Annotated in this window: 50 protein-coding genes and 6 tRNA genes (1 of these 56 only partly in view); 22 read left to right on the top strand and 34 right to left on the bottom strand. The window is 38.5% G+C overall.

The genetic code is table 11. The features are described 5' to 3' along the window. Positions 1 to 186: 186 nt before the first annotated feature. Positions 187 to 1,560 (bottom strand): ATP-binding protein, encoded by a 1,374-nt coding sequence (locus DET49_RS07110; protein WP_133547404.1) that lies wholly within the window; start codon positions 1,558 to 1,560, stop codon positions 187 to 189. A 178-nt stretch (positions 1,561 to 1,738) separates the two neighbouring features. On the opposite strand from DET49_RS07110, the gene DET49_RS07105 reads away from it, so the two are divergent. From DET49_RS07105 to DET49_RS07095, 3 genes are all read left to right on the top strand, one after another. Then, complete coding sequence (locus DET49_RS07105) at positions 1,739 to 1,981, top strand: transposase (protein ID WP_166636556.1); 243 nt, start codon at positions 1,739 to 1,741, stop codon at positions 1,979 to 1,981. 356 nt (positions 1,982 to 2,337) lie between these two features. After that, a complete protein-coding gene (locus DET49_RS07100; protein ID WP_133547416.1) occupies positions 2,338 to 2,697 on the top strand; it encodes a MauE/DoxX family redox-associated membrane protein in 360 nt (119 codons plus the stop codon). 2 nt (positions 2,698 to 2,699) lie between these two features. Beyond that, a complete protein-coding gene (locus tag DET49_RS07095) occupies positions 2,700 to 3,284 on the top strand; it encodes an alpha-ketoglutarate-dependent dioxygenase AlkB family protein (RefSeq protein ID WP_133547402.1) in 585 nt (194 codons plus the stop codon). Positions 3,285 to 3,340: 56 nt separating this feature from the next. Here DET49_RS07095 and DET49_RS07090 read toward each other — a convergent pair whose 3' ends face one another. Next, positions 3,341 to 4,120, bottom strand: coding sequence for a S1/P1 nuclease (locus tag DET49_RS07090; protein ID WP_133547401.1), 780 nt, complete (start codon positions 4,118 to 4,120; stop codon positions 3,341 to 3,343). A gap of 160 nt (positions 4,121 to 4,280) precedes the next feature. Between DET49_RS07090 and DET49_RS07085 the strand changes: the two genes are divergently transcribed. From DET49_RS07085 to mqo, 9 genes are all read left to right on the top strand, one after another. Continuing rightward, complete coding sequence (locus DET49_RS07085) at positions 4,281 to 5,141, top strand: SPFH domain-containing protein (protein ID WP_133547400.1); 861 nt, start codon at positions 4,281 to 4,283, stop codon at positions 5,139 to 5,141. Between the two features lie 4 nt (positions 5,142 to 5,145). Further along, on the top strand, positions 5,146 to 5,616 hold the full coding sequence (locus DET49_RS07080; RefSeq protein WP_133547399.1) for a hypothetical protein: 471 nt from the start codon (positions 5,146 to 5,148) through the stop codon (positions 5,614 to 5,616). Continuing rightward, complete coding sequence (locus DET49_RS07075; RefSeq protein ID WP_133547398.1) at positions 5,613 to 6,554, top strand: alpha/beta hydrolase family protein; 942 nt, start codon at positions 5,613 to 5,615, stop codon at positions 6,552 to 6,554. The genes DET49_RS07080 and DET49_RS07075 overlap by 4 nt, the downstream gene beginning before the upstream one ends. A 1-nt stretch (position 6,555) precedes the next feature. Next, positions 6,556 to 6,723, top strand: a complete 168-nt coding sequence (locus DET49_RS07070) for an Arc family DNA binding domain-containing protein (protein ID WP_133547397.1) — start codon at positions 6,556 to 6,558, stop codon at positions 6,721 to 6,723. Next, positions 6,723 to 7,568, top strand: coding sequence for an HAD family hydrolase (locus DET49_RS07065; protein WP_133547396.1), 846 nt, complete (start codon positions 6,723 to 6,725; stop codon positions 7,566 to 7,568). The genes DET49_RS07070 and DET49_RS07065 overlap by 1 nt, the downstream gene beginning before the upstream one ends. A gap of 38 nt (positions 7,569 to 7,606) precedes the next feature. Next, positions 7,607 to 8,872: a DUF819 domain-containing protein gene (locus DET49_RS07060; RefSeq protein ID WP_133547395.1), complete on the top strand. Its 1,266-nt coding sequence runs from the start codon at positions 7,607 to 7,609 to the stop codon at positions 8,870 to 8,872. Between the two features lie 52 nt (positions 8,873 to 8,924). Continuing rightward, positions 8,925 to 9,683, top strand: coding sequence for a DUF4369 domain-containing protein (locus tag DET49_RS07055; RefSeq protein ID WP_133547394.1), 759 nt, complete (start codon positions 8,925 to 8,927; stop codon positions 9,681 to 9,683). 170 nt (positions 9,684 to 9,853) lie between these two features. Next, entirely contained in the window at positions 9,854 to 11,128 is a 1,275-nt protein-coding gene (locus DET49_RS07050) for an OFA family MFS transporter (protein WP_133547393.1), read from the top strand. Positions 11,129 to 11,221: 93 nt separating this feature from the next. Then, positions 11,222 to 12,724 (top strand): malate dehydrogenase (quinone), encoded by a 1,503-nt coding sequence (gene mqo, locus DET49_RS07045; protein ID WP_133547392.1) that lies wholly within the window; start codon positions 11,222 to 11,224, stop codon positions 12,722 to 12,724. Between the two features lie 73 nt (positions 12,725 to 12,797). On the opposite strand, the gene DET49_RS07040 is transcribed toward mqo, so the two are convergent. The 5 genes from DET49_RS07040 to idi all read right to left on the bottom strand — a co-directional run bounded on the left by DET49_RS07040 (position 12,798) and on the right by idi (position 14,591). Further along, positions 12,798 to 12,871 (bottom strand) — tRNA-Thr (locus tag DET49_RS07040). A gap of 7 nt (positions 12,872 to 12,878) precedes the next feature. After that, complete coding sequence (locus DET49_RS07035) at positions 12,879 to 13,142, bottom strand: hypothetical protein (RefSeq protein ID WP_133547391.1); 264 nt, start codon at positions 13,140 to 13,142, stop codon at positions 12,879 to 12,881. A 64-nt stretch (positions 13,143 to 13,206) separates the two neighbouring features. Then, positions 13,207 to 13,665, bottom strand: coding sequence for a peroxiredoxin (locus DET49_RS07030; protein ID WP_133547390.1), 459 nt, complete (start codon positions 13,663 to 13,665; stop codon positions 13,207 to 13,209). Further along, positions 13,666 to 14,076 (bottom strand): 6-pyruvoyl trahydropterin synthase family protein, encoded by a 411-nt coding sequence (locus DET49_RS07025; protein WP_133547389.1) that lies wholly within the window; start codon positions 14,074 to 14,076, stop codon positions 13,666 to 13,668. Further along, positions 14,073 to 14,591, bottom strand: coding sequence for an isopentenyl-diphosphate Delta-isomerase (idi, locus tag DET49_RS07020; protein WP_133547388.1), 519 nt, complete (start codon positions 14,589 to 14,591; stop codon positions 14,073 to 14,075). The genes DET49_RS07025 and idi overlap by 4 nt, the downstream gene beginning before the upstream one ends. Before the next feature lie 320 nt (positions 14,592 to 14,911). On the opposite strand from idi, the gene DET49_RS07015 reads away from it, so the two are divergent. The 3 genes from DET49_RS07015 (at position 14,912) to DET49_RS07005 (ending at position 18,488) form a co-directional block, all read left to right on the top strand. Then, complete coding sequence (locus DET49_RS07015) at positions 14,912 to 16,501, top strand: peptide chain release factor 3 (RefSeq protein WP_133547387.1); 1,590 nt, start codon at positions 14,912 to 14,914, stop codon at positions 16,499 to 16,501. A 188-nt stretch (positions 16,502 to 16,689) separates the two neighbouring features. Further along, positions 16,690 to 17,994 carry an APC family permease gene (locus tag DET49_RS07010; protein ID WP_133547386.1) on the top strand — a complete coding sequence of 435 codons (1,305 nt, stop codon included), beginning with the start codon at positions 16,690 to 16,692 and terminating at the stop codon, positions 17,992 to 17,994. A 62-nt stretch (positions 17,995 to 18,056) separates the two neighbouring features. Next, a complete protein-coding gene (locus DET49_RS07005) occupies positions 18,057 to 18,488 on the top strand; it encodes a DoxX family protein (RefSeq protein WP_133547385.1) in 432 nt (143 codons plus the stop codon). A gap of 123 nt (positions 18,489 to 18,611) precedes the next feature. On the opposite strand, the gene DET49_RS07000 is transcribed toward DET49_RS07005, so the two are convergent. Continuing rightward, positions 18,612 to 20,192, bottom strand: coding sequence for a Ppx/GppA phosphatase family protein (locus DET49_RS07000; RefSeq protein WP_133547384.1), 1,581 nt, complete (start codon positions 20,190 to 20,192; stop codon positions 18,612 to 18,614). A 154-nt stretch (positions 20,193 to 20,346) separates the two neighbouring features. Continuing rightward, positions 20,347 to 20,664, bottom strand: a complete 318-nt coding sequence (locus DET49_RS06995) for a DUF3467 domain-containing protein (RefSeq protein WP_133547383.1) — start codon at positions 20,662 to 20,664, stop codon at positions 20,347 to 20,349. A 335-nt stretch (positions 20,665 to 20,999) separates the two neighbouring features. On the opposite strand from DET49_RS06995, the gene DET49_RS06990 reads away from it, so the two are divergent. Beyond that, the gene (locus DET49_RS06990; RefSeq protein WP_133547382.1) at positions 21,000 to 24,653 is read left to right on the top strand and encodes an SNF2-related protein; all 3,654 of its coding nucleotides are present in this window, start codon (positions 21,000 to 21,002) and stop codon (positions 24,651 to 24,653) included. Positions 24,654 to 24,796: 143 nt separating this feature from the next. On the opposite strand, the gene DET49_RS06985 is transcribed toward DET49_RS06990, so the two are convergent. Beyond that, on the bottom strand, positions 24,797 to 25,144 hold the full coding sequence (locus DET49_RS06985) for a hypothetical protein (RefSeq protein WP_133547381.1): 348 nt from the start codon (positions 25,142 to 25,144) through the stop codon (positions 24,797 to 24,799). Next, a complete protein-coding gene (locus tag DET49_RS06980) occupies positions 25,131 to 25,844 on the bottom strand; it encodes a hypothetical protein (protein ID WP_133547380.1) in 714 nt (237 codons plus the stop codon). Before DET49_RS06980 ends, DET49_RS06985 begins: the two co-directional genes overlap by 14 nt. A 409-nt stretch (positions 25,845 to 26,253) precedes the next feature. Here DET49_RS06980 and DET49_RS06975 point away from each other — a divergent pair, with 409 nt between their 5' ends. The 3 genes from DET49_RS06975 to DET49_RS06965 all read left to right on the top strand — a co-directional run bounded on the left by DET49_RS06975 (position 26,254) and on the right by DET49_RS06965 (position 27,998). Further along, positions 26,254 to 26,550, top strand: a complete 297-nt coding sequence (locus DET49_RS06975) for a type II toxin-antitoxin system HigB family toxin (RefSeq protein ID WP_133547379.1) — start codon at positions 26,254 to 26,256, stop codon at positions 26,548 to 26,550. An 11-nt stretch (positions 26,551 to 26,561) separates the two neighbouring features. After that, positions 26,562 to 26,954 (top strand): type II toxin-antitoxin system HigA family antitoxin, encoded by a 393-nt coding sequence (locus DET49_RS06970; RefSeq protein ID WP_133547378.1) that lies wholly within the window; start codon positions 26,562 to 26,564, stop codon positions 26,952 to 26,954. Positions 26,955 to 27,047: 93 nt separating this feature from the next. Then, entirely contained in the window at positions 27,048 to 27,998 is a 951-nt protein-coding gene (locus DET49_RS06965; RefSeq protein WP_133547377.1) for a Fic family protein, read from the top strand. A 445-nt stretch (positions 27,999 to 28,443) separates the two neighbouring features. Here DET49_RS06965 and rpoC read toward each other — a convergent pair whose 3' ends face one another. From rpoC to DET49_RS06850, 23 genes are all read right to left on the bottom strand, one after another. Further along, positions 28,444 to 32,745, bottom strand: a complete 4,302-nt coding sequence (rpoC, locus tag DET49_RS06960) for a DNA-directed RNA polymerase subunit beta' (RefSeq protein ID WP_133547376.1) — start codon at positions 32,743 to 32,745, stop codon at positions 28,444 to 28,446. A gap of 73 nt (positions 32,746 to 32,818) precedes the next feature. Further along, a complete protein-coding gene (gene rpoB / locus DET49_RS06955) occupies positions 32,819 to 36,631 on the bottom strand; it encodes a DNA-directed RNA polymerase subunit beta (RefSeq protein WP_133547375.1) in 3,813 nt (1,270 codons plus the stop codon). Positions 36,632 to 36,760: 129 nt separating this feature from the next. Continuing rightward, positions 36,761 to 37,138, bottom strand: coding sequence for a 50S ribosomal protein L7/L12 (gene rplL / locus DET49_RS06950; RefSeq protein WP_133547374.1), 378 nt, complete (start codon positions 37,136 to 37,138; stop codon positions 36,761 to 36,763). A 57-nt stretch (positions 37,139 to 37,195) separates the two neighbouring features. Next, on the bottom strand, positions 37,196 to 37,717 hold the full coding sequence (gene rplJ, locus DET49_RS06945) for a 50S ribosomal protein L10 (protein ID WP_133547373.1): 522 nt from the start codon (positions 37,715 to 37,717) through the stop codon (positions 37,196 to 37,198). Positions 37,718 to 37,728: 11 nt separating this feature from the next. Then, entirely contained in the window at positions 37,729 to 38,427 is a 699-nt protein-coding gene (gene rplA, locus DET49_RS06940; protein ID WP_133547372.1) for a 50S ribosomal protein L1, read from the bottom strand. Positions 38,428 to 38,445: 18 nt separating this feature from the next. Further along, positions 38,446 to 38,883 carry a 50S ribosomal protein L11 gene (gene rplK, locus DET49_RS06935; RefSeq protein ID WP_057482053.1) on the bottom strand — a complete coding sequence of 146 codons (438 nt, stop codon included), beginning with the start codon at positions 38,881 to 38,883 and terminating at the stop codon, positions 38,446 to 38,448. Positions 38,884 to 38,959: 76 nt separating this feature from the next. Next, positions 38,960 to 39,511 carry a transcription termination/antitermination protein NusG gene (gene nusG / locus DET49_RS06930; RefSeq protein ID WP_133547371.1) on the bottom strand — a complete coding sequence of 184 codons (552 nt, stop codon included), beginning with the start codon at positions 39,509 to 39,511 and terminating at the stop codon, positions 38,960 to 38,962. A gap of 11 nt (positions 39,512 to 39,522) precedes the next feature. Continuing rightward, positions 39,523 to 39,720, bottom strand: coding sequence for a preprotein translocase subunit SecE (gene secE / locus DET49_RS06925; RefSeq protein ID WP_133547370.1), 198 nt, complete (start codon positions 39,718 to 39,720; stop codon positions 39,523 to 39,525). 19 nt (positions 39,721 to 39,739) lie between these two features. Continuing rightward, positions 39,740 to 39,812: transfer RNA gene (locus DET49_RS06920), tRNA-Trp, on the bottom strand. 62 nt (positions 39,813 to 39,874) lie between these two features. Beyond that, on the bottom strand, positions 39,875 to 41,062 hold the full coding sequence (gene tuf / locus DET49_RS06915; RefSeq protein WP_133547369.1) for an elongation factor Tu: 1,188 nt from the start codon (positions 41,060 to 41,062) through the stop codon (positions 39,875 to 39,877). A gap of 56 nt (positions 41,063 to 41,118) precedes the next feature. Then, positions 41,119 to 41,190 (bottom strand) — tRNA-Thr (locus DET49_RS06910). 147 nt (positions 41,191 to 41,337) lie between these two features. Next, positions 41,338 to 41,410: transfer RNA gene (locus DET49_RS06905), tRNA-Gly, on the bottom strand. Between the two features lie 73 nt (positions 41,411 to 41,483). Continuing rightward, positions 41,484 to 41,565 (bottom strand) — tRNA-Tyr (locus tag DET49_RS06900). Between the two features lie 201 nt (positions 41,566 to 41,766). Then, a tRNA-Thr gene (locus tag DET49_RS06895) sits at positions 41,767 to 41,840 on the bottom strand. 100 nt (positions 41,841 to 41,940) lie between these two features. Further along, a complete protein-coding gene (hpf, locus tag DET49_RS06890) occupies positions 41,941 to 42,243 on the bottom strand; it encodes a ribosome hibernation-promoting factor, HPF/YfiA family (RefSeq protein ID WP_133547368.1) in 303 nt (100 codons plus the stop codon). 28 nt (positions 42,244 to 42,271) lie between these two features. Then, positions 42,272 to 43,165, bottom strand: coding sequence for a tyrosine-type recombinase/integrase (locus DET49_RS06885; RefSeq protein ID WP_133547367.1), 894 nt, complete (start codon positions 43,163 to 43,165; stop codon positions 42,272 to 42,274). 99 nt (positions 43,166 to 43,264) lie between these two features. Beyond that, entirely contained in the window at positions 43,265 to 43,459 is a 195-nt protein-coding gene (gene rpsU / locus DET49_RS06880; protein WP_070055026.1) for a 30S ribosomal protein S21, read from the bottom strand. An 81-nt stretch (positions 43,460 to 43,540) separates the two neighbouring features. After that, positions 43,541 to 44,710: an acyl-CoA dehydrogenase family protein gene (locus DET49_RS06875; RefSeq protein WP_133547366.1), complete on the bottom strand. Its 1,170-nt coding sequence runs from the start codon at positions 44,708 to 44,710 to the stop codon at positions 43,541 to 43,543. A gap of 483 nt (positions 44,711 to 45,193) precedes the next feature. Beyond that, entirely contained in the window at positions 45,194 to 47,272 is a 2,079-nt protein-coding gene (locus DET49_RS06870) for an amino acid carrier protein (protein ID WP_133547365.1), read from the bottom strand. A gap of 170 nt (positions 47,273 to 47,442) precedes the next feature. Further along, positions 47,443 to 47,673 (bottom strand): PspC domain-containing protein, encoded by a 231-nt coding sequence (locus tag DET49_RS06865; protein ID WP_133547364.1) that lies wholly within the window; start codon positions 47,671 to 47,673, stop codon positions 47,443 to 47,445. A gap of 335 nt (positions 47,674 to 48,008) precedes the next feature. Continuing rightward, positions 48,009 to 48,737 carry a zeta toxin family protein gene (locus tag DET49_RS06860; RefSeq protein WP_133547363.1) on the bottom strand — a complete coding sequence of 243 codons (729 nt, stop codon included), beginning with the start codon at positions 48,735 to 48,737 and terminating at the stop codon, positions 48,009 to 48,011. 6 nt (positions 48,738 to 48,743) lie between these two features. Beyond that, positions 48,744 to 49,031 (bottom strand): hypothetical protein, encoded by a 288-nt coding sequence (locus DET49_RS06855; RefSeq protein WP_133547362.1) that lies wholly within the window; start codon positions 49,029 to 49,031, stop codon positions 48,744 to 48,746. A gap of 153 nt (positions 49,032 to 49,184) precedes the next feature. Continuing rightward, positions 49,185 to 49,544 (bottom strand): helix-turn-helix domain-containing protein, encoded by a 360-nt coding sequence (locus tag DET49_RS06850; protein ID WP_133547361.1) that lies wholly within the window; start codon positions 49,542 to 49,544, stop codon positions 49,185 to 49,187. A gap of 1,084 nt (positions 49,545 to 50,628) precedes the next feature. Between DET49_RS06850 and DET49_RS06845 the strand changes: the two genes are divergently transcribed. The 3 genes in view from DET49_RS06845 to DET49_RS06835 are tightly spaced (at most 17 nt apart) and all read left to right on the top strand, a layout consistent with a single transcriptional unit that may run on beyond the window. Further along, the gene (locus DET49_RS06845; RefSeq protein WP_133547360.1) at positions 50,629 to 53,619 is read left to right on the top strand and encodes a SusC/RagA family TonB-linked outer membrane protein; all 2,991 of its coding nucleotides are present in this window, start codon (positions 50,629 to 50,631) and stop codon (positions 53,617 to 53,619) included. Between the two features lie 17 nt (positions 53,620 to 53,636). After that, positions 53,637 to 55,022 carry a RagB/SusD family nutrient uptake outer membrane protein gene (locus DET49_RS06840; RefSeq protein ID WP_243729561.1) on the top strand — a complete coding sequence of 462 codons (1,386 nt, stop codon included), beginning with the start codon at positions 53,637 to 53,639 and terminating at the stop codon, positions 55,020 to 55,022. A 3-nt stretch (positions 55,023 to 55,025) separates the two neighbouring features. After that, on the top strand, positions 55,026 to 57,671 hold the 5' portion of the coding sequence (locus DET49_RS06835) for a M16 family metallopeptidase (protein ID WP_133547358.1). The gene runs 204 nt beyond the window's last position; 2,646 of the gene's 2,850 nt are visible here — the first part of the coding sequence; its start codon is at positions 55,026 to 55,028; the stop codon falls past the right edge of the window.

Here is a 57,671-nt window from a genome sequence, read left to right as displayed (position 1 = left end):
TTTAGCGGACAGCCCATTATTAAGCAACTATTAAAATTGCTCCCCCCTCAATAATTACCCGGACAGTATCGCATCATAATAGTGACAAGTATTATAAGCGACTCACTAGGACATCAAAACCTAACTATTACCCCGGCTTACTTGAAAGAATTGGAGAGCTCAGTATTGGATGCAGCAAGCGAATTGCTACTTTAATTCCTGAGTTAAGCTATAATTTTTCACAAAGTATTCGATATATTTAGGAAGTTGAGTACCTAGGAAATAAGGTAGATTCATCAATAAATAAGGAGTTCCGTCCAGGGTTTTATCTTCTTCAATTTTAAAGCTACCTCCGTATATTCTTATGGTATAAGGATGGTTTGCCCTTATTGTAAATTGATGTAAGGATTTTAAAGTACCTTTTGCTCCAGATTTTATTTCTATGGGAATCACTTTGTTTTCATAAGCATATACCAAATCAACTTCAGAAGATGCCTGGTTTTTCTCCCTTACCCAAAAGTTTGGTTTTGCATTTGTTATGGTATTTAATGAAATTAACTCCTGGGTAATTAAATGTGGAATTATAGCTCCTTTAAAAGAGTTGCTTAGATCTTCCATTCCCAACATTTTCGCCTGAATTCCAAGAGCGTGATTTATCAATCCCGTATCCAGAAACTGAAGCCTAGGTGACTTTTTTAAATTTGATTTTACGGGATTCTCTGTATCTGTGGTAGGATAGATAAGCTGAATTATTTTGGCATCGTCTAAATTTCGCATAGCCTCACCAACTTCTCTTGACCTAAAGTTGGAATTTCCAAAATTCTGAAATTTGATACGTTCATCTACGTATAAATGAGCCACTTCCATTATATGTTTTATAACCCTTCTTTCTGTAGCATTCGAAGTATATTTTTCCACATCGTTTCTATAAGTACTCCAAATACTTTCATAGACCTTAGGCAAGTCGGCCAAACTTTTAGATTTTAAATCGGCTTTGACTATTTCTGGCATACCACCAATGATAGAATATCTGTGAAATAGATCCATCAGAGTAGTATGGGCATAAGGCCTTATTGGAATAGTATTTAGTTGCTCAAATGCTGTTTCATGTTCTAAAGCTTTTAAATATTCGGCAAAATTCACAGGGTAGAGATATAAATATTCAATGCGACCTACGGGAAAACTTTTTACATTTTTTATAGCAAATTCCAGTAAGGAACCTGCTGCAATAACATGCAATTCCGGCTTATCTTCGTAAAAATAACGCAATAACTGGATAGCTTTGGGCAATTCCTGAATTTCATCTATGAATAAGAGGGTATCATGTATGTCCTTGGTAGGTATATTATTAATCAAAAATAGAGCCTCCACTATAGTTTCCACGTCATCGTATTCTTCAAATACCCTCCTGTCTGCCGCTTTCTCTAAATTTAAAAATATAGAGTTCTTATAATTTTTTGCAAAATCATTTACTAAAGTGGTTTTACCAACTTGTCTTGCTCCTCTTATTACTAAAGGCTTCCTATCCTTATTTTCTTTCCACTTTTTCAGATGTCCACTGATATGTCTTTCGAAGTTCATATTATTTTGTTACAAAATAAGGGTAAAAATAAAATAAATTTGTTACAAAATAAGGGTTTATTACGATAAATATTGCAATAAAATAAGGGTAAATTAACTACATGTTTGACCTGCTCATAAAAAAATATTATCATTTATGTTCTTTTAGCAACCTACGATAAACATTTACAATTGTATAGTGGAATTCGACCTATTCGATACCACAAGTGATGACGTGCTGAAGGATGAACGCATCAGCGTCCAAAAAAAAGAAACCACCATCGAGCTAAGGCGCATTGCTTATTGGGACAGTGAAAAAGAAAAAGTATTGGAGTTCCTTAACAATCATTTCGAATTAGAGCCAGACAAAATAGCTTCCATCTATAAACACAGATGGCAGATAGAGACCTCTTTAAAAGGCTCAAACAGAAATTTCCGCTAAAGTATTCTCTTGGTGACAATCAAAATGCCCTTGAAATTCAAATCTGGTGCGGGCTCATCATACAGCTGTTTATGCTTGTATTACAATGAAAAACAAAAAGAAAATAGGCATATTCCAAAATGGTATCGATGATACGATTCATCTGATGACTTATATCGCCTACATCAAGTTTCTTGAAGGTCCAAACAAAAATAGAAGGAACTCACTACAAAACCACCAGATAAACAATTAGTCCTATTTTGTGGTACCCTTGCTATGGGATCTAAAAGAAAAACAACGCTTTTAGTAGAGCTATTGGTTGCTTTTATTAGAAATCGTATTTTAACCGGACACTAATGTATTTTTATCTTTAAATGATGCAATATCCCTGGCACCTTTATCTGATGGGCACGATGTATATCGTAGCCGGAACCATCCACTTTATCAAACCCAAAATGTACATGCGCATTATGCCGCGTTATCTACCGGGTCATAAACTCCTGGTTTTTTTAAGCGGCCTGGCAGAAATTTTTCTTGGTTTCCTCTTATTTTCTCCTGAAACAAAAAATCTGGCCATCTACGGAATAATTTTAATGTTAGTGGTTTTTTTACTGGTGCATTTCTACATGCTCTCTTCCGAAAAAGCAGCTGCGGGAATACCGAAATGGGCTTTGATATTAAGAATCCCGCTCCAGTTTTTCCTTATGTACTGGGCCTGGTATTATTTAAAATTTTAACGATGGAACCTGAAATTTTTAGTTTACCAGATGCGAAGTTGCATTATTTTCCAGTTTTCTTGCAGCCTCAGCGGGCGGATTTTTTATTCGAAAAATTCCTCAAAGAAACCCCGTGGGAACAACAAAACATCAAACTCTTCGGCAAAGAAATCCCACAGCCGCGCTTAACGGCTTTTTTCGCGGAAAAAGGAATTTCCTATGCCTACTCCGGACTGCAACTAAACCCAGAAGAATTCTCAGCAGAAACATTAAGCCTGAAGCAGCAAATCGAAAAAATTTCAGGGTTTGATTTTAATACCTGCCTGGCCAATCTTTACCGGGATGGAAGTGATAGTATGGGCTGGCATGCTGATAATGAAAAGGCTTTGGGCAAAAACCCGGTAATCGCCTCTTTAAGTCTAGGGGCGGTGCGCAGCTTCCAACTTAAACATAAGAAAGATAAACATCTTAAAAAAACCATTGAGCTCCAACATGGAAGCCTGCTAATTATGCAAGGCCGTATGCAGCATTTCTGGAAACATCAACTTCCAAAAACCAAACGTGAAGTGACACCAAGGATCAATCTTACCTTTAGAAAAATTCAATAAAAAAACCATTGTGAACAGTTATCCGCAATGGTTTTTGTAATTTAATAGGCTAAGGTTTAGCCGTAAATTTCATTGAGTATTTTAGCCAAACGAATTCCGCCTTTTTGCAATTGTTTTAGTACAGTAGGCAAGTGGTGGTACATATATTCATAACCCAACTTCTCCCCTATTTCTACGGAATCGTAAAGTTCGTCTGCCATCTCCCCTGATTCATAAACCCAGTCTATAACTGCTCCTTCTTCTATTGCCTTAATCTGTGCCCGGGTCAGTTCTCTAGTATTCTCCGCAAGCTCAGTATAGCTCATTTGATAGGAATCTATCATTTGGCTGTCCCAAACGCGGTGAAGGTTAGAGCCCTGATTATACCAACGCACCTGGATGTCATTTCCTCCTTTGTCTGCTGCTCTTCCTACGTGAAAAGGCTGATGAAGGTCACCTACAAAATGTACTAACATTTTAAGGTAAAACTCTTTTTTATCCGCAGGTGCATCTTCATTCTTCAACACTTCTATGCATTTCAAGATCGCCTGGTAAAGATCTCCCTTCGGATTCGCGGTTGCCTTGTCATATTCAGTTTCGCCCTCAGCTAAATTTACATAATGCCAGGGGCCGTATTCTCTAAAATCCGGATCACTCTTTATATCATCGGCATAATTAGCGACAAAGGCCAGACCCTGTCCGTTTAAGATCCTGTCAATGGCTTTTTTCGCCTTTTCAGTAAGATATTCCTCTGCTATTTCTGCAGTAGCACGATGACCGGTTTTACCCCAGTCATTGTCATTTGCAAAACTGTTTGCACTGATTAATATTATAACAAGAATCAGGAATTTTTTCATATCAATGTTGATTTTTTATTAAAGAGTCTCGATAGGCTCTTCCTAAGAATTTTTGCAAATATAACGAAGCTTGTATTTTTTAAATGTTAAATTTTCCCCAGTCTTAAATTAATACAATATATTTATGATATCATTTTAATATCAACCAATTTAAAATATCATGGATCAGGAAAAAGAACTCAAGGCTTCAAACGGTTATATAATGCTGTTTGTTTTTTTAATTTTATTCTTCGGAAGTATCATAGGCTTCTCTATAATGAAAAACCCCTGGTTTATTGCCGGGATCCTTATTGCCCTATTTTTACTTTCAGGGCTAATCCTGGTGAACCCAAATGAATCCAGGGTTTTACTGCTTTTCGGAGATTACAGGGGCACTGTAAAACAAAACGGCCTCTTTTGGGTAAATCCTTTTTATACCAAAAAGAAAATCTCGCTGCGGGCACGAAATTTTGATAGTGAACGCTTAAAGGTCAATGATAAGCTCGGAAACCCGGTAATGATAAGTACTATTTTGGTTTGGCGTGTACTGGATACCTACAAGGCATCTTTTGACGTCAATAATTTTGAAAACTTTGTGGTTGTACAAACCGATGCGGCGGTCAGAAAACTTGCCAGTCTCTATCCTTATGATAATTTTGCAGATGAAGGTTTAGATGAGGATATTACCCTACGTTCCAGCGTGAACGAAGTCAGTGATGCCCTGGAAGAGGAACTTGAAGAACGCTTAAATATTGCGGGAATCGAAGTACTGGAAGCCCGCATTGGTTACCTGGCCTATGCCAATGAAATTGCCAGCGCTATGTTAAAACGCCAGCAGGCTACGGCAATAGTGGCCGCGCGTCATAAAATTGTGGAAGGCGCAGTGAGTATGGTGGAAATGGCCCTGCACCAGCTAAAGGACAAAGAACTTGTGGATTTGGATGCGGAAAGACGGGCTGCTATGGTAAGCAACTTAATGGTGGTGCTTTGTAGCGATAAAGATGTCACACCGGTGGTCAATGCCGGGACTTTAAATCATTAATAAAATGAGGGTTTTTAAAGAAAAACAAGGTTTTAGGCAATGGTGGATGCTCCTGATCGGAATATCCTGCCTGGCCATTACATTGGTTTTACTAATTGATGATTTTCTGGAAAGCAAGACTAGCCTTATTTCCAAAGAATCAACTCTAGCTCTTTTATGTCTAATTTTTTTGATAATACTTTTTAACCTGAGCCTTCATACCAGAATAGATCAACGAGGCATAAAAACCTGGTGGGAGCCTTTCCATTTTTTAGAAAAAGAATTCCTTTGGAAGGATCTGCAAAAGATCTCTGTTAGAAAATATAAACCGGTGCAGGAATACGGCGGCTGGGGTATCAGAGGCCATGGAAAAACAAAGGCTTACAATGTCTCAGGAAACCAGGGAATTCAGTTAGTTAACTCTAAGGGCAGGTTTTTGATCGGCACACAAAAATCCAATGAAGCTCAATTAGTAATCAAGAGATACAGGTTATGAAAAACTTATTTTTCCTTTTCCTAAGCTTTCTTTGTATACATCCTGTGCTAGTGGCTCAGCAAAATAAGATCCTACAAGACAGTCTTCAAATTAATCGTTTTATTGAGGGAAACCTTGTTAAACCAGCAGGTGCAGTAAATCCTCCCCTGGTTATTTTCATACAGGGTTCGGGCCAGACCGATCGTAATGGGAATCAGGGTCCGTTAAAAAGTGATTATGCAAAAAAAATCGCATACCAGTTGGCTGAAAATAAAATCGCCAGCTTCAGGTTCGACAAGCGCAGTCTTAAAGTAAAAGAACTAAAACTAGACACAATTCTATTTGATGATTTTGTAACTGATGTATCGCAAATCCTCAGTTATTTCAAAAAAGAAGGAAACTTTAGTAAGCTCATTGTTGCTGGCCACAGCCAGGGATCTTTAATTGGAATGCTGGCAGCAAAAGCCAATGCCGATGCTTTTATTTCCCTTGCCGGTCCTGGAAATAGTATTGATCATATTCTGGTCGAACAACTTACAGCACAATTTCCTCAATTTGAAAATGATTTAAAAGAGAGTTTTAAAGAGTTGAAAAAAGCTGGAGCAACAGAAAATTATCCAAAACTCTTCCAATCTATTTTTCATCCGCAGAACCAGGCATTTCTGGCTAACTGGATGCAATATGATCCCGTACAGGAAATTTCAAAGCTTGAAATACCTGTTTTAATAGTTCAGGGGACAAGAGATCTCCAGGTTAAGGAAGAACAAGCTAAAATGCTCCACCAGGCCGCCGCTGGTTCAAAATTGGTTTTGCTTGAGGATATGAACCATGTGTTCAGGGAGATAAGGGAAGAAGAAAAAAACCTTAACCTGGCCAGTTACAGCAATCCTGAGAAGCCACTTCATCCTGAATTAATTCCGGTGCTAAGCGATTTTATTAAAAACCTGGAAATTAAATAAAATGAGTAATAAAAAAGCATTCGCCCTAAGAGTCGATGAGAAGATGCTGAAGGCCATTGAAAAATGGGCTGCTGATGAATTCAGGAGCACCAATGGGCAGATCGAGTGGATGCTGAACAAAGCCCTAAAAGAAGCAAACCGACATCCAAGGAATAAAAAAGAAGAATAATGCCATACAAGATCATTTTTACAGACATTGACGGAACTTTATTAAACCACGACCGCCAATTGTCTCCCGCTACAATTTCAACTATCAAAAAATTAAAGGACCAGTTTCCTTTTGTGCTTATTTCTGCCAGGATGCCTGCCGCCATGCGGCACCTTCAGGCCGACCTCGACATTGATGAGCAACCTATAATCTGCTACAATGGCGGATTGATACTGGTAAATGGAGAAGCGGTAAGTTCTACTGAAATCCCATTAAATACGGTTGAAAGCCTTGCCGATTTCAATAAAAATATGAAATGCCATTTGAGCCTTTATCACGGGGACCAGTGGTTTGTACCCCAATACGATAAGTGGGCTGCCAGGGAAGAAAACAATACGAAAGTAAAACCTGGGTTAATGGCCAACCAGGAAGTGATTTCTAAATGGAAAAAAGATAACAAGGGTGCGCACAAAATTATGGCGATGGGAGATGAAGCACATATTGATGCTATCAAGGATTATTTATCACAAAATTTTCCGGAACAACTTCATTTATATCGCTCTAAACCGACTTACCTCGAAATAGCCAATAAAGAGATCTCCAAGCTTACCGCGATTAAATATCTATTGAAAAATCATTATGATCTAACTCCGGAACAAACTATTGCCTTTGGAGATAATTATAATGATGTAGAAATGATCAAAGGCGTAGGAATGGGTGTTGCCGTAGGGAATGCAAGGAAAGAGGTCCTGGAAGTTGCCAATATTGTGACCCAGAGTGGAACGGAAGACGGGGTGGCCAATAGCCTAAAAGAATTATTTAAAATCCAGTTTGAGGATTCCAACGATTCTTTAAGAGGAGTTTAAGAAAAATTGTATTTTGGCGCCGCTTATAATATTTCTATATGGAAGATACACCGGTTTTCACCAATGATGCTATAGTTTTTGGACTTTTAATGCTCGCGCTGGGCTTTGTCTTTTACACCTCTTCCAAAAAAGAAGGTTTTTGGCAAAAATTCTACGGGATAGTACCTGCACTTTTGATGTGTTATTTACTTCCGGCGATCTTTAATTCCCTTGGATTAATCGATGACAGCACTTCCCAGCTTTATTTTGTGGCCAGTAGGTTTTTATTACCCGCTGCCCTGGTACTGATGACCCTAAGCATAGACCTGAAAGCCATTTTCAACCTTGGGCCAAAAGCGCTCATCATGTTTTTCGCCGGTACAGTTGGAATTATTATCGGCGGGCCCCTGGCATTAATTATAGTTTCAGCTATTTCTCCTGAAACTGTAGGCGGGGTGGGCCCTGATGCCATTTGGCGTGGCCTTTCTACCATTGCCGGAAGCTGGATAGGCGGAGGCGCCAATCAGGCAGCCATGTTGGAAATATATGAATACAACCCGGAATTATACGGCGGGATGGTACTGGTGGATATAGTAGTGGCCAACCTGCTTATGGCCGGGTTATTAATGGGAATAGGGAAATCGGAAAAAATTGATAAATGGCTAAAGGCGGATAATTCTGCAATTACCGAACTTAAAAATAAAGTATCTAAATACGCCGATAGTGTCACCAGAAATCCTACACTACCGGACTTTATTATCATGCTTGCCCTGGCTTTTGTAAGCGTTGGAATTGCTCATTGGGGAGCAGATGAGATCTCGGTATATTTATCTACAAATTTTGAGGTCTTCAACGATAGTAAAAGCGCGCTTTCCTCTTTCTCCTCCTCCTTCTTTTGGATGATCACCATAGCGACAGCCATTGGAATAGGTCTTTCTTTTACTAAATTCAAAACTTACGAAGGCGCTGGAGCCAGCAAACTGGGAAGTATTTTTATCTACATTCTTGTAGCGACAATAGGGATGAAAATGGACCTGGGTATGGTTTTCGACAACCCGGGTTTAATTGGGATTGGACTTATATGGATGGCTATTCACGTGATTTTCCTTTTTGCAACCGCTAAAATTATTAAAGCGCCCTACTTTTTCCTGGCTGTTGGAAGCCAGGCAAACGTTGGTGGCGCCGCCTCAGCGCCGGTAGTTGCTGCAGCCTTTCATCCATCTCTGGCCACTGTAGGGGTATTACTTGCAGTTTTTGGCTATGTAGTAGGAACCTATGGCGCCATCCTTACCACTATTTTAATGCAAATGGCCACCGGGAGTTAGTATAAAATAGAAAATTATAAGATATTTGCCGCCTAAATCAGAAACCTGAAAAATGAAAAAAATAAGCATTCTTTTACTGGCTCTTATCGCCTTTAGTTCTTGTAACAATAAAGAAAGCAACCTGGTTGTAAATGCCACGATTGAAGGCCTTAAAAAAGGTACCGTTTATCTTCAAAAGATAGAAGATACACTTTTAGTAGACCTGGATTCAGTAAAGGTTGATGGTAACGAAAATATAATGCTGGAGACCACCATTGAAAGTCCGCAGCTGATGTATCTCTATCTAAAAAAAGTCGACAATTCGCAGTATGACGACCGGATAGATTTCTTTGCAGAAAAAGGGGAAGTAAACATCAAAACCTCTTTGGAAAAATTTGGAACCGATGTGGAAATAACCGGGGCCAAAAACCAGGAAAAACTGGAGGAGTATCGAAAAATGATGAAACGTTTCAATGAGAAGAACCTGGAACTTATCCAACAAAATTTTGAAGCCCAACAAGAAGAAAATGAAGAAAAGTTATTAGAAATAAATAAGCAATATGAGAACCTGCTGAAAAGAAAATATCTTTATACCGTCAATTTCGCTATTAACAATAAGGATTTGGAACTCGCACCATATTTAGCTCTTTCTGAAGTTTTTGATGCCAACATCAAGTACTTGGATACTATCTATAATTCCCTAGAGCCCAAGGTAAAAAAATCCTTGTACGGGGAGCAATTAAAAGATTTTTTAAAAGAGCGAAAAGCAGAGGAAGAAGCCATAGAGAATATTCAACCAGAAGAAACAAAAGATAAGGAGAAAGTAAGTTGATCCCTTTCATAATCCTATTAATCCCTAAGCCTGAAATTTAAAAATTTCAGGCTTTTTTATTATCTCTTTCTTATTAAAGAAAGCTTTTAACTTATATTTTCCCAATAAAAACTTATACTTGTTATCGTTTTAAAGCAAGTAGTAACATAAAATTGCAAAATTCCTGATAAATGAATACTCCCAAGAAAAATCGATGGCTCATTGCTGCATCCGCAGTTTTTATTCATATTTCCATAGGTGCTGCCTATGCGTACAGCGTGTATATTCAACCTTTGGTGGAAACCAAAGGCTGGTCTATGGCTTCGGTAACAACGGCATTCACAATTATGATGGTTTTAGGAGGCGGTTCAGCAGCTTTGTTCGGGAAGTTCGTTGAAAGAAGCGGCCCAAGAAAATCAGCTATGCTAGCCGCTGTTTTATTCGGTTTAGGCCAGGCCGGATCTGGATTTGCTATCTCTATGGACTCCCTTACTGGATTTTTGCTTTCCTATGGCTTATTAAGTGGGCTTGGATTGGGAATTGGCTATATAGCGCCGGTTTCCACCCTGGTAAAATGGTTTCCGGATAAAAGGGGTCTGGCAACAGGAATGGCAGTGTTAGGCTTCGGTACTGGCGCCTTAATAACCGCACCCGTTGCGGCAAGTTTAATAGAATCCATCGGCATCAGCTACACCTTTTATATTTTAGGAGCTTCCTATTTTATATTAATGATGCTGGGCGCATCCTATATTGCCCCACCACCAAAAGAATGGATGCCTGCCGGGATGGAAGCAGCCGTAAAGGCCGGAACTAGGAAGATAAAAAGAGACCTGTCTCAGGCAACTTCTTCAGAGGCCGTTAAAACCAAACATTTCTGGATGCTCTGGACGATGATGCTTATCAACACCAGCGCAGGGATTATGATGATCTCGGTAGCCTCTCCGATGGCTCAAAATATCGTAGGGCTTTCAGCAGGGGCCGCTGCAACAATGGTAGGAATTATGGGAATCTTCAATGGAGGTGGCAGGTTAGGCTGGGCGGCGGCTTCCGATTATATTTCCCGTCCGAAGGTTTTTATTATTTTCTTTATTATTCAGCTGGTCGCATTTGTCACCCTGCCCATAATTACCAGTGCGTTTATCTTTCAAATCTTTATCTTCCTGGTGGTAAGTTGTTATGGAGGCGGATTTTCTAATCTACCGGCCTTTATTGGCGATCTCTTCGGGACTAAAGAACTTGGTGCTATCCACGGCTATCTACTGACCACCTGGTCCCTGGGTGGGCTTATTGGCCCAACCCTGGTTTCACAGATTTACACCAGGACAGGAAGTTATATTCCGGTTTTTTATGCGTTTACCGTATTAATTATAATCGCGCTAATCATTAGCCTGCTTTTAAACCGAAGTGTTCAAAAAGTAAGAACGGAGCATCAAAAAGTTCAGCATAAGGCTACAATTTCCGATTAAACCCAGGTCAGGGTTATTCAAAACTCCCAAGCTTTAATATTTTATTGGCTTGGATTGGGTTTGGGTTTTTCTAAATTTGAGAAAAACCAGGATATGAATCAAAGCGTAGCCAAGGAAAATAAGTATGATTTAATTTGTGTGGGGGGTGGTATTATGAGCGCTACCCTTGCATTAATGCTGAAATTAGTAGACCCTAAACTTAAAATAATCATATTTGAAAAACTCAGTTCAGTAGCCAAAGAAAGTTCCGGTGCCTGGAACAATGCTGGAACTGGTCATTCGGCTTTATGTGAACTTAATTACACACCTGAAAGGCCTGATGGCAGCATCGATATCAGCAAAGCCATAAAGATTTTTAGTCAGTTTGAAACCAGCAAACAATTCTGGGCTTATCTGGTAGACCAAAAACTCATAAAAGATCCTGAACGCTTTATCCATTCTGTTCCACATCATAGCTGGGTAACCGGGAAGGAAAATATCAACTTTCTACGGAAGCGTTTTAAAGCCCTTACTCAAACCTCCATGTTTGAAAAAATGCAGTACACCGAAGAGCATTCCAAACTAAAGCAGTGGTTCCCATTAATTGCGAGGGGAAAAGAGGACATTGAAATGGCGGCTACCAGGATGGAAATAGGAACCGAGGTTAATTTTGAAGATCTCACCAAACACTATTTTAAAATTCTGGAGGACCAATTTGATGTACCGGTTTTGCGAGATACAGATGTGCTGGATGTGGATCCCGACCAAAGCCTGGAATGGACAGTAGAAGCTCAAGATCTCGACACAGGAAAAGTGACCTACTACGATGCTCAGCACGTCTTTATCGGGGCTGGCGGGGGAGCTTTACCCTTACTCCAGAAAGTAGAGATTGAAGAAAAAGACGGCTATGGCGGTTTTCCAGTGGATGGCCAGTGGTTAGTTTGTAATAACCGGGATGTCATCGCAAAGCATATGGGCAAAGTATATAGCAAAGCCGGGCCTGATGCACCGCCTATGTCGACGCCTCATCTGGATACACGCTTTATAAATGGCAAGAAAGAATTACTTTTTGGGCCTTTTGCCGGCTTCACCACCAAATTTTTAAAAGAAGGCTCTGTGATGGATCTTCCCCTTAGCATAAACAAGGATAACATCCCTTCGATGTGGGGAGTTTTTTGGCACAACTTACCCCTTACTAAATATCTTATGCAGCAGGTTACCATGGACCATAGCGATAGAATGGATGATTTAAGGAAATTTATTAAAGATGCCAAAGCACAGGACTGGGACCTTAAGGTCGCTGGAAAAAGAGTTCAGATCATCAAAAAAGATAAAGAAGAAGGCGGAGTTTTGGAATTCGGAACAGATGTGGTACACAGTAAAGATGGATCCATAACTGCTTTGCTTGGCGCCTCCCCCGGGGCATCAGTTGCGGTTTCTATAATGCTTGAAGTAATTCAAACGGCGTTTCCGGAAATGGTAAAAACGGCAAACTGGCAACAAAAACTATCCAAAATGATCCCTTTCTGGAACAGGAAAATCCAGGAAAATGAAAGCGAGTTTAAAAAAGTACAGGCAAATTCCTCTGAAAAGTTAGGCCTCAAGGTGCTGCATTAATCAGGTATAATAATAAACAAACAGCCTGTTTTAAAATAAAGAACCTCCCAAAAAATGAGAGGCTGATAAGAAGAGCCGATGGAGGGACTCGAACCCACGACCTGCTGATTACAAATCAGCTGCTCTAGCCAGCTGAGCTACATCGGCCAGTAATCTACAAAGCGTTTATCTTCACGATCAGAGCTTCCGCTTTTGCTTCCAACTCTTTTTCTATCGCCTTAAAATGTTGCTTTTTATTTTCTACATCCTTTTGGTTGATCTTGGTGATCAATTCATCAAATTCTGCAATGGCTTCATCTACAATCGCCTCGGTTTTAGATGCGTCCTCAGGGTTAGCCATTTGATGTATGTATGCTGCATCAATAATGTCTCCCATTACGTAATTCACATCTCTTTTTAATAATCTCTTACTTGCCATATCACTTAAATTTCGGCTGCGAATTTAAAGTATTTTTCCATACAAATAACCCCGAGCCTGGAAATTATTTTTCCTGGATTTTTTTAAGGGAATTTAGTGCCTCGGGAATGTGCTGTGAAGCACCCATACTATTGAATTTATGAATCAGTTTTTTATCCTTATCAAATACAAAAGTTTCCCTTCCAGGGAGTAGGCCGAGTAAACCTGGTTTTACCCCAAAAGCCTTACGAGCTCGTTTTTCTTTATCGGAAAGCAGTACAAAGGGAAGCTTATGTTTAGCCGCGAACTTTTTGTGTGAATTTTCATTATCCGTACTAATCCCAATTACCTCTGCCCCTAAATCCTGAAATTCTTCATAGTGATCCCGGAAACTGCAGGCCTCCTTGGTACAACCGGGGGTAAAATCTTTTGGGTAGAAAAACACCACAAGAGCCTTATCGGCTACCCGAGAAAAATGATAATTCTCCCCATCCTGGTCCTTTAGCGTTAATCGCGGTAATGAATCTCCAATCTTAAGTGCCATTTATTCTCCTTTGTAGGTTACGTAATTTCGGGGGGTTTCATACAAGGTGATCTCCAAATCGAGTTCTGGTTTTAATTTTTCCCTGACTTTGTTCCAGATGACCACCGCTATATTTTCTGCAGTAGGATTAAGTTCGTTAAAAGGAGCCACCTCTTCGTTTAAATTTTTATGATCAAAAGGTACTTCCACCTCTTCATAAATAAGGTCTTTTAGGCGTTTTAAATCCATCACAAAACCTGTTTCAGGATCTATTTCGCCGGTAACCTTAACAATAAGGTCATAATTATGGCCGTGAAAATGAGGATTGCTGCATTTTCCAAATACCTCGAAGTTCTTTTCATCGCTCCAATCCTTACGGTACAGACGGTGTGCCGCGTTGAAATGAGCCTTTCTATGTACGCTTAACCTCATTTTTGAATACTTGTATAATATTTATCGAAAATAATCTTGAACCATTCGGTATATACACCCGGATTAACTTCCATATCGGACTTGATCGCATCCAGGCTCATCCACTTCCAGTTAGCCACTTCATCCGGATTGGGCCTGGGATCATCGCTATAGTTACCAATAAGGATATAATCGAACTCGTGCTCAGTAAGTCCATTATCAAAAGGTGCTTTGTAAATAAAGGACATAATTTCTTCTAGCGTTGTACTAAAGCCCATTTCTTCCTGCAACCTTCTTTTTCCGGCCTCGACATTGCTTTCCCCTTCCCGCTGGTGGCTACAACAAGTGTTGGTCCACAGTCCTGGGGAATGGTATTTTTCGTGGGCACGCTGCTGGATCATTAACTCCCCATTTTCATTAAAGACAAATACCGAAAATGCCCGGTGCAACAAGGCCTTTTCGTGAGCTTCTATTTTCTCCATCAAGCCAATTTGCTCGTCCTTTTCGTTTACTAATATTACCTTGTCTGTTCCCATTTTTTTCTTTGAATGCCAAATGTACGAAATGAAGCACGGGTTTTACAAGTCCACATTTCCTAAATTTATACCCAAAAGCCATCATTATATTTATTTTTTAAAATTTAATCAATTCTGAGCTATTTCTTCGGCTTAGGTCAATGGATCGCTTAAATACCCCATCATAAGGAGCTTTTAAATTATCCTTAATTTTCCTCAAAATAATAGTACTTTTGCAGCTCCAAATTATCCGGTTTAAAGCTGGTAAAAGGAATTTATCAAAATGGTATTTCGTTACCTACTCGGTGAAGCAGACGAAGACCATCCTAATATTTTTATAGATGAAGAGTTTTCAAAAAGAACTAAAACGAAGAAGGACTTTTGGGATTATCTCCCACCCCGATGCGGGTAAAACCACACTTACTGAGAAATTGCTGCTTTTTGGTGGCGCTATCCAGGAAGCCGGAGCGGTAAAATCCAACAAGATCAAAAAAGGCGCGACCAGTGATTTTATGGAGATAGAGCGCCAAAGGGGAATTTCTGTAGCCACTTCTGTTTTAGCCTTTGAATATAGAGATATTAAGATCAATATCCTGGATACTCCGGGGCACAAGGATTTTGCTGAGGACACCTTTAGGACCTTAACGGCTGTAGATAGCGTTATTGTGGTAATTGATGTTGCCAAAGGTGTGGAGGAACAAACCGAGAAACTCGTAGAGGTGTGTAGAATGCGAAACATCCCTATGATCGTTTTTATCAATAAAATGGACCGGGAGGGAAAAGATGCCTTTGAATTACTCGATGAAATTGAACAAAAACTAAATCTTACCGTCACCCCTTTGAGCTACCCAATTGGAATGGGTTATGATTTTAAGGGGATATATAATATTTGGGAAAAGAATGTCAACCTATTTACCGGCGATCCTAAAAAGGATATCGAAGATACAATTGAAATTTCTGACCTTACTTCTAAAGAATTAGACGAGCTAATCGGCAGTAAAGCTGCTGATAATTTAAGGGAAGAACTGGAGCTTGCCCAGGGTGTTTACCCGGAGTTTGATAAGGAAGCTTACCTGGAAGGCCGCTTACAGCCCGTATTTTTTGGTTCTGCTTTAAATAACTTTGGAGTTCGGGAGTTATTGGACTGTTTTATTACCATTGCACCTACTCCCCGACCTAAGCAGAGTGAAGAGCGTCTTGTAAAGCCTGAGGAGGATAAATTCACCGGATTTGTTTTTAAAATCCACGCCAATATGGATCCAAAACATCGCGACAGGTTAGCATTTATAAAGATTGTTTCGGGAAAATTTGAGCGCAATAAAGCGTACTTGCACGTACGGCATAATAAAAACCTTAAATTTTCGAGTCCGAATGCCTTTTTTGCTGAAAAGAAGGAGATTGTGGATGTATCTTATCCGGGGGATATTGTCGGATTACACGATACAGGGAATTTTAAAATCGGTGATACCCTTACCGAAGGAGAAAATTTAAATTACCGTGGGATTCCTAGTTTCTCACCCGAACATTTCCGGTATATCAACAACGCCGATCCCATGAAATCCAAACAACTTGCAAAAGGAGTTGACCAGTTGATGGATGAAGGGGTGGCACAACTTTTCACCCTGGAATTAAACGGAAGAAAAATTATAGGAACCGTGGGAGCGCTTCAGTTTGAGGTTATCCAATACAGGCTGGAACACGAGTACGGGGCTAAATGTACTTATGAAAACCTGAACGTATACAAAGCTACCTGGGTAGAACCCGAGGATGAAAAAAGCGAAGAATTCAAGGATTTTAAAAGATTAAAAGCAAAATTTTTGGCCACCGATAAAAAAGGCCAATTAGTATTTTTGGCGGATTCCCAATTTTCCCTGCAAATGACCCAGGAGAAATATCGTTCGATCAAGTTTCATTTTACCTCAGAATTTTAGGTTCAAGTGCTCATCAGGACAATCTCAAAAAGATAATACCCCAAAATATAGCTTTAACCTGAAGTAAAAGTTTGAAGTGCTGCAATCTTTTTTATATTTGAAGGAAACAGTGGAAGCCTTTCCGGTTATTTAACATAACCAGTATTGATAATAGCTTTCGCTTACAATTCATCTACGAAATTCAGATTATGAAGCAACCTAAGTCTTCCCCAAAATTAGCCCGGGAGGTTTCCCGATGGCAGATTGTTGGCCTTTCCATAAATGATGTCATCGGCAGCGGTGTATTCCTACTTCCAGCAGCAGCGGCTATTTTATTGGGTGGTGCCAGTATTTGGGCTGTTTTTCTGGCGGGATGTGCAGTAGCCATCTTAGTGCTGTGTTTTGCTGAAGCCTCAAGCTATTTTGATGAACCAGGAGGGGCCTATTTATATACCCGGGAAGCTTTTGGGGAATTTATAGGTTTTGAAGTGGGTTGGATGACCTGGCTGGCAAGGGTAACCTCGGTGGCATCCCTTTCTGTGGGTTTTGCCTTGGCCTGCAGCTATGTATGGCCCCAGGCCGCAGAAGGCTGGGGACGAGTCCTGGTCATTACCTCTTCGCTTGCATTTCTCACCTGGATCAATATCATTGGCGTTAAACAAGGCGCTAAGATGGCCGTGTTTCTTACTATCGCCAAATCAGTACCCCTGGTGGCTTTTATTGCCATCGGGATATTTGCCGTGGAATGGGAATTAATTACTTCTGATATTCCGGCCATTACCTTTGAATCATTATCCGAGGCAGTGCTGTTGTTACTTTTTGCTTATGTAGGTTTTGAAAATACCCCCGCTGCGGCAGGGGAGTACAAAAATCCAAAAAAGGATGTTCCTTTCGCCTTACTGATAATGGTACTTCTGGTAACGGTTATTTATACCCTGGTTCAATTTGTGGCCGTAGGAACCTACCCTGCACTACAGAGTTCTGAATCTCCCCTGGCAGACTCAGGCGCTTATTTTGCAGGCGCAGGAATGGCGTTGTTAATGACCATTGGGGCCATGGTATCCATTTTTGGAAATGTAGGCAATACTACCCTTATAGGACCCCGATATCTTTATGCTCTAGCCAAGGACGGATACGGATTTAAAGCCCTGGCAAAAATACACCCAAGATACCGTACTCCGGCCGTTGCCATTCTTGTGCAATCCGGGATTGCACTGGCCCTGGCCCTATCAGGATCATTTGTTGGTTTAGCCATGCTTTCCATTATTGCACGTCTGGCAACCTATGCCGGTACGGCAGCTGCCCTGCCCATACTTAGAAAACGTTTCCCAAATAACCCAAATGCAGTACGCCTGCCCGGAGGTTATACCATTCCGGTAATTGCTTTAATCATATGTCTTATATTTCTAATTAGCACCACCGTTGAGAATCTCATAGCAGGAGCCGTTGCTTTACTTCTGGGGGCGGTTATCTTTTATTTTCGTTCCAGGGACCAGCCAACTGATCCGGAATAAGTTTTGAAGGAAATATTTTATTATTACACAGGACATCGTGGTCCATTTCAATTTAAAATTAAATGAACAAAAAAGTAATTAAGATTTTTCTTCGATTGGCCATTGCAACATCTTTTTTATCTGCTGTAGCCGACAGGTTCGGGATGTGGAGTAAGGAAGTTTCCGTCTGGGGAAATTGGAATAATTTTCTGGATTATACGCACATAATAAATCCATGGTTTCCAAACTCAATGATCTTCATACTGGGAACCATAGCTACAACAGCAGAAATCATCTTTGCGATCTGCTTGATAATTGGATTTAAAACAGAATTGGTCGCCAGGTTAAGTGGATTTCTCTTATTAACATTTGCACTTTCTATGAGCTTTTCTACAGGAATAAAAGGAGCCTTTGACTTTTCTGTTTTTACTGCTTCTGCTGGAGCATTTGCTTTAAGTTTAATAAAGGAAAAATATATGGAATTAGACAATCTAATTTCTACCCGGGAAGATTGATCGGAAAAACACACCCCAATGGTGCATAACATAAAGTGAGCTGCGCGGCTAAAATTGATCTAATTCCTGGTATTAATTACATGCAGCCAAATAACACTTTACTGGACAGTGTCTCAATTATTTTTACTTTTTCTCCAAAACCTGAAAAACTTTAAGCTTTTTACCCGTTAATTTTTCCAGCAATTCTCCTTTTCGAAGGGTCCCCCATATTTCTAATTCCGGGTCGCTTTGCGTAGTAAGGAGTAAGTTGATAACCTCCTTTGTATTGTCTATCTCCAAGTTTTGAACATTTTGATAATGGCTGCGGTCCAGTCCATCGGCAACCCTTAAAATGGCAGAAAGTTTTTTAATTCTTATCCGGGATTTTTTATTTAATTTTTTATATAGTTTATGCTTCTTCTTCGGTACAGATTTTCGATGATACCGGGCCACATGTGCCATTATATTAATTTCATCTTCTTTGAATCCCAGCAAATCGGAATACCTAATAAGATATAAGGCGTGTTTATGATGTTTTCGATAAGAAATATAATAGCCTATATCGTGCATTAAACTGGCAAATTCCAGTAATTCCCTGTCGGACTCCTTTAATTTCAATTCCTCCTTAAACTCATCAAACAACTGCACGGCAAATTGGGAAACATGGGTGGAATGCGCCTGAGCCCAATGGCACTTTCGGAGCAGTTCAAAAACACTTCTACGGCGAGGATCATGAAAATTCGCTAAAAGATCCAGATGAAGTTCCTCTTTTTGATTGTTGATATAATCCAGGATCATACCTTCGCGGAGCGCACCTTCAGAAATTCTTATATTCTCAATGTTCAATTTGTCTGTAAGAAATTTCAGCAAAACCATCCCGGGGTTTATAATAGCAACCCGCTTTTCTTCCAGGCCCTTTTCTTTCAGGCGTTGTTTTTCATCGAGCTTTATAAAAACTTCGTATAAATCATAAAAATCTTTAGTCTTAAATTCCAGCTCATTAAGACTTCTTTCTGCAGTTATGGAATTTCTATTGGCTACCATTTCACCTATATTTTCCATAGTGCCTGAGGAACCGATAATAGTTCTCACCTTATGCTTTTTAGCTAATTTCGCGACTTCTTTAAGTTCGTTGCTGAAATGTTTTTGCAGTTTTTCGATATCTTTTTCTTCAATAGGGTCAGAATCCACAAATGCGGCTGCCATCCTTGCTACGCCCAGTTTTAAACTGGTGTAATACACAAATTCTTTATCGTTTCCAATAATGAATTCCACACTGCCGCCACCTATATCAGCCATCAGCGCCATTTCATCGCCCAAAACAATATTATGTCTTACGGCAAGGCCAATCATTTCAGCTTCCATTTTTCCGGAAATAGCCCTTACCCTGATCCCTACCTGTTCCCCAACTTCTTTAATAAAATCTCCGCCATTTTCTGCTTCACGAATCGCACTGGTGGCATAGGCAAGGATATTTTCCACATTATGGCTATCGCATAAAAATTTAATCCGTTTTAAAGCTTCCAGGCCCCGGTCCATAGCCTCCCTGCTCAACCTGTCTTCCAAACCTTTTTCAGCGAGGATTACCATCTCTTTTAACTTGTTCACGGTACGAAAACTACCATCGGGATAAATATCGACCAAAACGGCGTGAAAAGAGTTGGTCCCAAGGTCTATTGCGGCTATTCGCTTGGTAGGTTCAGCATTGGAATTGTTATCGGTCATATTGTAGCTATTTTAAACTGAAGAAAAGAACTGGTTTCTTTGCCATAGTTCTAAGTTAGGTAATATTTACCAAAAAGCTTTTCAGTTGGGAAAAGTCCATCAAAAAACCCCGCAGAATTAAATCTGTGGGGTTATAAACTATTCTAGGTTGTTTTTAAGCCTGGCCGGTTGGACCGAAGTTTAAAGGCATGGGAGCCTTTTCGTAATCCCTGATTTCTCCATGCGCTTTTTCAAAACGTTGGATGTTGTCATTGAGTGCTTTCAGCAAACGCTTGGCGTGTTGCGGGGTTAAAATAATTCTCGATTTCACTTTGCTTTTAGGCCTGCCCGGCATAATATTTACAAAATCCACTACAAATTCTGAAACAGAATGATTGATAATAGCTAAATTCGAATAGGTACCTTCGGCTACAGTCTCATCCAGTTCTATGTTTATCTGACCTTTTTTAGGTTTCTTTTTCTCTTCACTCATAATTGATTATTTAATATTTTAAAAGTACAAAAAAATCCCATGTATGCCAGTGAATCTTGCGATTCTATGGGCAAAACAAATAGTTTCCCAATCGAGCCTCTTATTTTTTAAGTAGGTATTTTTAATAAAAAACATCCACTTATTATAAAACCGACGAAAATTGGACTCCAAATGTGATAGTATTTAAGGCCTTATTATCCGCTAAAAATAGCTAAAGGATGATGTGCTTTTGTTATAAAAGTAAAAAATAAATCAACTTCAATTTTTTAATCTCCTATAGCTTCCTGCCTTATTCAAGTTTATTAAATTTACCCTTAGTTTACTAAGAATTATACATGAACCTGTCCTATAAACCTTTCCAGAAACTGATAGCAGAAAAGACGACGGAAAAAACACGTAGCCGCTACGCTGATTCCCTTATTTCTAGTATAGAATTAAGTCCCAATACTATTATTGCCGAGGTGTTAGGCTCTACTTATTACAAGGTTGAAGTTAAATTCAATGCCCAGGAAGTCATTGCAGCGCATTGCACCTGTCCATATGATCTGGGTGGTTACTGCAAACATATTGTTCATGTATTGGTAGAAGCAGACTGGATGTTACAAAAAAAAGATTCGTTTAGTCAAAACGGTTCTTACCCTTGGGTTGAAGCCCCTATGATTTCAATAAAAAAGGATGGAAAAATATTTATCCTGGAAAATCAAAATATACTGGATTTAGAGATTCCGGATCTCAAAAGTATTTCTATAAGTTCACAAAATTCTCACTGGCATTATTCCTTAAATATTGTTGAAGCTAAGATGCCAGCAAATAGTTTTATTGCTAAAATCAATAAAATGCACATGGAGGATGTGAGGGTGATGATTACTCAAAAAGACGCCAATCTCCTTTTAGAATGTACCTGTTCAAATCAATCAAATAAACTATGCAATCATCTACAATTTGCTATTACAAAAATACTCGAGACAGCCTGGTACCAATTGCCATTTGATGAAAAAAGGCGTTTCACGCTCCTTAAAGAAAAGGCAGATTCGCAAGGACTTGGCAAGATTGATAATCTTGATGATTTTTATAGTATCTCCCTGAGTTATGGTCGGATCTTTATTGAATCTAAACACAGCTTTATATCGCTTTCAAAATCGGATCTTTCCGTATTAAAAAAAGAACTGCTGCCTAGTTTTGAGTTTCCGCCTTCCCCATCGAGCGCAAGTAAAATGGAATTTATTTTAGCAGAACATCTACCGGATGTTGGAATTAAGTTTCAATTAATGCAGGCCCCATTGGCAAAAAGCGGTAAAATTAAATCCCCAATAAGAAGCGTAAACCTACATCATCGCTTGAAAGGATTGACCAAGCCTGAAGAATTTCTATTTATCACTTCTCTCCTACAACAAGAGCAATACGAGCGGGAATATTCTGCTGATTTGCCTATTCTTGAAAACCCATTCAATTTGCCTTTCTACTATTTTGAATCAGGCTGGCATCAGGAAAAGGTTACCCCTGGAAAAATTAATCCCATCGAAATTATTGTAGAGGATATTGAAACCACCGTCCAGGTAGGACAGGAAAATAATTTCTATGTTCTGAAACTTCAGTTAGATATCAGCGATAAAAGTTATTCTTCCGCCAAGGTGGAACAAGTAGGAAATTATTTCCGCATAGGGGAAAAATATTTTTTTATAAAAGACCAGGTCATTAATAGGTTAGTTAGCTTTTTTCGGGAACACAAGCACAAAATTTATTTTACCCAGCACCAGTTCACTGAGTTTAAAAATGAATTCCTGGATCAACTGGAACAGGCGGTCAAGGTGGAATACAGTTTTATCAAAAAAGCACCTAAGAAAGTCATACAAGAGCAAGCTCTGGACCAGGTAAGCGAGCACCTCATTTACCTTTCTGAATCAGATGACTATATCCTTATTACCCCGGTTATCCGTTATGGTGAAATTGAAGCTCCTATTCTTTCCAGAAAAAATGTATATGCACAGGATGGAAAAGGAAAAATATATATCATCGATCGCAATGAATCGTTTGAACAAGGCTTTAAAAGAAATATTCAGGCCCAACACCCCACATTTGAAGATAACCCGGAAACGGATTTTTTCTACCTGCACAAACAGGAATTCTTGGAACAGGCCTGGTTTATTGATGCTTTTGAAGCCTGGCGACAGCAGGGGTATGTCATCCTTGGATTCAAGCAGTTGAAAAACAACAACCTAAACCCTAATAAAATAAAGGTGCAGGCCACGGTAAAATCGGGTATTGACTGGTTTGACGTTCATACCGATATAGCCTTTGGGGATCAAAAAGTAGGTTTAAAGGAGATCCGCAAATCGATTATCAATAAAAACCATTATGTTAAACTGGGAGATGGCAGCAAAGGAATTCTACCCAAAGACTGGATCGAAAAATTTAGCCGCTATTTCCGATCGGGAGAAATTAAAAACGATGCGATCCGAACTCATAAATCGCAATTTGCGCTCATAGATGAATTATTTGAAAAAGAAGTTTTGTCCTCGGAAATAAAAATGGAATTAGAAAATTACCGCGAGAAATTAGCGGATTTTCACTCTATTAGAAATGTAAAAATTCCAAAGAATCTAAAAGCTACTTTACGCGATTACCAAAAAGAGGGCTTAAACTGGTTGAATTTCTTAGATGAATTTGGCTTCGGTGGGTGCCTTGCTGATGATATGGGGTTAGGAAAAACCATTCAGATCATCACCTATTTCCTTGCTCAAATTGAAAAAGGCAACAAAAACCCCAACCTGGTCATCGTTCCCACTTCTTTACTACACAACTGGGAAATCGAAATCAAAAAATTTGCCCCAAAACTCAAGTTTAAAACTATTTACGGTATTAACCGGGATACAAAAAATATCGTTTTTGAAAAATACAACGTGCTTATCACCTCCTATGGAACAATGCTCAACGATATTGAACTTTTAAAAGAGATCAATTTTAACGTCATTGTTCTGGACGAATCCCAGGCCATCAAAAATCCTGCATCCAAACGCTATAAAGCTGCACGATTGTTACAAGCCAGGCAACGGATTGTGGCCACGGGAACCCCTGTAGAAAACAATACTTTCGATCTATTCTCCCAATTATCATTTGCCATGCCAGGGCTTTTCGGAAATGCCAGACAATTTGCAGCCGATTACTCCACGCCTATCGACAAATTCCAAAACCAGGCCAGGGCGAAGGAGCTCCAGCAAAAAGTTCAACCATTTATCTTAAGGCGAACCAAAAAAGAAGTGGCAACGGAATTACCCGAAAAGACGGAGATGGTTGTTTACTGTGAAATGGGCAAGGAACAACAACAGGTTTACGACACATACAAAAAGGAATTCCAGGAGTATCTCCTGGATAAAAGTGATGAAGAATTAAAGTCCTCCAGTATGCATATTTTAAAAGGCCTCACAAAAATGCGCCAAATATGTAACTCTCCTGCCTTGCTTTCCGACGATGAATATTACGGAGAGCAGTCGGCCAAATTAGACGAGATCATCCAGCAGGTCCTTAAACTCCAAAGCTCGCACAAGGTGTTGATTTTCTCCCAGTTTGTCGGCATGCTGGACCTGATAAAGGAACGCCTGGACCAGGAATCTATAAAGTATGCCTATTTGACTGGTAAAACCAGAAACCGCCAGGAGCAGGTCGAAATTTTTCAGAAGGATGAGCAAACCCGAGCCTTTCTCATCAGTCTCAAGGCTGGAGGAACAGGACTTAATTTAACCGAAGCGGAATATGTATTTATCGTGGATCCCTGGTGGAACCCGGCAGTAGAGAACCAGGCTATTGATCGCGCTTACAGGATCGGACAGGCCAATAAAGTAATCGCTATTCGTATGATTACCCCTAATACCATCGAAGAAAAAATCATGGAATTACAAGAGCGAAAAAGAAAATTAGTAGAAGAGCTCATTCACACCGATTCAGGCTTCTTTAAACAGCTGACAAAAAATGACCTGATGAAGCTGGTTTAATAGAAAAGTTTCGGATCTAGTTCATTAGGCAGGGAGAAAGTTCCAGATAAGTTTACCTTTCTACTTTTCCTTCGCAATTTATTAAAGGCAATTTATCTTCTTCAAGGTAGAAATCGACATTCAGTATCATTCTTTTTGAAACTTTAAAAAACTCTGTTCTTATAGGATTGTAACCCATTGCTGAGGCAACGAGATAATTTTTTTTTAAAATCATTTATTTGACCAATGAACTTGAATTCTCCTTTATCGTTTACTTTCATTCTGCTGCACAGATAAATTATTTTTGCAAAGGGGATCGATTTTCCACTTTCAAGGTCTCTCACTTTTCCCATAATAACAATTGGATCTTCATTGTTATTATTTTGTGGAAATTTCGAGTCCATAATATAACTTCCGGAATTATTAGTAGGAATAAGGTTTTGAGTAATGGCATCCATTGATGTCAGTGACAGCAATATCAGGATAAGAATTTTTATTTTAACAACCTGCATCACATCCTTTTTGATTTTTATAATCTCCATTTAGATCTTTACCTGTAAGTTCGATGGAGAGTACATTTTTAATCCTTGTTTGGTCTGCACCATCTAACTCATCAAAGATAGACGTTTCAGTTAGACCGCCCCAAGCTAGATCCGAGTAATACTGGTCATGTATTTCATATCCTTTCATTTGACCAAATTCTTTTAGAATTACAGCTATATCATCTTTTAATGATCTTGCGAATTCTTCTTGATGAACGTCGTTCCAATTTTCTAGTTCATCCCATTGTTCCACCATCTCTGGATAGGTCATATTAAATGTATTATAATCATTTACAGCAAAGTATGTCGCTAAATATGCATGAGCGGATTCGTGAAGGATGGTCTTTACCCAGGATAGGTCACTGGAATTTCTGAAGGTTGGAGTATTAAAACTTGTGGTAATGATCTTATTTTCTTCATCATATGCTGAGGGTGGGTCGGTAGTACCTACTTTACCAATTCCAAGATCCGCACTTTTAACGTTCCAATTATGATCGATCTCATTCCCCGCGAATTTGTAAAGAAACTCCCCTACTCCATGATTGTGAGACTTTAAAGTATCTAGGATATTCTTAGCACAATCGTTCAGTAGTAAATCATTAATATGGTACTCAAATAGCATGGCGGTACGTGAAGAGGTAGTGCTACCATCACCATCACCGGTATCCATACATCTCAGAGGAACGGTGGGTAAGAGTCTTCCATTGGATGAGATTACCCAACCATCAGGGTCTCGATTCCTTATCGTCCGTATACAAAATAGATGAGAATCTCTTTAAAGACTTCTTCCAAGCATTTTTCTGTGATAATGTTCTGTATTCTTATTTAGGGAAGCTCAGCTTACAAACTTGGTTGTTGGTATGACCAGAGCACTCTATAGCGAAAAAGCCTATAGTAATTGATCCATACAACCAGGAAGACCGGTTTAATAAAGGATACTATTATTGTAAATAATTTCCGCCTCCCCTCCACTAACTGGCGATAAAGGAGACCGTTTGCCTTTATTTTCACAAAGGAAAAAATGAACAAATGTTCTAAAATAGAGAACTTTAAATTATCTTTGTCGTAGAAATCAATCTATGAAAAGAATAATTGCCAAAAGAACGCTACGTAAATTTTGGGAGAAATATTCGGATTCCGAGAAATATTTGAAAACCTGGTATGAGACCGCAAAATCATCAAATTGGAAGCCACCAATCGATATTAAGGAAACGTACAAAAATGCAAGCATTCTAAAAGATAGCAGAGTAGTTTTCAATATAAAAGGAAATTCCTATCGACTGATTGTTAAATTTAACTATGACAGACAATGGGCGTTTATAAGGTTTGTGGGAACTCAAGCCGAGTATGATAAAATAAATGCTGACACGATTTAAAACAATAGATTATGAAAATAAAGCCTATAAAGACAGAGAAAGATTACGTACAAGCTTTAGAGAGATTAGAAGTAATTTTTGATGCTGACTCGAACTCAAAAGAAGGAGACGAGGCCGAAATTTTATCACTTTTAATCGATAATTACGAAAATCAACATTATCCAATAGAAGCTCCAGATCCAATAGAAGCAATTAAAATAAGAATGGAAGAAATGAATCTTAAACAAAAAGATTTAGTTGGAGTAATTGGAGGAAAAAGCAGAGTTTCAGAAATTTTAAATAAAAAGAAAAGATTGACGGTAGATATGATTAGAGAATTAGAACAGATTTTACATATTTCCGCTTCCGTTCTTGTAAATAATTATCAGCTCTCGAAGCAAAAAACAAAGGGTAACATCGGTTAACAAATAATTGGGACTATCCTAAAAAAAAAGCAATTTTTCTTTAAATTGCTAAAAATTGAGTTTACTTTTGATACTATCAAATGATAGTATCAAATGAATCCACCATACGTCATCACTTCGACTATTCTAAAATCCATTACTGCAATTTCAGAAAAAATTGGTGCTATTAATGCCAATTATCTTAATAAACCTTCTCCGAAACTTAGAAAAGAAAATAAGATTAAAACAATTCATTCCTCTTTGAAAATAGAAGGAAATACCCTTACTGAAGAACAAATAACTGCGCTTCTAGAACATAAAAGAATAATTGGTCCTAAAAAGGATGTGAAAGAAGTTATCAATGCAATAGAAATTTATGAACATCTAGACGCTTACAATGCCTTTGATGAGAAATCATTTTTAAAATGTCATAAACATTTAATGAAAAACCTAATTGAAGATGCCGGGAAATATAGAAATCAGGGTGTTGGTATAATGAAAGGTTCAGAAGTAGAACATTTTGCCCCGCCACACCAAAATGTCCCTTTTTTAATGAAAGATTTATTTGATTATTTGCAGAAATCAGAAGAAATAGAACTTATTAAAAGTTGTGTTTTTCATTATGAAATGGAATTCATTCATCCTTTTTTAGATGGTAATGGTAGAATGGGACGGCTATGGCAAACCTTAATTTTAATGGAGAAATATCCAATTTTTGAATATATACCTTTTGAAACTTTAATAAGCAAAGACCAAGAAAAATACTACGCGGCCTTATCAAAAAGTGATAAATCAGGGAATTCAACATCATTTATTCAATATATGCTCGATGTGATTGAAAAATCATTAGATGAGTTATTGGATTTTAACCAACGTACATTTACAGAAAAAGATAGGCTTGAATATTTTGTTTCACTAAATAAAAGAGAGTTTACAAGAAAAGATTATATGGAAATATTCAAAAATATGTCAGGAGCAACTGCCAGTAGAGATCTTAAAAAAGGAGTAGAATTAAACTTATTCCAAAAAATAGGCGAGAAAAATAAAACAAAGTATAAATTATAACTGGGTACAATCGAGTAGACGAGGGAGTGTTAGATCAACTCTGTCTCCTTCCTCCTCCTCCGCACGTACGGGTCTCGTATACGGCGGTTCGACAATGAAACATATCGGTTGTAATATTCGATAAAACTAACATAACAAGTAATTCAAACATTATTCTCTATTGCATATTTATTCTGCTGAAGTTAGCTCCAAAATTTTCACTCGGCTTTTCTAAATGGTTCGTCTGAGGAATTCTAAAGTCATTTATATTTTAAGCCTTATTTATCATTCTTAGTTTCCTGCTTGCTACATTTTGAATATTAGCTGGATGCTTTCCTGATTAGCTTACAATCCAAATTCTGTCAACCTTTTTGCGCCATATACCAATAAAAAAATCCCGACTATAGATCGGGATTTTTATTTCTATAAAAAGAAAAGAGCCACATTAGTGACTCTTTTATAATCATTAGTTATAATTAACTTCTTGCTTGTGTTCCATCATTTCGTCAAATTCTTCTTTAGAACCAACGATAATGCTGTCGTATTCACGCATACCTGTACCTGCAGGGATTCTATGTCCTACAATTACATTCTCTTTCAATCCTTCAAGTTTATCGATCTTACCGCTTACGGCAGCCTCGTTCAACACTTTGGTAGTTTCCTGGAAGGAAGCCGCAGAGATAAACGATTTTGTTTGTAGCGATGCACGAGTAATACCCTGAAGAACCGGTGTAGCGGTAGCAGCGGTTACGTCTCTTGCAGTAGCAAGGTTTTTATCTTCACGTCTTAGCAAGGAGTTCTCATCTCTAAGCTCTCTTGGGGAAACGATCTGACCTGGCTTAAGATTTTCAGAATCTCCAGCATCTTCCACCACCTTCATTCCGAAGACTTTATCGTTCTCCTCGATGAAATCTGATTTATGAACAAGCTGATTCTCAAGGAAAATTGTATCTCCCGGATCCTGAATTCTAACTTTACGCATCATTTGTCTTACCACAACTTCAAAGTGCTTGTCGTTAATCTTCACACCCTGTAGTCGGTAAACCTCCTGAACTTCGTTAACAAGATATTGTTGTACCGCGTTTGGTCCTTTGATATTAAGAATATCTTCAGGAGTTACGGATCCATCAGAAAGTGGCATACCTGCACGAACGTAATCGTTTTCCTGAACAAGGATCTGGTTAGATAACTTCACTAAGTATTTCTTAACCTCTCCTAATTTGGACTCAACAATAATCTCACGGTTACCTCTTTTGATTTTTCCAAACGAAACAACTCCATCAATTTCACTAACAACAGCCGGGTTAGATGGGTTACGAGCTTCGAACAATTCGGTTACCCTTGGAAGACCACCGGTAATATCTCCTGCTTTAGAAGATTTACGCGGAATCTTAACCAGGATCTTACCAACCTTGATCTTCTCTTCGTTATCTACCATAAGGTGAGCCCCAACCGGAAGGTTATAAGAACGAATTACTTCATCCTTTTTACCCAGGATATGCAATGTTGGAATAAGCTTTTTGTTACGGGATTCAGAAATTACTTTTTCCTGGAATCCTGTTTGCTCATCTATTTCAACTTGGTAGGTTACACCTTGTTCAATATTCTCATATTTGATCTTACCGGCAAATTCAGATATGATCACCCCGTTATAAGGATCCCATTGGCAAATTACATCGCCTTTGGAAACAGGAGCTCCGTTATCGATAAAGATTTGAGAACCATAAGGAATATTATTATTACTAAGTACTACTCCGGTCTTCTTATCTTTAATTTTAAGTTCGGCAGTTCGTGAAATTACGATCTCAGCCTGGCTTCCATCAGGAGCTTCTCCTTTTACAACCTTAAGGTCTTCAATTTCGGCAACACCGTCAAATTTAGCCTCAAGTTTGTTGTCCTCTGAAATGTTACCTGCAATACCTCCAACGTGGAATGTACGTAGAGTTAACTGTGTACCTGGCTCTCCAATTGATTGCGCGGCAACAACACCTACAGCCTCACCTCTTTGTACCAGTTTATTAGTAGAAAGGTTTCTTCCGTAACATTTTACACAGATTCCTTTTTTAGCTTCACAAGTTAGCGGAGATCTTACCTCTACGCTCTCAATAGGAGCATTTTCAATCTTAGCTACAATCTCAGAAGTAATTTCTTCCCCTGATTTTGCTAAAACTTCGTTATTTGAAGGATTAAGAACATCGTGAAGAGAAATACGTCCTAAAATACGTTCTCCCAGAGATTCTACAATTTCTTCATTCTTTTTAAGTGGTTTAACTTCTACTCCTCTTAAAGTTCCGCAATCTTCTTCATTTACAATAACATCTTGCGAAACATCTACCAGTCTACGGGTTAGGTAACCTGCATCGGCAGTTTTAAGTGCAGTATCGGCAAGTCCTTTACGAGCACCGTGAGTAGAGATAAAGTATTCAAGAATTGAAAGCCCTTCCTTAAAGTTAGAAAGAATTGGGTTTTCAATAATTTCACCTCCACCTGAGTTGGATTTTTTAGGCTTGGCCATAAGACCACGCATACCGGTTAGCTGACGAATCTGTTCTTTAGATCCACGAGCACCAGAATCAAGCATCATAAACACTGAGTTGAAACCTTGCTTATCCTCACGAATACGCTTCATTGCCAATTCGGTTAGACCGGCATTGGTAGATGTCCAGATGTCAATAACCTGGTTGTAACGTTCGTTATTGGTAATAAGTCCCATATTATAGTTTCCTACAATACCTTCAACCTGCTGGTTAGCCTCATCAATCATAGCTTGTTTCTCCTCAGGGATGATAATATCACCTAAACTGAAGGAAAGACCACCACGGAAAGCATAACCATAACCCATTTCCTTAATTGCATCAAGGAATTCACCGGTTTCCGGAACACTGGTCTTAGCCAGTACATCACCAATAATATCCCTAAGGTTTTTCTTGGTTAGTACCGTATTAACATAACCTACTTTTTCTGGTACAGCCTGGTTAAACAGTACTCTACCCACTGTAGTTTCTATGATCTGGTAAGTTAACTCACCAACCTCATTAAAATCTTTTGCGCGAATCTTTATTTCGGCATTAAGGTCTACTCTTTTCTGATTATAAGCGATTACCACTTCTTCATCAGAATAGAAAGTAAGCCCTTCCCCTTTAACCTTAACCTCGTCTGTAGATTTTCTGGACTTGGTCATATAGTAAAGACCAAGAATCATATCCTGAGAAGGTACTGTAATCGGAGAACCGTTTGCAGGGTTAAGGATATTATGAGAAGCAAGCATTAATAATTGCGCCTCTAAAATAGCCTCTGGCCCAAGCGGTAAGTGAACCGCCATCTGGTCCCCATCAAAATCGGCATTAAATGCCGTACAGGCCAATGGGTGTAATTGTATCGCTTTACCTTCAATAAGTTTTGGCTGGAAAGCCTGAATACCTAAACGGTGAAGCGTAGGAGCACGGTTAAGCAGTACTGGGTGTCCTTTAAGTACATTCTCAAGGATATCCCATACTACCGGCTCTTTTTTATCTATAATTTTCTTGGCAGATTTAACTGTTTTTACAATCCCTCTTTCAATTAGTTTCCTAATTACGAAAGGCTTGTAAAGTTCAGCTGCCATATTCTTTGGAAGACCACATTCGTGCATTTTCAGCTCTGGTCCAACAACAATAACCGAACGTGCTGAATAATCCACACGTTTACCAAGTAAGTTTTGACGAAAACGTCCCTGCTTACCTTTAAGGGAATCTGAAAGCGATTTTAACGGACGGTTAGAGTCTGTTTTTACCGCTGAAGATTTCCTGGTATTGTCGAACAAAGAATCAACTGATTCCTGAAGCATACGTTTTTCATTACGCAAAATTACTTCAGGGGCTTTGATCTCCATTAATCTTTTTAGACGGTTGTTTCGAATAATCACCCTTCTGTAAAGATCATTTAAATCTGAAGTCGCAAAACGTCCCCCATCAAGAGGTACAAGAGGTCGTAATTCCGGTGGAATTACAGGAACCACTTTCATAATCATCCATTCCGGAAGATTTTCGCGATTGTTATTGGCATCACGGAAAGCTTCCACAACCTGAAGACGCTTAAGCGCTTCGGTTTTACGTTGTTTGGAGGTCTCGTTATTTGCCTTGTGTCTTAACTCGTAAGAAAGTTCGTTAAGATCAATTCTTCTTAGTATTTCAATAAGACATTCAGCACCCATTTTGGCAATAAACTTATTTGGGTCGCTGTCCTCTAAATACATATTTTCCTGCGGAAGGCTATCTAAGATGTTCAGATATTCTTCTTCAGTAAGGAAATCCATTTTCTTAACGGGCTCTCCTTCTTCGTTTTTCGCAATACCTGCCTGAATTACTACATAACGCTCGTAGTAAATGATCATATCTAATTTCTTAGATGGAAGACCAAGCAAGTATCCAATTTTATTAGGTAAGGAACGGAAATACCAGATATGTGCTACAGGAACTACCAAATTAATGTGCCCAACACGGTCTCTACGTACTTGTTTCTCGGTTACCTCTACCCCACAACGGTCACAAACAATTCCTTTGTAACGTATTCTTTTATATTTACCGCAGGCACATTCGTAATCCTTTACAGGACCAAAAATACGCTCACAAAACAAACCGTCACGTTCGGGTTTGTGCGTACGATAATTGATAGTTTCCGGTTTTAGAACTTCACCACGAGATTCTGCGAGGATAGATTCCGGGGAAGCCAAACCGATAGAGATTTTATCAAATCTCTTTACTGTATTCTTATCATTATTTCTAGCCATAATAACTCTGCTGCTATAATTATTGTGAAAAACCTGTTATGGGGTGCCGTAACACCCCGTTATAAACAGTATTTTATTCTTCTAATTTAATATCCAAACCAAGACCTTTCAATTCGTGCATAAGTACGTTGAAAGATTCCGGCAGGCCGGGTTCTGGCATAGGCTCTCCTTTTACGATAGATTCGTAAGTTTTTGCCCTTCCTATCACGTCATCTGACTTCACTGTTAAGATCTCACGCAGTGTTGCTGAAGCTCCATAAGCCTCAAGTGCCCAAACTTCCATCTCACCAAAACGCTGTCCACCAAATTGTGCTTTACCGCCAAGTGGTTGCTGGGTAATAAGTGAGTATGGTCCAATAGACCTTGCGTGCATCTTATCTTCAATCATATGCCCTAGTTTCAACATATAGATCACCCCTACCGTTGCAGGTTGGTCAAAACGATCTCCTGTTCCACCATCATATAGATAAGTGTGCCCGTATCTTGGAATTCCGGCCTGGTCGGTAAGCTCGTTAATCTGGTCAATGGTAGCTCCGTCAAAAATCGGAGTTGCATATTTATTACCAAGCTTTTGTCCTGCCCATCCAAGTACAGTTTCATAGATCTGACCAATGTTCATACGTGAAGGCACCCCAAGTGGGTTCAACACAATATCAACCGGTGTACCATCATCAAGGAATGGCATATCTTCCTGACGAACGATTCTTGCAACAATACCTTTGTTACCGTGACGTCCAGCCATTTTATCACCTACTTTTAGTTTACGCTTCTTAGCGATGTAAACCTTAGCAAGTTTTAGGATTCCAGAAGGAAGCTCATCTCCAACAGAGACGGTGAACTTCTCTCTTCTTAGGTTACCCTGAAGATCGTTTTCCTTAATTTTATAATTATGGATAAGGTCTGCGACCAAAGCATTAAGGTGATCGTCAGTAGTCCAGGTACCGTGAGTCAAGTGAGTATAATCGTCAACTGCATTAAGCATTTTCAATGTATACTTCTTTCCTTTTGGCATTACCTCTTCTCCAAGATCATTTTGAACGCCCTGAGCAGTTTTTCCGCCAATAAGGAGGAATAACTTATCTACAAGTTCAGCTTTAAGATTGGCGAATTTTGCATCATACTTTTTCTCAAGCGCTGCAATATCTTCCTTATCCTGAGCTCTCTTACGCTTATCTTTAATAGCACGGGCAAAGAGTTTCTTCTCTATAACCACACCATTCAATGATGGAGAAGCTTTAAGTGATGCATCTTTCACATCTCCGGCTTTATCTCCAAAAATGGCACGAAGTAATTTTTCCTCAGGTGTCGGATCGCTCTCTCCTTTTGGAGTAATCTTTCCAATAAGAATATCCCCGGGTTTTACCTCGGCCCCAATTCTAATCATCCCGTGTTCATCAAGGTCTTTTGTAGCCTCTTCTGAAACGTTAGGAATATCATTGGTTAATTCCTCGTTACCCAATTTTGTATCACGAACTTCAAGCGAGTATTCATCAATATGGATAGAAGTAAATATATCTTCTCTCACCACTTTTTCTGAAATTACAATCGCATCCTCAAAGTTGTAACCTTTCCAGGGCATAAAGGCAACCTTCATGTTTCTACCCAATGCAAGCTCCCCTGCTTCAGTAGCATATCCCTGGCATAAAACCTGACCTTTGGTTACTCTATCTCCTACCCTAACGATTGGCTTGAGGTTGATAGAAGAACCCTGGTTGGTTTTACGGAACTTAATAAGATCGTAGGCTTTTGAATCACTATCAAAGCTTACCATACGTTCCTCTTCAGTCCTGTCGTATTTTATGATAATCTGCTTGGCATCTACATATTCTACTTCCCCTTCTCCTTCAGCATTAATAAGTACACGAGAATCTGTAGCTACCTGGCGCTCCAGTCCGGTTCCAACAATTGGGGAATCGGCCTGTAACAATGGTAATGCCTGGCGCATCATGTTAGATCCCATCAAAGCACGGTTGGCATCATCGTGTTCCAAAAACGGAATAAGTGAAGCCGAGATCGATGAAATCTGGTTTGGTGCAACATCGGTGTAATGAACCTCTTTAGGATCCACAACCGGGAAGTCACCTTCCATTCGGGCAATTACCCTTTCAGAATTTATAGTACCATCATCTTTAAGCGGAATGTTGGCCTGGGCAATTTTCTTGTCCTCTTCCTCTTCAGCACTTAAATAGATAGGTTCCTGTGAAAAATCTAATTTTCCATTTTCAACTTTACGATATGGCGTTTCAATGAAGCCCATTCCATTCACCTTAGCATATACTGAAAGTGAAGAGATCAGTCCAATGTTCGGACCTTCAGGAGTTTCAATCGGGCAAAGTCTTCCGTAGTGTGTATAGTGAACATCACGTACCTCGAAACCTGCTCTTTCCCTGGATAAACCACCTGGCCCTAATGCTGAAAGTCTACGCTTGTGCGTGATTTCTGCCAGTGGGTTGGTTTGATCCATAAACTGCGACAACTGGTTGGTACCAAAGAAAGAGTTGATCACAGAAGAAAGTGTCTTCGCGTTGATCAAATCAATCGGGGTAAATACTTCGTTATCACGAACGTTCATTCTTTCACGAATGGTACGCGCCATACGAGCAAGACCAACACCAAATTGCTGAGACAATTGTTCCCCTACAGTTCTAACACGACGGTTAGACAAGTGGTCAATATCATCAATCTCAGCTTTAGAGTTAATAAGCTCAATTAAATATTTAATTATGGTAATGATATCCTCTTTGGTAAGCACCTGCTTATCCATAGCAACATCAAGACCTAATTTTTTGTTCATTCTGTATCGGCCAACTTCTCCAAGGCTGTAACGCTGATCTGAGAAGAATAACTTATCGATAATTCCACGTGCAGTTTCCTCATCTGGCGGTTCTGCATTACGAAGCTGACGATAAATATGTTCTACCGCTTCTTTTTCAGAGTTGGTAGGGTCTTTTTGTAAGGTATTGTGAATAATAGCATAATCCCCGGTAGAATTATCCTCCTTATGAAGAAGAATAGTTTTGCTTCCGGTTTCAAGAATTTCTTCTATATGCTCCTTTTCAAGTTCTGTATCACGATCTAAAACGATCTCATTACGTTCTATTGAAACTACCTCTCCTGTATCTTCATCAACAAAATCTTCATACCAGGTATTCAATACACGGGCCGCAAGTTTACGACCTAATACTTTTTTAAGTCCTGTTTTTGAAACTTTCACCTCTTCTGCAAGGTCAAAAATCTCTAAAATATCTTTATCGCGCTCAAAACCAATGGCACGGAAAAGTGTGGTTACAGGTAATTTTTTCTTTCTATCGATATAAGCGTACATAACGCTATTGATATCGGTAGCGAATTCTATCCAGGAACCTTTAAAAGGAATTACACGGGCAGAATAAAGTTTTGTTCCGTTTGCATGGAAGGATTGTCCAAAGAAAACTCCTGGAGAACGGTGAAGCTGAGAAACTACCACACGTTCTGCCCCGTTGATACAAAAAGTACCACTTGGAGTCATATAAGGTATAGTTCCTAAGTAAACGTCCTGTACGATGGTTTCAAAATCTTCGTGTTCAGGGTCGGTACAGTATAGTTTTAATCTTGCTTTAAGAGGGACACTATACGTTAAACCACGCTCTATACACTCCTGAATGGAATATCTCGGCGGGTCCACAAAATAATCTAAAAATTCTAGTACAAATTGGTTACGGGTGTCCGTAATTGGGAAGTTTTCTAGGAAGGTATTATAGAGACCTTCATTTCCCCGCTCTTCTGATTTGGTTTCTAATTGAAAGAAGTCCTGAAAAGACTTGATCTGGATATCCAGGAAGTCCGGGTAATCAGGTCTGTTCTTTACAGAAGAGAAACTCACTCTTTCAGTTTGCTTTGCTAACATCAATGGACGGATTATAATTTATAAAAAAACGGGCGCGCAAGGAGTTAATCCCCTATATACGCAAAAGGGTTTAGACCTTCAGGAGCGAATCCTGAGGTCTAAACCTAAATAATATTGCTGGTGGCAAGCTTATTTAAGCTCAACCTCAGCTCCTGCTTCTTCTAGCTGTGCTTTAAGTGCTTCTGCTTCGTCTTTAGCTACTCCTTCTTTAACTGGAGCTGGTGCGCCATCTACTAATGCTTTAGCATCTTTAAGACCTAGACCTGTAAGTTCTTTTACAAGTTTAACAACTGCTAGTTTAGATCCACCTGGAGCTTTAAGAATTACATCAAATTCAGTTTGCTCTTCAGCTTCTTCACCACCACCAGCAGCACCGCCACCGGCAACAGCTACTGCAGCAGCAGCAGGCTCTATACCATATTCATCTTTCAAGATATCAGCTAACTCGTTTACTTCTTTTACGGTCAAGTTAACCAATTGTTCTGCGAATTCTTTTAAATCTGCCATTTTCTATCGTTTTTAAAAAGTTCTTTAATTTATATTTGTTAAAAAGTGCGTACTATTTTATCCTTCCTTTTCTGAAAGTGTCTTAAGGATTCCAGCTATTTTACCGCCACCAGACTGAAGTGCTGAAATAACATTCTTAGCAGGTGATTGTAATAGTCCAACGATATCCCCGATAACTTCCTCTTTACTCTTGATGTTTACAAGGGTGTCAAGGTAATCATCACCTACATAAACAGCCTCTTCAACAAAAGCTCCTTTAAGTAGTGGTTTCTCGTTTTTCTTTCTGAATTCTTTAATTACTTTGGCTGGTGCATTACCAGTGTCAGAAAACATTATGGAAGTGTTGCCTTTCAATACTGAAGGAAGGTCTCCAAATTCTTTATCTGAAGCTTCCATCGCTTTGGAAAGCAATGTATTTTTAACTACAGCCAGCTTAACGTTAGCTTTAAAACAAGCTCTACGTAAGTTTGAAGTTGTTCCGGCATCAAGGCCAGATATATCTGCTAAATAAACCACAGAATTATCTGTTAACTGGGCAGTTAAATCTTCAATTACTATTGATTTTTCTTCTCTTGTCATAATCTATACTATTATTGCTCAGTGAACCTTTTAGTATCAACCTGAACGCTCGGGCTCATTGTAGAAGACATGTGGATACTTTTAATATACACACCCTTAGATGCCTGAGGTTTCAACTTCACTAAAGTAGTTAATAATTCTCTCGCGTTTCCAGCAATTTTTTCAGCTTCAAAAGATGCTTTTCCAATTCCAGCGTGAACAATACCGGTTTTATCAACTTTAAAGTCGATTTTACCAGCTTTAACATCAGATACTGCCTTGGCAACATCCATAGTTACTGTTCCTGTTTTTGGGTTAGGCATAAGCCCTCTTGGTCCAAGTACTCGTCCCAAAGGTCCTAATTTACCCATTACACTAGGCATGGTGATGATTACATCAACATCAGTCCATCCACCTTTTATCTTGTCAAGATATTCATCAAGACCAACATAATCGGCTCCGGCTTGTTTCGCCTCTTCTTCCTTATCTGGAGTAACTAACGCAAGTACTTTTACATCTTTACCAGTACCGTGTGGAAGGGTTACAACACCTCTTACCATTTGGTTGGCTTTTCTTGGATCTACATTCAAACGAACCGCTAAATCCACAGATGCATCGAAGTTTTCGTTAGCAACTTCTTTAATTAAAGCTGAAGCTTCTGCCACCGAGTATGCTTTATTGCTCTCGATCTTAGATTGGGCTTCTTTTTGCTTTTTAGTTAATTTTGCCATTTTTAATTTCTTTTTGGATTAAAACGGTGCATCACCTTTTACAGTTATTCCCATTGAACGAGCTGTTCCAGCAACCATTTTCATTGCAGATTCTACGGTGAAGGCATTTAAATCCTGCATCTTATCTTCTGCAATAGTTCTAACCTGATCCCAAGAAACACTTGCTATTTTCTTTCTGTTTGGTTCTCCTGAACCCTTTTTGTTCTTAGATGCTTCCAACAATTGTACTGCAGCTGGAGGGGTTTTAATCACAAAGTCAAAAGACTTATCTGAATAAACCGTAATCGCAACCGGCAATACTTTACCTTGTTTATCCTGGGTTCTACCATTGAATTGCTTACAGAATTCCATGATATTTACCCCGGCAGCACCCAAAGCAGGTCCAACTGGTGGTGATGGGTTAGCAGCACCTCCGCGAACTTGTAGTTTTACAACTTTACTTACTTCTTTTGCCATTTTCTAAATTTTTAAGGTGATAGTTTGTTAGAGTGGAAGCTTTAAAAAACCATCAAAAAATATGTAACTAAAATTTTTATACTTTTTCTACTTGCATATAGCTTAATTCCAATGGGGTTTTTCTTCCGAAAATCTTAACCATTACCTCAAGCTTACGCTTTTCTTCATTTATCTTTTCTACCGTACCATTAAAGCCATTAAACGGACCGTCAATAACCTTTATGGTTTCTCCAATAGTAAATGGAATCGCGATATTATCGGACTTCACTGAAAGTTCATCTACTTTACCAAGCATTCTGTTCACTTCAGATTTTCTAAGTGGAACTGGATCTCCTCCTTTTGTTTCACCCAAAAAGCCAATAACACCGTTAATGTTTTTTATAACGTGCGGCATCTCTCCATCGAGATTCGCCTGGATCATCACATAACCGGGAAAATAAACACGTTCTTTGTTTACTTTCTTGCCATTTCTGATCTGGATAACCTTTTCGGTAGGAACTAAAACCTGATCCAGGTAGTCTTCCATCCCAAGATGGTGCACTTCTTTCTCAATATAGTCTTTAACCTTGTTTTCCTGACCGCTAACGGCACGAACTACATACCACTTTTTATCTTTTCCCTCTGCCATTGTAATATTTTTTAAGATTTAATCCATTCGAAATATTGCTCAATAGCGGAGCTAAAAACGGTATCTACTCCCCAAATAGCCAGAGAAAAAATTATGGAAAAAACCGCTACCAAAATGGTAAGCCTTTGCGCTTCGGGCCAGCTTGTCCAGGTAACGTGGTTTCTTAATTCGTTATAAGATTCTGATATATAATTGCTAATTCCTGCCATGTGATTCTAAAGGTATTTGCACGGGTTGAGAGGCTCGAACTCCCGACACCTGGTTTTGGAGACCAGTGCTCTACCAACTGAGCTAAACCCGTAAATATAATATAAAGGAAGGTTTCCCGCCCGAGCGGGAAACCTTTTTATATCTAAACTGTAATTAGTCTAAAATTTCAGTAACCTGTCCAGCACCTACTGTTCTACCACCTTCACGGATAGCGAAACGTAGACCAACATTCATTGCGATAGTCTGGATAAGTTCAACAGTAATAGTAAGGTTATCACCAGGCATTACCATTTCAACTCCATCAGGAAGGTTAATTGTTCCTGTTACGTCAGTTGTACGTACGTAAAACTGAGGACGGTAGTTATTATGGAATGGAGTGTGACGTCCACCCTCTTCTTTTTTAAGGATATAAACCTCTGCTTTAAACTTAGCGTGAGGAGTTACAGATCCAGGCTTGGTAATTACCATACCTCTAGAGATCTGAGATTTTTCAATACCTCTTAACAAGATACCTACGTTATCTCCAGCTTCACCTCTATCAAGGATCTTACGGAACATCTCAACACCAGTAATAGTAGAAGTAAGCTTTTCAGCTCCCATCCCGATAATCTCAACAGGATCTCCAGTATTTGCAACACCAGTCTCGATACGACCAGTTGCTACAGTACCACGTCCAGTAATAGAGAATACATCCTCGATTGGCATCAAGAAAGGCTTATCTACATCACGCTCAGGAAGTTCAATCCAAGAATCCACAGCTTCCATAAGCTCAAGAACGGTTTTACTCCATTTCTCATCACCTTCAAGAGCACCAAGAGCTGAACCTGAAATTACAGGACCATTATCTCCATCATACTCATAGAAAGAAAGAAGATCTCTTACTTCCATTTCAACTAGCTCTAAAAGCTCCTCATCATCAACAAGGTCAACTTTATTCAAGAATACAACGATTCTTGGGATACCAACCTGGCGTCCAAGAAGGATGTGTTCACGAGTTTGTGGCATAGGCCCATCAGTGGCAGCAACTACAAGAATTGCACCGTCCATCTGAGCAGCACCAGTAACCATGTTCTTTACGTAATCCGCGTGACCAGGACAGTCAACGTGAGCGTAGTGACGGTTAGCAGTAGAATACTCAACGTGAGAAGAGTTAATAGTAATACCTCTTTCCTTTTCTTCAGGAGCATTATCAATTTGATCAAAAGCACTAGCTTTTGAATATCCAGCATCAGCCATCACTTTAGTAATCGCTGCTGTTAAAGTCGTTTTTCCGTGATCCACGTGTCCAATTGTACCTATGTTAAGGTGAGGTTTGGAACGATCGTATGTTTCCTTTGCCATAATTAATACTTATTTAATCTTAGTTATATATTAGTGTTCAATTTAATACAATCTAGAGCCAACGACGAGAATTGAACTCGTGACCTCTTCCTTACCAAGGAAACGCTCTACCCCTGAGCTACGTCGGCAAGCCGAAAGTTCCACTTTCAAGGTTCACCGGTTCAAACAAGAAAAACCATAAACCAACATTGGTTTACGGGATGTTTAATAGTTACTTAAACCGGAAAAATAAATCAAGAAAACAAGAAGCAAAACTTCCTGTTCTCCATTTTAAGAGCGGGAGACCGGGTTCGAACCGGCGACATTCAGCTTGGAAGGCTGACGCTCTACCAACTGAGCTACTCCCGCATTATCGATTCAAGGCTTTCACTTAAAGTTCCGAATTTTCACATCCCTGAATCTTGAACTTTAAAGGTTATTGTGGGGAGAGCAGGATTCGAACCTGCGAAGTTGAAAACAGCAGATTTACAGTCTGCCCTCGTTGGCCGCTTGAGTATCTCCCCAAATTTATTTTTCCACTATTTCATAGAACCGTAGCCGGTGCGCCAGCTAAGCTTTATGACGGTTTGTTTTTTAACGGCTGCAAATAAACATAATTTTACAGCACCGTCCAAAGCATTTTTCTAAAATTTTTCTATAAAATTTTCAGCCACTTAATTCTCAATAAATTAAGCTTAAAAAACACTTTATTTCAAAATTTCAAGAGCCGATGGAGGGACTCGAACCCACGACCTGCTGATTACAAATCAGCTGCTCTAGCCAGCTGAGCTACATCGGCCTTTACGCTACTTTTTTAGCATAAAAAAGTCCGCTATTTCTAACGGACTGCAAATGTATATAAATTATTTCTTTCACAAAACAATTATGTAAAAAAATATTTAAACGTGAGCACTTAATTTTTCCTTGCGTTTAATTAATTGTCTTTGTAGCGATGAAGCACATTCATCCACGCATTCTTCAAACTTCTTACATGTTTTTTTTACCATAATATCCCCGCCGGGTATACTCAATAAAATTTCAGTTATTTTATTATCCTTTCCGCTTGTGTTCTGGACCTTTAAAAAGACATCAGCATAGATAATTTTATCGTAATAATTTTCAAGCTTATCCAGTTTGTGTTGGATAAAATCAATTAATTTTTGATCAGCGTTGAAGTTAACAGACTGCACATTTACTTTCATCTTCTGTAAAATTAAATTAAACAATATTTTAGTCGGTCTTACTGTTCCTGGGATGCGCTTTTTGATGCACCTTACTAAGCTCTGCGATACTATTATGGGTGTAGACTTGCGTGGCAGCAAGACTGGAATGCCCAAGCAATTCTTTAACAGCGTTCAGGTTAGCACCCTGGTTCAATAAATGTGTTGCAAAAGAGTGCCGCAGGATATGCGGACTTCTTTTAATTTTGCCAGACACCTTACTAAAATAATTATTTATAATTCTATAAACAAGGCTTTCGTATAATTTAATACCATTTTTGGAAACAAACAGGTTTGGGGTCTTTTCCCTGGCTGTAACATCGGCACGCTTACCGATATAGATCTCAAGATTAGCAATCACCCCTGGCAGAAGCGGAATGATTCTCTCCTTCTGCCTTTTCCCCAGCACCTTGATATGCCTGCCGGCAAGATTAACATCATCAAGTTTGAGTTCAATAAGCTCAATACGCCTGATCCCGGTAGTATAAAAAAGCTCCACGATCAATCGATCCCTTAAGCCTTCAAAATCAGAAGTATCGATCTGCTCTAATACCTGGGTAATTTCAGCTTCCGAAAATGGCACCTGTATCTTAGACGAGGTCTTTAAAGCTTTATGCTTGGTCAGTGGTGAAAACTCTATATCCCCGGTTTTTTGTAAAAAACGGTAATAGGCTTTTAAAGAAGAAATCTTTCGGTTAATACTTCTATTGGAGACGCCCTGCTCTACCAGGGCCACGATCCAGTTTCTTATCTGCGGATAATGAACCTTGGCAAGATCCTTTTCTTCGAATTCATATAACATAAATTCGGAGAAGGATATAAGGTCCGCCTTATACGCGGTCAGGGTATTGGGAGAATATTTTTTCTCCAACCCGAGGTAATCTAAAAAGTGGGAAAAGGGCATAAAAAAAACTGTTGACAGACAAAGTTAGCAAACTTTAATCTATCAACAGTTATATTGTTTTTCCGAATAGCTCCGGAAAAATTCGATAATATCCTTTTACTAGATATCTTCCTGATCTCTCAAATGCTGGATGTACTCGGCTTTTTGATGCTGAGCTCTCTTGGCAACAGAAGGTTTCGTGAAATGCTGGCGGCTTCTCAGCTGGCGCATTGTTCCGGTTTTATCGAATTTTCGCTTAAAACGCTTTAGCGCTCTATCTATATTTTCTCCGTCTTTTACTGGTATTATTAACATAGTGTCATCACCTCCTTTCTTTAGGCTGCAAAGATAAATTAAATCTGAGAACCTACAATTATTATTTTATTTATTTCAAGGTTATTTTGCCGCTGGCTTATACTCCTTCTTGTCTATCACCATCTTGGCGATAATCTCCCTAAGAATCTCGGAGGTTCCTCCTCCAATTGGTCCTAAACGGCTATCGCGGAACATCCTTGCTAAAGGATAATCTTCCATATATCCGTAACCACCCAACATCTGGAGGCACTCGTAAATCACCTTATCGGCCATTTTAGTAGAAAGCAACTTAGACATACTGGCTTCTTTGACCACATATTGCCCATCATCAAGGCGTTTTGCGATAGAATAATTGAATTCTTTATTCATTTCTATTTCACTGGCCATATCAGCTACTGAATGTCTTAGGGCCTGAAATTTATCAATGGTCCTACCAAAGGCTTCCCTTTCACCCATATAATCAATGGCATAATCCAGGGCATACTCAGCACGGGCATGCGCATTGATCCCCATAATCAAACGTTCTAAGGCAAAATGCTGCATGATATAAGAAAATCCTTTTCCTTCCTCTCCCATTAGATTTTCAGCAGGAATCTCTACATCATCAAAGGCGAGTTCCGCGGTATCCGAAGCTCTCCAGCCCAGTTTATCCAATTTAGAAGCCGAGATCCCAGGAGTATCCCTATCCACTATAAAAATACTCATTCCCTTATTCCCCTTTTCAGGATCGGTTTTAGCTGCAATTACCAGGTAATCTGAATAAATCCCATTGGTAATAAAAGTTTTAGAGCCATTCAGAACATATTTATCACCTTTTTTAATGGCGGTACTTCGCATGCCTGCTACATCAGAACCTCCAAAAGGCTCAGTGATACACAGGCATCCTATTTTATCCCCATCAATACTTGGGGTGAGGTATTTTTTCTTAATCGCATCGTCTCCTTCTTTGTTTACGTGGGTCATCGCCAGGTAAGCGTGAGCCCACATGGCTGCAGCAAAACCACCGCTGTTTATCTTCTGAAGTTCTTCAAGAAAAATCACGGTATAGAAAATATCAAGTCCCATTCCGCCGTACTCTTCAGGCTGGTTCAGGCCAAAATACCCCATCTCTCCAAATTTCTTCCAGATAAAGCGGTCTATAGTTCCTGATTTTTCCCATTTATCGATATGTGGCACCACTTCTTTCTTTAAAAAGTCCTGAAAACTCTTTCTAAAAAGTTCGTGCTCTTCTGTAAAATACATTGTATTCATACTACTATTCTTTTTTTCTTTTCATATGCAGGAAAGCTACCTCCCGGTAACTAAAATAAACCCAATTTTTAATTCTAAGTTTATTCAGTTAGCTAATATTTGAAATGACGGATTTTTCCGAATAATCAATTTAAGGCCAAATATAATTGAATTCCATCGATTTTATCAGAAGGAAAACATTCTATTTCTGATAATTCTTTAAATAATATTAAAATATGAGTAAGCTGTCTTAAAATTTCTGTTGAAAATTCCATGAATTGCATACTACTCATTTCCAGCTATTGTCTTAAACTGATAATGAATTTTGTTCTACACAATATTCCAGCCAATGACGAAACAGGCCTATGCTCTTTTTCAGTACCTATTTCCTCAAGGTTAAATACGGCCTAATACTGTAGCAAATCCATCCCTATAGAAAAATCCCATTTTGTTTGTTCCTTATGAACACAAAATGGGATTTAATAGATTGTTTATTTCTTAAAGTTAGCTGGCTTTAGCCCCGGATGGTTTCTTAAACAATTCCCCGGCCTTTAATTTTCTCGAATATTCGTTTAGATCTCTTCTAACCTCACTAGACATTATATATAAACCAATAATGTTAGGGAAAGACATCGCTAAGATCATCATATCAGAGAAATCTAATACGGCTCCTAAACTAATCGAAGCTCCTACCACAACGAATATCAGGAATAATATTTTATATGCCAGTTCTGTCTTTTTACTCTTTCCGAATAAATAGGTCCACGAACGCATTCCGTAGTATGACCAGGAGATCATGGTTGAAAATGCGAACAAGAAAACTGCTAGTGCCAATACATATGGGAACCAGGAAACCACACTTGCAAAAGCATCTGAGGTTAACTGTACTCCACCTACTCCCTGCACCTCGTGCATACCGGTAAATATCAATACCAAAGCAGTTAAGGTACATACCACAACGGTATCTATAAAAGGCTCTAATAAAGCTACAAAACCTTCCGATGGCGGATGGTTTGTTTTTGCTGCCGAGTGGGCGATAGCCGCAGATCCAACACCTGCCTCGTTAGAGAATGCTGCACGTTGGAAACCAACGATAAGCACACCTATTACTCCACCTTTAAGTGCCGTGGCATTAAAAGCACCATTATAGATCGCAGCAAATGCCGGACCTATGTTTTCTATATTTATAAAGATTACCGTTAAAGCTCCAAGTACATACACCACTGCCATAATAGGCACTACTTTACCTGTTACTTTAGCGATACTTTGAATACCTCCGATAATCACAACTCCTACAAGAATAGCTATGGCAATTCCGAACCAAAATCCATTTCCTACTAAGAAAGAAAACTGACCCGAAAGGATTTCAAATGACTGGTTGGCCTGGAACATATTTCCACCTCCAAAAGAAGCTCCGATCCCAAGAACCGCGAAAAATGCAGCAAGGAATTTCCCTAAACCACGCATATTTCTTTTTTCCAGTCCGTAACGTAAGTAATTCATAGGTCCACCAAAGATTCTTCCTTCAGAATTGATAAAACGATATTTTACACCCAAGGTACACTCCACAAACTTTGAAGCCATCCCGAGCAGACCGGCAATTACCATCCAAAAAGTCGCTCCTGCACCCCCAAGGGATATTGCAACGGCCACCCCTGCGATGTTACCAAGTCCTACTGTTGCAGAAACTGCGGTTGCCAAGGCCTGGAAGTGTGTAATACTTCCTGGAGCATTCGGCTCATCGTATTTTCCACGTGCCAGATCTATCGAGTGTTTAAATCCTTTAAAGTTGATAAAGCCCATTTTTACGGTAAAAAATGCAGCTCCAAAAATTAACCACACTACAATAAATGGAATATCGTGAGTAACGGGTGTCCCGTTAGGATTGGTCAGGATCTCTGGCTCGTCAAATTGTATTTGAGCCAGCATATGGGCATTGGTTTCAATAAGGTCAGAACTGCTTTGGTAATCCCAGATCGTTTCTCCTTCCTCTGCAAGGTAATCAACTGTTCCGGTAGCGTTGGCATATACATTTAAGTCCCCATTATTTTGTGAACTCACAATAGCAATAAGATCACCTTCTTCGACATGAGCGCCCTGTTCTACCCTCCATTCTTTTAAAGTATATACATCCTGTGCGTCTGCACTCCAATCCGGGGTTGGTACATTTCTTTGTTCAGCATATACCTTAGGATCGTAAATTCCGATTGCAGAAAACGGATCCCAAAACAGCACCGACGTCATTGCTTCAACGATTGGTACAAAAGTTCCGTTAAAATGCTCGGTGATAGCTTCCGCCTCTATCTGAAAACTTTTTGTCACCGAATTGCCCTGGCTATCGGTTACTACAACTTTGTAAGGAACCCCTTCCGTTAGGTTTTCGGCCCGGGAAGATTCTAAAGACGTTTCAGGATTTGACCATTGATAAATATATGGGGGTTCTCCTCCTGTTACTTCAAGGTCTACAAAACCATTATTAATAATTCTTGAAGGGTTGCCAACTTTGGCCTGTACATCAAGTTCTTGTGCATTAATTGTGAAAATTGAAAACAAAAAGAACATTGAAAGCAGATACTTTCTCATATAGAATATTGGTTGTTAAGTTTAGAATGAATATTTCCGCGAAGCAAGATGCTAAAAAAATAGGCTTTATCAAATTTTTACAAGTTAAAATGTAAAGATACTGTTAAATAAAAATTGAATAAACCCTTCAAATCAGGTTTAAAATTGCAAAAAATGCATCTTAAAGCGGTTTAAAGGTCAAAAACCGAAGTTCTTTTAGTATAGACCAAATCCTTAAGTTTTAGCCAAAAAGCCAGAACTAAATAAACTATAAACCAGGATCCCAAAGTAAAAAACGAAGCATAGATAAAGAATAAGCGCACACTCTTAGCACGCATCCCCAATTTGTCGGCCATGCGCGAAGACACATAGAAGCCGTGTCTTTCAAAAAAATAACGAATATTGTGGACCATCTTCTGCATTAGTACAAAGATAGGATTTTAAGTTTTTATGAGTTTAATGAAAAAATTCGTATTTACAGTACAATCCGCGCTCCTATTCCCGCTGGAAAATTAAACCTATTGAATAATGACATAATAAAGATGTAAGGTGGATGAAGATTTATTTTTCGTTTTAGATTATTCAAGAGCCGCAAAGAAGCCTTCCAAATTATGTTTGTTAATTAATTTCGCCAATTTATTACAATCTACATTTTGGTTACCTTCAAAAACATTAAAACACGGCAAATTCAAACCTAAGTAACTATTAAATATTCTAGGGGTATACATAATCCTGAATAAATTTAAGTAACTTATATTTATAAATTCAAAAAATACTTATCTACCCAAAGCGGTACTTCTTCAGTTTGAAAAGTAACTTTTTTGCCCTGATAAACATCGAGTATTAATTTCGAGGTATTTTCACTATTATCAAAAATAAATGACCGGTAAGAATTTTCTATTGCTTTCGGCAGTAGTTCAAGACTTCTGTAATATCGTTGTTCTGTTTTCTCGGGAGGCACATTATGACCACCGCTCTTCACACGCTCTTCAACCCTCGCTTTATTAATTTCTACATTCTCTGTACATATAAAATATAAGTAGTTCTTATAACCTAATTTCTTGGCTTTCTTTAGTGTTTCTATTTTAGAAGGATGTGACATTACCGTTTCAAATGTAATTTTTTGACCAGCCTGAATTAATTCGGTTCTTAAAAAATCCGTAAGAATTGAAGCCTCATACGAATGCGTGGCATTATTAGGGTTAGATATTATACCATTTTGGCAATTAAGGTCTATGCTATAACCTTGGGAAGAAGCTTTTTGGAAAAGAGAATGATTTTGAAGAAATTTATTAAATTTTATTCCGTGGGATTCACTAAGGTTAAATGCCTTTAAGGACAACTGGTTCCGGTTGCGCAGAAGATTCTCAATCTCATCGGCATTAAGATAAATACCCAGACTAAATTGCGAACGTATTTTATTAAAAATGGTACTTTTTCCGGAGCCATTAGGACCTGCAAACATTCGCAATCTTTTGCTGGCCATAATAAATTAAGGTATGGTAATTGTTTTTCCTTTTTGTACTGACTTTCGAGGTGCTAAGGTTTGAATAACTTCAAAACTTCCATCCTTTTGTTTGCGAATTACTTTACCATCTTCTACTTCGATAATACTCTCTGAAATCGCTATAGCCTTATGATAAGCCTCATTTGTAGCACTAGCAGCAATCGCTCCTATAAAGGAAAGATCTCTATCATCTTCCAACACTTTAAACCTCCTATTTTTTACGCCAGGCTTTAAAGCTGCCTTTCTTAATTTATATTTTCTATTATTTTCCATTTGCACTAAGAAACTAAGTTATAAACTTACAATTTTTCGAGGATTTATGCAAACAAATTACTGTTGTAAGCTAAGCATTCTGGATCATTATTATTGGCATTGGGTTTACTTTCAAATGCTTCGAAGAATAAAGGTATTATCGAATATATTATACTATTCAACCGGTTCAACCTTCTTGACCTCAACTACTTTTCCTCTGGATGGTAAACCCACACTATTCATTTTAGATGTAACCCGTATAGTAATATGAACTTTGTCGTATTTTGGTGTAGAAAAGTTTAAAAGCTTATCAATACTATTGTATCCGAAAGCCTTAGCTAAAAGAGAAATATGCCTTGTACCATATTTTTGAGGTTGTAGTAGAGATTCGACATTACCTACAAAGCTTTTATTTAGCCCCATCTTTTTACTTAGTTCCTCTTGGCTAAACCTTCCTTCCCTCAATTTTTTTATGTGGAGCATTAAGTGATAGTCAAATTCTGCCATTGTTATAACCTTAAGTTCCTCTACCATCAATTAATTTTTTTTACTCCACTATAGTGGGTTATTTAAAAAGTTTTTGTATATTTGATCCCAATAGTATTAGCGATAATTAAGAGAGTGAATTAAATTCTCTCAAAACGATGTCAGTCACAGTAGAAAACCGCTAAATTTCCATGTGAGCTGATCGTGGAGTCGCCTAATATTGGATTTTATCGTATTTTCGTAATAAATCCAATAAGGCGTTCTCCATGTTAGCCTCTGTGGAACCATGATTTAATCGTGGCGGCTCTTAGCGGTGCCACTACCAGAGCATTGGAGTTCGTCCTATTGGTATTCTTACCAATCATGAATCCCTTCGTGCTTCTTTTAAACACATCGTTTACATAATCTACGACTATGAAAACGAGAAAAATAAATATCTTAAGGCGTACATACCATTCATTAATGGTAAAGTTCTCTCACTCGCTTCAAAGCAGTAAACCACAGCCCCTATCCCTACAATTGATATCAAAAAACATTAAATGCGCCCCAGAATAATGAGGGCGTAACCGGTAGCAAAAAGCTCTGCCTTTTGCCCGGTTATACCGGTCCGCTACCTGTGCAAACTACATAGGCGTTGCACATGGGATAAGACCACTACATTATATGGTTATTCGCAATGCTATAAATGTAATAGGTTTTACCTATTCGTGCAAATCTAAAATTTGCATTCTTAGGTGAGCAGGGCCGGTTTTTGATACTTTATAAACTAATATACACTATAATTTATTTCAGGCCAAAGCGGCCAACGGTTCAATATCGCAGCTGTATTCACTAATTCCTCGCTTGCGGGAGCAGGAAAAATCTCTTAAACAATCCCGTGGGTTGCCGTTGTAAGCCCTATATTTTTCAACGGCTTTTGGGCGGGGCTCCACTGGAGCCTTGGGCAAATAGTATTGGTTAATAGGTTTTAGTGAAACCGGTATTTGGGCACCGGTTTAGAATAAAAAAAAATTGTTTATGAAAATAAGAGCAAATTAGCCTTAAGCAGAGGACCTTCCCCTAAGATTGCCGTCTGGTGGGGAAGGCCTAGGCTTAAATAAAACAAAGTTTCATTTAAATCACACGTAAAATTATGAAAAATAATTACTCGCGCCTTAAATGGGTGGCGCTAATTATTCTTGGCGGGATAATATTCTTTCTGTCAAAGTCTGCAAACGCAGCAATAATCTCTTCCCCTCTCTTACAACAGCATGAAATTTCGGGAATAGTAAAAGATGAGAAGGGAATTTCTATTCCCGGTGTAACAATTACAGTTAAAGGTACTTCACTAGGTAGTGTAACCAATTTGGATGGGGAATATACCATTGTAGCTCCAGAAAACGGGACTTTGGTGTTCTCTTTCATAGGTTTCAAAACCCAGGAAATTGATATAGATGGAAGAGAATTAATCAATATCCAACTGGAGGAAGATATTGCAGCACTTGGTGAAGTTAAAATAAATGCCGGGTATTATAATACCACAGAGAGAGAAAGCACGGGAAATATTTCTAAGGTTACGGCCGAGGAGATAGAATTTCAACCTGTAGTAAGCCCTTTACAAGCATTACAAGGTAGAATGGCCGGGGTAGAAATTACTCCCGGTGGAAGTGTCCCCGGAACAGCTTCCACAATAAGAATTAGAGGTATAAACAGTTTACGGGATGAAGGAAACTTTCCGCTTTATATTATTGATGGAGTACCTATTAATTCCAGCCCTGTTGAAACAAATTCCATGATAGGTAATGCCGGTTTTGATCCACTCAACAACCTAAGTGTTTCAAATATTGAAAGTATTGAAGTTTTAAAAGATGCAGATGCCACCGCTATTTATGGATCTCGAGGAGCTAACGGGGTTGTATTAATAACTACCAAAAATGGGAAACAAAGTGGAACTGGTTTAGAAGCCAGTATATATTCAGGGGTAGCAACAGTGGCTAATCGATTGGACTTATTAAATACAGAAGAGTATTTACAAATTCGAAGAAGAGCTTTTGAAAATGATGGAGTTGAGCCTACAGTGAATAATGCATATGACCTACTTGTTTGGGATCAGGATCGATATACAGACTGGCAAGATTTTCTCTTTGGGGGAAATGCAGAAACCACTAATGCCAATCTTTCTTTTTCAGGAGGGAGCGATAAAACTTTCTTTAGGTTAGGTGGCTCATATTTTTCACAGGGTACGGTTTATCCAGGAGAAAATAGCTATAATAAAATAACTGGAAATCTTAACCTAAACCATTCCTCTAAAGATGACAAATTAAAAATTAATTTTTCTGCTAATTACGGGGTAGATATGAATGACCTTTTCTGGAGCAATAGCTTAAGTTCGTCAACTGTTTTGCTGCCCCCAAATGCACCTGAAATCTTTGCGGAAGATGGTAGTTTAAATTGGGAAGAATGGGCAGTATCAGATTTAGAAAATCCTCTAGCCGGTTATTATAATCGTGGCAGAACAAAAACCAGTAATATATTGTCAAACCTTGGTTTATCGTACCGGGTGTTAAATAACTTACTGGTACGATTAAATGCTGGTTATACATATTTTGAAAGTCAGGAGTTAATGAAACGCCCGGGCAGATCATATAATCCAGCAGAAGGAGAACCTAACAATTCCTTTCATTTAAATTCCCATAGAAGATCCTGGATTCTGGAACCTCAGTTAATCTTTAATGATAGTTTCGGTAATTTCAACATAGACGCCATAATAGGTGCCACCTTTCAGGATAATACAAATAGCCAGCTGAGATTCCAAGGAGCTGGATATGTAACGGAATCCTTAATTGGAAATCTAGATGCAGCTGAGCGCGTGATAAATGCCTCAAGCCAAACAAACCAGTACAGGTATGCAGCAGTCTTTGCACGGATCGGCACTAACTGGAAGAAAAAAGTATTTATAAATTTCACCGGCAGACGTGATGGCTCTTCGCGCTTTGGTCCGGAAAATCGTTTTTCGAATTTCGGCGCAATAGGTGCCGCTTGGATTTTCACTGAGGAAGAATTAATTGAAAATGCACTGTCATTTCTTTCATTTGGAAAGTTAAGGGGTAGTTATGGTACTACTGGAAATGACCAAATTGGCGATTACGGATACCTGGATGCATACGAAGCAACTCCTGGCCCTGGAGGATTATACCCAGTTTCCTTGGCTAACCCCTCATTTTCATGGGAAGTCAACAAAAAGCTGGAAGCCGCACTAGAATTAGGTTTTTCTAAGGACAAACTGAACCTTGGGATAAGCTGGTATCGTAACCGTTCTTCAAACCAATTGGTAGGATATCCCTTACCTGCTATAACAGGATTCAATACCGTACAGGCCAATCTTCCTGCAACTGTAGAGAATAGTGGATGGGAAGTGGAATTATCTTCTTTAAATTTCCACACAGATGATTTTCGCTGGCAGACTTCATTGAATTTTAGTATCCCAAAAAACAGATTAATAAGTTATCCGGGAATTGAACAATCTTCTTACGCAAATACTTATCGGATTGGCCATCCTGTAAATATATCTCTATTGTATCAATATGAAGGAATTGATCCAGAAACGGGGTTATACAAGGTTATGGATATTAACGATGATGGAAGCTTTGATTATGAAGACCGGGTAGTAATCCAGGATTTAACCAGAGAATATTATGGCGGAATAAATAACAACCTTAGTTTTAAAAATTTTACCCTCCAATTTTTATGGCAGTATATAAAACAGGAAGGTATTGCTTCCTTTTTTAATGCCGGTAGACCTAGTAATCAACGGGATATAGTTTTAGACGCTTTAAATTCAAACGAAGATTTCCAACGAATTTCTCAGCTACCATCCTTCAGCCAAGCTTATAACAATGTCCTAAATTCGAATTTACCTATTCAGGATGCTTCTTTTTTACGGTTAAAAACACTTTCGATAGGATATAATTTACCAGAAAGTCTTCTACAATCTTTCAGATTAAGGGATGGAAAAATTTTTATTGCGGGCCAGAACCTGCTTACAATCTCTCCTTATTTAGGTCTAGATCCTGAACTGTCATATTCGAATACTTCATTTGCAAACCTGCGTACACTAACTGCCGGTCTTCAGATTTACTTTTAATTATAAAAATTATGATCATGAAAAAAAGAATAAAACAGATAGTTGTCATTTTTATCGCATCCATTTTGATTGGCTGCGAAGACTTTGTGGAGGTTGATGCTCCCGATTATAAAATTATAAGAGATGATGTTTTTAGTAGTGAAGAAACAGCTAAAAGCGCTATGAAGGGAATCTATAATGAATTATTCAGGACGTCTTTTAGTAATGGAACGCAGTATGGGGTGACAGTTTTAGGTGCCCTCTCAGGAAACCTCCTTAAAAACATCAGGGAAACGAACCTTACCCGAATGGAATTTCAACAGCACGAGATTACTCCTGAAAACACTTCAAACCTATTTCTTTGGACCAGTGCCTATAATATGATTTATATTACAAATGCTTTTTTGGAAGGATTACAATCATCTGAAAATATTAGTTCTGAGGTTAAAAATAAGTTGAAGGGAGAGGCCAAATTTGTTAGAGCATTTACCTATTTCTATTTAGTTAACCTTTACGGAGATGTTCCTCTTATACTCACAACCGACTACAAGCGGAATGAACTTGCTTCCCGATCTTTTCCTGAGGAGGTGTATACTCAAATTATCTTGGATTTAGAGGATGCAATTGAAGTTCTTCCAGATGATAATAATATAAGCACACAGGTCAATAAGTATACAGCAATGGCTTTACTTGCTAGGGTCCACCTCTACAACCAAGAGTGGCTAAAGGCCGAAGAATTGAGCAGTCAGGTTATTTCGGATAACTCCTATGTATTACTAGAAGAGTTGAATGACGTTTTTCTGGCTAACAGCCAAGAAGCTATATGGCAGATCTCCCCTGCAGGAAGAGGAGCGGCAACAACACATACTAATGAAGGTAATTTTTTTATCATAGATCCTGTTTTTTCATTCTTGGCAAGTGTAAAATTAGATGAAAATTTTACAGAAAATTTCAGTGAGGATGATCTTCGATTGTCAAAATGGATCAGCTATAATGAAAGCCTTAACGCCTACTTCCCTTTTAAATACAAAATATGGAATAGTAATGAGCAGCCAATTACAGAGCATTCTATGGTGCTACGATTAGCCGAACAGTATTTAATAAGGGCTGAAGCCAGGCTTATGCAAAAAAATTTTACCGGTGCAATAGAAGATATTAATACAATACGAAATAGAGCAGGCCTGGCACCACTTTCCAATACGGATAATCTCGAAACTGAAGTACTCCTTGATGAAATAATGGAACAACGTAGCAAAGAATTATTTACCGAATGGGGTCATAGATGGTTAGATCTTAAGAGAACAGGCAGGTATGAACATATATGGGAGAATAATCCATTATGGGAAGAAACGGATCTGCGCTATCCTATCCCAGCAGAGGAAAGAATAAAGAACGCTAACCTAACTCAAAACCCTGGATATTAAAATATGAAATTATTAAAAACATCAATAACCCGGATTTTGATATTCGTATGGGTTTTACCAGTGCTAGCACAAACTTCCTCCCGTAATTCTGAGGATAGTTTGACTCTGGATAAAAGCATAAGAACAGGTGTATTAGACAATGGCCTTACTTATTTTATAAAACCTCTGGAAAATTCTAATCAACAAATAACCATGAATTTTCTAGTAAAAGTAGGTTCCTTAGATGAGCAACAACATGAGTTAAATTTCGCTCATCATATTGAACACCTCTCCTTTAGACCGAGCGTTAATTTCCCTGATGGTCTTAAAAATAATTCTAAAATATTGAGCCAGTTTGGGATGAATATGTATGATATTTATGGAAGAACAGGCGCAGGGGTTACACGATATTTCTATAATGTTCCCTATGAAAATGAGAAGGCAATTAATACTGGTTTACTCTGGTTTAAAGACATTGCTTCAGGTCTGGACCTTACCAAAAAAAGTATAGATAGGGAAAGAGGTGTACTGTTGCAGGAATATCGAGGTGGTGTGGCCAGTCGTGCTCAAAAAACAGCGTACAATGATGTGCACAGCACACTCTTCTCTATAGTTAATAGAACAAAATCTTTTTCTTACCATAATAGAAATTTTCCGCACCATGATTTACAAAAATTTTATAATAAATGGTATCAACCGCAGCGAATGGCTGTGATAATTGTTGGGAATATAGAAAATACTGCACAACTAGAAGAGAACATTAAATCCATTTTCCAGGAATTAAAGTCCTCAGAAAATAAAATAGAACCCAAAGATAAGGAACAAAGTAATCCAAAGAGTGAAAAGAATTTTACAAGCGTTGTGCGAAATTCAAATGGAAATTCTAAATATGAGTTTAAAGCTGTCAACATGTATCTTTTTTATAAACATAAGGTCGACAAAAAAAAGGATGAAGGTTTGGGCAGACTACAAAGACAAATAAAGGGAGAAATTATTGCGGATATACTTAAAACGAGATTTAATGAAAGTTCTAAAATAGACGATAAAACAACTATTTATAGTTCATATACCCCAGTCTGGGATATCCCACGAGATATGTTAAATATTACTATCAATACTGAATTGCAATATGAAAAAATAGCACTGGAAAATACTTTATATATATTAAGACAATTCGTAGAATATGGAATTAAAAAAGAAGAATTTGAAAATGCCAAAGATAATAGTTTAGAAACCCTAGAATCTTATAATACTTCGGAAAACCCATATTGGGTAAAAGAAATAGAGAGGTATTTTGTAAACAACCAAGCCCTGCCGTCTAATAAAAAGGAAATCATTACAAATTGGCTATCAAAACTTTCCAAGGAGGAAATAAATCGTTTAATTAAGGAAATAATAAAACCTTGCCCCGATAAAATGGGTTTGATATTTCCTGAGGACAGCGAATCTTCTTTGTCCTCAAAAGAAAAGACCCAGGAAATAATTAAGAAAAAAGCTATGGAAAAAGTGCTTCCATATAAACCTCAATCTGAAATAAAAAGATTATTGAGCCAAAACCAACTGGATTCACTGCCAAATGGTAAAAAATTGATCGGTAAAGTAGGAAAGTTAGATTCTGAAGTATATATATTAAAGAATGGATCTAGACTCATCCTAAAACCTATGAAAAGCAAAAATTCCAACACTTTAACTATTCGGGGATTTTCACCATTTGGGGCTTCTTGTTATCCTAAAGAAGAATACACCAGTACAATGTTTGCTACATCAATTATGAGAAGCTCAGGAGTCGGATCTTATGAAAAGAAGGATTTAAAAAATTTTTATGAAAACACGGAATCAATAAAATTGGGGTTTAATCCTTATATCTTCAGTAATGAAAGTGGGTTTGAATCTGAATTATCTATTAAAGAATTAGATAAATTTCTTCAGCTTTTATATTTATATTTTACTAAACCTCGTAAAGACCAAGCAGCTTTTGAAAACTGGAAAAAAGGGTATTTACAGGATGCTAAATATATTATAAACCCCTCAAACGACCTTATTGATGCTTTGAAGAAAGTAACGAGAGACTCCACAAGGCTTCCCATAGCCTCAGATTTGGTAAAAGCATCTCAAAGGGTGAATCTTAATGTAGCACATAGAAATTATCTAGAACTTTTTAGGAATATGGAAAACTTCACTTTTATTGTTACTGGTGATTTTGATAGTGATGAGGTGGTCACTAGTTTTCAGAAGTATGTAGGGAATATTCCTTCCAATGCAAAAACGGATTGTAATAGGAAAAACAAAGCAATTAGTATACCTAATGGTCCCAAATATTATGAGCTAAGTGCCTCAGACCTTTATCAAACAGAAAATTCATTTTATGGAATAAGATTTGTTCATAATCCTCCAGGCAAAAAAGTTTGGCAAGAAGAACTAAAGATGAGGGTATTAGGCATGGTGCTTAATAGTTTAATTTATGACTTAAGGGATAAAGAGGAACTTTCATTATATAAAATTAGTGCTGGTGCCTATTTTGATAGAAGGACACAACGATTTGAAGTACAGTTCCGTTTCAGCTGCCTACCTGAACAATTACCTATCATAAGAGAAAAAACAAATAAAATAATTGAGAATTTAAAAGAAGGTGATATTTCGGGAAAAGTATTTGAAAATCAAAAAAACAGA

It is taken from the genome of Salegentibacter sp. 24, assembly GCF_004362395.1.
Classification (GTDB): Bacteria; Bacteroidota; Bacteroidia; order Flavobacteriales; family Flavobacteriaceae; genus Salegentibacter.
This window is presented reverse-complemented; position numbering and strand designations above follow the sequence as displayed.

Bases quoted from the DNA above. Each gene is read 5' to 3' on its own strand.
- tuf (WP_133547369.1), bottom strand. From the start codon at position 41,062: ATGGCAAAGGAAACATACGATCGTTCCAAACCTCACCTTAACATAGGT.
- DET49_RS06845 (WP_133547360.1), top strand. From the start codon at position 50,629: ATGAAAAATAATTACTCGCGCCTTAAATGGGTGGCGCTAATTATTCTT.
- DET49_RS07025 (WP_133547389.1), bottom strand. From the start codon at position 14,076: ATGAGGTTAAGCGTACATAGAAAGGCTCATTTCAACGCGGCACACCGT.
- DET49_RS06855 (WP_133547362.1), bottom strand. From the start codon at position 49,031: ATGGAAAATAATAGAAAATATAAATTAAGAAAGGCAGCTTTAAAGCCT.
- DET49_RS07035 (WP_133547391.1), bottom strand. From the start codon at position 13,142: ATGGCAAGTAAGAGATTATTAAAAAGAGATGTGAATTACGTAATGGGA.
- DET49_RS07030 (WP_133547390.1), bottom strand. From the start codon at position 13,665: ATGGCACTTAAGATTGGAGATTCATTACCGCGATTAACGCTAAAGGAC.
- rpoC (WP_133547376.1), bottom strand. From the start codon at position 32,745: ATGGCTAGAAATAATGATAAGAATACAGTAAAGAGATTTGATAAAATC.
- DET49_RS06850 (WP_133547361.1), bottom strand. From the start codon at position 49,544: ATGGTAGAGGAACTTAAGGTTATAACAATGGCAGAATTTGACTATCAC.
- DET49_RS07075 (WP_133547398.1), top strand. From the start codon at position 5,613: ATGAAAAACTTATTTTTCCTTTTCCTAAGCTTTCTTTGTATACATCCT.
- DET49_RS07010 (WP_133547386.1), top strand. From the start codon at position 16,690: ATGAAGCAACCTAAGTCTTCCCCAAAATTAGCCCGGGAGGTTTCCCGA.
- DET49_RS06865 (WP_133547364.1), bottom strand. From the start codon at position 47,673: ATGCAGAAGATGGTCCACAATATTCGTTATTTTTTTGAAAGACACGGC.
- DET49_RS07005 (WP_133547385.1), top strand. From the start codon at position 18,057: ATGAACAAAAAAGTAATTAAGATTTTTCTTCGATTGGCCATTGCAACA.
- rplA (WP_133547372.1), bottom strand. From the start codon at position 38,427: ATGGCAAAATTAACTAAAAAGCAAAAAGAAGCCCAATCTAAGATCGAG.
- DET49_RS06965 (WP_133547377.1), top strand. From the start codon at position 27,048: ATGAATCCACCATACGTCATCACTTCGACTATTCTAAAATCCATTACT.
- DET49_RS07060 (WP_133547395.1), top strand. From the start codon at position 7,607: ATGGAAGATACACCGGTTTTCACCAATGATGCTATAGTTTTTGGACTT.
- DET49_RS06860 (WP_133547363.1), bottom strand. From the start codon at position 48,737: ATGGCCAGCAAAAGATTGCGAATGTTTGCAGGTCCTAATGGCTCCGGA.
- idi (WP_133547388.1), bottom strand. From the start codon at position 14,591: ATGGGAACAGACAAGGTAATATTAGTAAACGAAAAGGACGAGCAAATT.
- DET49_RS07110 (WP_133547404.1), bottom strand. From the start codon at position 1,560: ATGAACTTCGAAAGACATATCAGTGGACATCTGAAAAAGTGGAAAGAA.
- DET49_RS06985 (WP_133547381.1), bottom strand. From the start codon at position 25,144: ATGCAGGTTGTTAAAATAAAAATTCTTATCCTGATATTGCTGTCACTG.
- DET49_RS07055 (WP_133547394.1), top strand. From the start codon at position 8,925: ATGAAAAAAATAAGCATTCTTTTACTGGCTCTTATCGCCTTTAGTTCT.
- DET49_RS07100 (WP_133547416.1), top strand. From the start codon at position 2,338: ATGCAATATCCCTGGCACCTTTATCTGATGGGCACGATGTATATCGTA.
- DET49_RS07085 (WP_133547400.1), top strand. From the start codon at position 4,281: ATGGATCAGGAAAAAGAACTCAAGGCTTCAAACGGTTATATAATGCTG.
- DET49_RS07050 (WP_133547393.1), top strand. From the start codon at position 9,854: ATGAATACTCCCAAGAAAAATCGATGGCTCATTGCTGCATCCGCAGTT.
- rpsU (WP_070055026.1), bottom strand. From the start codon at position 43,459: ATGTTAATAATACCAGTAAAAGACGGAGAAAATATAGATAGAGCGCTA.
- DET49_RS07070 (WP_133547397.1), top strand. From the start codon at position 6,556: ATGAGTAATAAAAAAGCATTCGCCCTAAGAGTCGATGAGAAGATGCTG.
- rplK (WP_057482053.1), bottom strand. From the start codon at position 38,883: ATGGCAAAAGAAGTAAGTAAAGTTGTAAAACTACAAGTTCGCGGAGGT.
- rplJ (WP_133547373.1), bottom strand. From the start codon at position 37,717: ATGACAAGAGAAGAAAAATCAATAGTAATTGAAGATTTAACTGCCCAG.
- DET49_RS06840 (WP_243729561.1), top strand. From the start codon at position 53,637: ATGAAAAAAAGAATAAAACAGATAGTTGTCATTTTTATCGCATCCATT.
- DET49_RS06980 (WP_133547380.1), bottom strand. From the start codon at position 25,844: ATGGATACCGGTGATGGTGATGGTAGCACTACCTCTTCACGTACCGCC.
- DET49_RS07000 (WP_133547384.1), bottom strand. From the start codon at position 20,192: ATGACCGATAACAATTCCAATGCTGAACCTACCAAGCGAATAGCCGCA.
- DET49_RS06875 (WP_133547366.1), bottom strand. From the start codon at position 44,710: ATGAATACAATGTATTTTACAGAAGAGCACGAACTTTTTAGAAAGAGT.
- DET49_RS07080 (WP_133547399.1), top strand. From the start codon at position 5,146: ATGAGGGTTTTTAAAGAAAAACAAGGTTTTAGGCAATGGTGGATGCTC.
- secE (WP_133547370.1), bottom strand. From the start codon at position 39,720: ATGGCAGGAATTAGCAATTATATATCAGAATCTTATAACGAATTAAGA.
- DET49_RS06975 (WP_133547379.1), top strand. From the start codon at position 26,254: ATGAAAAGAATAATTGCCAAAAGAACGCTACGTAAATTTTGGGAGAAA.
- DET49_RS06885 (WP_133547367.1), bottom strand. From the start codon at position 43,165: ATGCCCTTTTCCCACTTTTTAGATTACCTCGGGTTGGAGAAAAAATAT.
- hpf (WP_133547368.1), bottom strand. From the start codon at position 42,243: ATGAAAGTAAATGTGCAGTCTGTTAACTTCAACGCTGATCAAAAATTA.
- DET49_RS07095 (WP_133547402.1), top strand. From the start codon at position 2,700: ATGGAACCTGAAATTTTTAGTTTACCAGATGCGAAGTTGCATTATTTT.
- DET49_RS06995 (WP_133547383.1), bottom strand. From the start codon at position 20,664: ATGAGTGAAGAGAAAAAGAAACCTAAAAAAGGTCAGATAAACATAGAA.
- mqo (WP_133547392.1), top strand. From the start codon at position 11,222: ATGAATCAAAGCGTAGCCAAGGAAAATAAGTATGATTTAATTTGTGTG.
- DET49_RS06970 (WP_133547378.1), top strand. From the start codon at position 26,562: ATGAAAATAAAGCCTATAAAGACAGAGAAAGATTACGTACAAGCTTTA.
- rplL (WP_133547374.1), bottom strand. From the start codon at position 37,138: ATGGCAGATTTAAAAGAATTCGCAGAACAATTGGTTAACTTGACCGTA.
- DET49_RS07065 (WP_133547396.1), top strand. From the start codon at position 6,723: ATGCCATACAAGATCATTTTTACAGACATTGACGGAACTTTATTAAAC.
- DET49_RS07090 (WP_133547401.1), bottom strand. From the start codon at position 4,120: ATGAAAAAATTCCTGATTCTTGTTATAATATTAATCAGTGCAAACAGT.
- DET49_RS06870 (WP_133547365.1), bottom strand. From the start codon at position 47,272: ATGAGAAAGTATCTGCTTTCAATGTTCTTTTTGTTTTCAATTTTCACA.
- DET49_RS07015 (WP_133547387.1), top strand. From the start codon at position 14,912: ATGAAGAGTTTTCAAAAAGAACTAAAACGAAGAAGGACTTTTGGGATT.
- rpoB (WP_133547375.1), bottom strand. From the start codon at position 36,631: ATGTTAGCAAAGCAAACTGAAAGAGTGAGTTTCTCTTCTGTAAAGAAC.
- nusG (WP_133547371.1), bottom strand. From the start codon at position 39,511: ATGGCAGAGGGAAAAGATAAAAAGTGGTATGTAGTTCGTGCCGTTAGC.
- DET49_RS06990 (WP_133547382.1), top strand. From the start codon at position 21,000: ATGAACCTGTCCTATAAACCTTTCCAGAAACTGATAGCAGAAAAGACG.